General features: G+C 71.3%; 37 protein-coding genes and 2 pseudogenes. 13 read left to right on the top strand and 26 right to left on the bottom strand.

Annotation, left to right across the window (positions count from 1 at the left end):
- From AAW13_RS27535 to dxr, 5 genes and pseudogenes are all read right to left on the bottom strand, one after another.
- Positions 1–681 (bottom strand): flavodoxin-dependent (E)-4-hydroxy-3-methylbut-2-enyl-diphosphate synthase (locus tag AAW13_RS27535; RefSeq protein WP_167391738.1); only part of this gene is annotated, 681 nt, incomplete at its 3' end.
- A 170-nt stretch (positions 682–851) separates the two neighbouring features.
- Positions 852–1,262, bottom strand: coding sequence for a transposase (locus AAW13_RS47840; protein WP_079178989.1), 411 nt, complete (start codon positions 1,260–1,262; stop codon positions 852–854).
- 163 nt (positions 1,263–1,425) lie between these two features.
- Positions 1,426–2,136, bottom strand: a pseudogene (locus tag AAW13_RS47835) (recombinase family protein); the annotation flags it as partial.
- A gap of 136 nt (positions 2,137–2,272) precedes the next feature.
- Positions 2,273–3,565 carry a M50 family metallopeptidase gene (locus tag AAW13_RS27520; RefSeq protein ID WP_206306285.1) on the bottom strand — a complete coding sequence of 431 codons (1,293 nt, stop codon included), beginning with the start codon at positions 3,563–3,565 and terminating at the stop codon, positions 2,273–2,275.
- Between the two features lie 8 nt (positions 3,566–3,573).
- On the bottom strand, positions 3,574–4,854 hold the full coding sequence (gene dxr, locus AAW13_RS27515) for a 1-deoxy-D-xylulose-5-phosphate reductoisomerase (RefSeq protein ID WP_046732273.1): 1,281 nt from the start codon (positions 4,852–4,854) through the stop codon (positions 3,574–3,576).
- Positions 4,855–5,029: 175 nt separating this feature from the next.
- On the opposite strand from dxr, the gene AAW13_RS27510 reads away from it, so the two are divergent.
- Positions 5,030–5,488: a lamin tail domain-containing protein gene (locus AAW13_RS27510; RefSeq protein WP_046732274.1), complete on the top strand. Its 459-nt coding sequence runs from the start codon at positions 5,030–5,032 to the stop codon at positions 5,486–5,488.
- A 4-nt stretch (positions 5,489–5,492) separates the two neighbouring features.
- Here AAW13_RS27510 and AAW13_RS27505 read toward each other — a convergent pair whose 3' ends face one another.
- The gene (locus AAW13_RS27505; protein ID WP_046732275.1) at positions 5,493–7,427 is read right to left on the bottom strand and encodes an acyl-CoA dehydrogenase family protein; all 1,935 of its coding nucleotides are present in this window, start codon (positions 7,425–7,427) and stop codon (positions 5,493–5,495) included.
- Positions 7,428–7,753: 326 nt separating this feature from the next.
- Here AAW13_RS27505 and AAW13_RS27500 point away from each other — a divergent pair, with 326 nt between their 5' ends.
- From AAW13_RS27500 to AAW13_RS27490, 3 genes are all read left to right on the top strand, one after another.
- On the top strand, positions 7,754–8,767 hold the full coding sequence (locus AAW13_RS27500) for a LacI family DNA-binding transcriptional regulator (protein ID WP_071659708.1): 1,014 nt from the start codon (positions 7,754–7,756) through the stop codon (positions 8,765–8,767).
- A gap of 80 nt (positions 8,768–8,847) precedes the next feature.
- The gene (locus tag AAW13_RS27495; RefSeq protein ID WP_071659707.1) at positions 8,848–10,956 is read left to right on the top strand and encodes a glycoside hydrolase family 31 protein; all 2,109 of its coding nucleotides are present in this window, start codon (positions 8,848–8,850) and stop codon (positions 10,954–10,956) included.
- 199 nt (positions 10,957–11,155) lie between these two features.
- Positions 11,156–12,343: a sulfotransferase family protein gene (locus AAW13_RS27490; RefSeq protein WP_071659706.1), complete on the top strand. Its 1,188-nt coding sequence runs from the start codon at positions 11,156–11,158 to the stop codon at positions 12,341–12,343.
- Between the two features lie 132 nt (positions 12,344–12,475).
- Here AAW13_RS27490 and AAW13_RS27485 read toward each other — a convergent pair whose 3' ends face one another.
- The 7 genes from AAW13_RS27485 to AAW13_RS27455 all read right to left on the bottom strand — a co-directional run bounded on the left by AAW13_RS27485 (position 12,476) and on the right by AAW13_RS27455 (position 23,612).
- Entirely contained in the window at positions 12,476–13,189 is a 714-nt protein-coding gene (locus tag AAW13_RS27485) for a glycoside hydrolase family 12 protein (RefSeq protein WP_071659705.1), read from the bottom strand.
- A 34-nt stretch (positions 13,190–13,223) separates the two neighbouring features.
- A complete protein-coding gene (locus tag AAW13_RS27480; protein WP_071659704.1) occupies positions 13,224–15,428 on the bottom strand; it encodes a glycosyl hydrolase family 95 catalytic domain-containing protein in 2,205 nt (734 codons plus the stop codon).
- Entirely contained in the window at positions 15,425–17,392 is a 1,968-nt protein-coding gene (locus tag AAW13_RS27475; protein ID WP_071659703.1) for a beta-galactosidase, read from the bottom strand. Before AAW13_RS27475 ends, AAW13_RS27480 begins: the two co-directional genes overlap by 4 nt.
- Complete coding sequence (locus tag AAW13_RS27470; RefSeq protein ID WP_071659702.1) at positions 17,392–19,587, bottom strand: sialidase family protein; 2,196 nt, start codon at positions 19,585–19,587, stop codon at positions 17,392–17,394. The genes AAW13_RS27475 and AAW13_RS27470 overlap by 1 nt, the downstream gene beginning before the upstream one ends.
- Positions 19,588–19,917: 330 nt before the next feature.
- Positions 19,918–20,856, bottom strand: coding sequence for a carbohydrate ABC transporter permease (locus AAW13_RS27465; protein WP_046731820.1), 939 nt, complete (start codon positions 20,854–20,856; stop codon positions 19,918–19,920).
- Positions 20,853–21,893, bottom strand: a complete 1,041-nt coding sequence (locus tag AAW13_RS27460) for an ABC transporter permease (RefSeq protein ID WP_046731821.1) — start codon at positions 21,891–21,893, stop codon at positions 20,853–20,855. Before AAW13_RS27460 ends, AAW13_RS27465 begins: the two co-directional genes overlap by 4 nt.
- A gap of 27 nt (positions 21,894–21,920) precedes the next feature.
- Positions 21,921–23,612, bottom strand: a complete 1,692-nt coding sequence (locus AAW13_RS27455) for an extracellular solute-binding protein (protein ID WP_046731822.1) — start codon at positions 23,610–23,612, stop codon at positions 21,921–21,923.
- A 352-nt stretch (positions 23,613–23,964) separates the two neighbouring features.
- Between AAW13_RS27455 and AAW13_RS27450 the strand changes: the two genes are divergently transcribed.
- Positions 23,965–26,814 carry a glycoside hydrolase family 3 protein gene (locus AAW13_RS27450; RefSeq protein ID WP_046731823.1) on the top strand — a complete coding sequence of 950 codons (2,850 nt, stop codon included), beginning with the start codon at positions 23,965–23,967 and terminating at the stop codon, positions 26,812–26,814.
- 75 nt (positions 26,815–26,889) lie between these two features.
- Here the strand turns inward: AAW13_RS27450 and AAW13_RS27445 are convergent, their stop codons facing one another.
- The 3 genes from AAW13_RS27445 to AAW13_RS27435 form a co-directional block, all read right to left on the bottom strand.
- On the bottom strand, positions 26,890–28,338 hold the full coding sequence (locus AAW13_RS27445; RefSeq protein ID WP_046731824.1) for an aldehyde dehydrogenase family protein: 1,449 nt from the start codon (positions 28,336–28,338) through the stop codon (positions 26,890–26,892).
- A gap of 137 nt (positions 28,339–28,475) precedes the next feature.
- Positions 28,476–30,047: a PucR family transcriptional regulator gene (locus AAW13_RS27440; RefSeq protein ID WP_046731825.1), complete on the bottom strand. Its 1,572-nt coding sequence runs from the start codon at positions 30,045–30,047 to the stop codon at positions 28,476–28,478.
- Between the two features lie 127 nt (positions 30,048–30,174).
- A complete protein-coding gene (locus AAW13_RS27435) occupies positions 30,175–32,355 on the bottom strand; it encodes a hypothetical protein (protein WP_046731826.1) in 2,181 nt (726 codons plus the stop codon).
- A 312-nt stretch (positions 32,356–32,667) separates the two neighbouring features.
- Between AAW13_RS27435 and gabT the strand changes: the two genes are divergently transcribed.
- Together gabT and AAW13_RS27425 are read left to right on the top strand one after the other, a co-directional pair.
- Positions 32,668–34,002 (top strand): 4-aminobutyrate--2-oxoglutarate transaminase, encoded by a 1,335-nt coding sequence (gabT, locus tag AAW13_RS27430; RefSeq protein WP_046731827.1) that lies wholly within the window; start codon positions 32,668–32,670, stop codon positions 34,000–34,002.
- 192 nt (positions 34,003–34,194) lie between these two features.
- On the top strand, positions 34,195–35,073 hold the full coding sequence (locus tag AAW13_RS27425) for a phosphatase PAP2 family protein (RefSeq protein ID WP_079178987.1): 879 nt from the start codon (positions 34,195–34,197) through the stop codon (positions 35,071–35,073).
- On the opposite strand, the gene AAW13_RS27420 is transcribed toward AAW13_RS27425, so the two are convergent.
- The 8 genes from AAW13_RS27420 to AAW13_RS27385 all read right to left on the bottom strand — a co-directional run bounded on the left by AAW13_RS27420 (position 35,012) and on the right by AAW13_RS27385 (position 44,770).
- Positions 35,012–36,808, bottom strand: a complete 1,797-nt coding sequence (locus AAW13_RS27420; RefSeq protein ID WP_046731829.1) for a chitinase — start codon at positions 36,806–36,808, stop codon at positions 35,012–35,014. The two genes, AAW13_RS27425 and AAW13_RS27420, sit on opposite strands and share 62 nt — an antisense overlap.
- A 216-nt stretch (positions 36,809–37,024) precedes the next feature.
- Complete coding sequence (locus AAW13_RS27415) at positions 37,025–37,471, bottom strand: hypothetical protein (protein ID WP_046731830.1); 447 nt, start codon at positions 37,469–37,471, stop codon at positions 37,025–37,027.
- Between the two features lie 126 nt (positions 37,472–37,597).
- The gene (locus tag AAW13_RS27410) at positions 37,598–39,025 is read right to left on the bottom strand and encodes an NAD(P)/FAD-dependent oxidoreductase (RefSeq protein ID WP_046731831.1); all 1,428 of its coding nucleotides are present in this window, start codon (positions 39,023–39,025) and stop codon (positions 37,598–37,600) included.
- A 33-nt stretch (positions 39,026–39,058) separates the two neighbouring features.
- A complete protein-coding gene (locus AAW13_RS27405; protein ID WP_046731832.1) occupies positions 39,059–39,859 on the bottom strand; it encodes an ABC transporter permease in 801 nt (266 codons plus the stop codon).
- On the bottom strand, positions 39,860–40,792 hold the full coding sequence (locus AAW13_RS27400; protein WP_046731833.1) for an ABC transporter permease: 933 nt from the start codon (positions 40,790–40,792) through the stop codon (positions 39,860–39,862).
- Entirely contained in the window at positions 40,792–41,937 is a 1,146-nt protein-coding gene (locus AAW13_RS27395) for an ABC transporter ATP-binding protein (RefSeq protein WP_046731834.1), read from the bottom strand. The genes AAW13_RS27400 and AAW13_RS27395 overlap by 1 nt, the downstream gene beginning before the upstream one ends.
- A gap of 7 nt (positions 41,938–41,944) precedes the next feature.
- A complete protein-coding gene (locus AAW13_RS27390) occupies positions 41,945–43,180 on the bottom strand; it encodes an ABC transporter substrate-binding protein (protein WP_046731835.1) in 1,236 nt (411 codons plus the stop codon).
- 54 nt (positions 43,181–43,234) lie between these two features.
- Complete coding sequence (locus AAW13_RS27385) at positions 43,235–44,770, bottom strand: gamma-aminobutyraldehyde dehydrogenase (RefSeq protein WP_046731836.1); 1,536 nt, start codon at positions 44,768–44,770, stop codon at positions 43,235–43,237.
- Positions 44,771–44,979: 209 nt separating this feature from the next.
- On the opposite strand from AAW13_RS27385, the gene AAW13_RS27380 reads away from it, so the two are divergent.
- Positions 44,980–45,552 (top strand): NADAR family protein, encoded by a 573-nt coding sequence (locus AAW13_RS27380; RefSeq protein ID WP_046731837.1) that lies wholly within the window; start codon positions 44,980–44,982, stop codon positions 45,550–45,552.
- A 107-nt stretch (positions 45,553–45,659) separates the two neighbouring features.
- On the opposite strand, the gene AAW13_RS45085 is transcribed toward AAW13_RS27380, so the two are convergent.
- Positions 45,660–46,550, bottom strand: a complete 891-nt coding sequence (locus AAW13_RS45085; protein ID WP_107483418.1) for a DUF4190 domain-containing protein — start codon at positions 46,548–46,550, stop codon at positions 45,660–45,662.
- A gap of 68 nt (positions 46,551–46,618) precedes the next feature.
- On the opposite strand from AAW13_RS45085, the pseudogene AAW13_RS27370 reads away from it, so the two are divergent.
- Together AAW13_RS27370 and AAW13_RS27365 are read left to right on the top strand one after the other, a co-directional pair.
- Positions 46,619–47,833, top strand: a pseudogene (locus tag AAW13_RS27370) (adenosine deaminase).
- A 33-nt stretch (positions 47,834–47,866) separates the two neighbouring features.
- Positions 47,867–48,544 carry a glycerophosphodiester phosphodiesterase gene (locus AAW13_RS27365; protein ID WP_046731839.1) on the top strand — a complete coding sequence of 226 codons (678 nt, stop codon included), beginning with the start codon at positions 47,867–47,869 and terminating at the stop codon, positions 48,542–48,544.
- A gap of 22 nt (positions 48,545–48,566) precedes the next feature.
- On the opposite strand, the gene AAW13_RS27360 is transcribed toward AAW13_RS27365, so the two are convergent.
- A complete protein-coding gene (locus AAW13_RS27360) occupies positions 48,567–50,273 on the bottom strand; it encodes an RNA polymerase sigma factor (protein WP_046731840.1) in 1,707 nt (568 codons plus the stop codon).
- 272 nt (positions 50,274–50,545) lie between these two features.
- Between AAW13_RS27360 and AAW13_RS27355 the strand changes: the two genes are divergently transcribed.
- The 3 genes from AAW13_RS27355 to AAW13_RS27345 all read left to right on the top strand — a co-directional run bounded on the left by AAW13_RS27355 (position 50,546) and on the right by AAW13_RS27345 (position 54,456).
- The gene (locus AAW13_RS27355) at positions 50,546–51,721 is read left to right on the top strand and encodes a serine hydrolase domain-containing protein (protein ID WP_046731841.1); all 1,176 of its coding nucleotides are present in this window, start codon (positions 50,546–50,548) and stop codon (positions 51,719–51,721) included.
- 161 nt (positions 51,722–51,882) lie between these two features.
- Positions 51,883–52,602, top strand: a complete 720-nt coding sequence (locus AAW13_RS27350) for a LuxR C-terminal-related transcriptional regulator (RefSeq protein ID WP_046731842.1) — start codon at positions 51,883–51,885, stop codon at positions 52,600–52,602.
- Between the two features lie 150 nt (positions 52,603–52,752).
- Complete coding sequence (locus tag AAW13_RS27345) at positions 52,753–54,456, top strand: NAD-dependent malic enzyme (protein ID WP_046731843.1); 1,704 nt, start codon at positions 52,753–52,755, stop codon at positions 54,454–54,456.
- Positions 54,457–54,706: the final 250 nt, after the last annotated feature.

Genomic DNA, 54,706 nt, shown 5'->3' with positions numbered 1-54,706 from the left:
CGTGCCCTGGAAGGCCGGGCCCGCCTCGGTCACGCCGAGGTGCAGCGGGTAGTCGCACTGGGCGGCGAGCTGCCGGTACGCCTCGATCATCACGACCGGGTCGTTGTGCTTCACGGAGATCTTGATGTCCCGGAAGTCGTGCTCCTCGAAGAGGGACGCCTCCCACAGCGCCGACTCGACCAGCGCCTCGGGGGTCGCCCTGCCGTACTTCTGGAGCAGCCGGCGGTCCAGGGAGCCGGCGTTGACGCCGATGCGAATCGGCGTGCCGTGGTCCTTGGCCGCCTTCGCGATCTCCTTGACCTTGTCGTCGAACTGCTTGATGTTGCCCGGGTTCACGCGGACCGCGGCACAGCCGGCCTCGATCGCCGCGAACACGTACTTCGGCTGGAAGTGGATGTCCGCGATGACCGGGATCTGCGACTTCCGCGCGATGGTCGCGAGGGCGTCCGCGTCGTCCTGCGTGGGACAGGCGACCCGGACGATCTGGCAGCCGGACGCCGTCAGCTCGGCGATCTGCTGGAGGGTGGCACCGATGTCCGAGGTGCGGGTCGTGGTCATCGACTGGACCGAGACCGGGGCGTCGCCGCCGACCGCCACGGAGCCGACCTGGATCTGCCGGCTCTTCCGGCGCTCGGCGAGCTTGGTCGGAACGGACGGCATGCCGAGAGAAATCGCAGTCATCTGCTGTGCAACCCCAAGTCGTGGATCTAGGTCCAGGTCCCGTCGTGAGCGGGTTCCAGGCTTCGAGATTACGGCACCGGCACAGCCACGAGCACATCCCCCACCCGTAAACCCACTCGATGGAAGCGGCCCGGAACACAGTGTTCCGGGCCGCCTCGAACAACGCGTGGCTAGGAGATTTTGACGGGGTTAACCACGTCGCGCACGTTTTGGCCGCCGAGGGCAGCCTCGGCATCGAGGGCCGTGCGGACAGCTACCTCCGGGACGGCTTCCCAACTGACCACGGGTGTGCCTGTGCCGTTCCGGTCAAGCAACCTCACGATCTTCGACCACACACCGTCCGCCAGCCAGGTGCGCCGGCGCCAACGGACTTTCTCGGCGTCGCCGAACCGCGCCGGGAGCTCGCGCCAGAGGACTCCGGTACGCAGTCGGTGGAGCATTCCTGTGAGGGCAGTTCGCAGATCCAGCGGTGACCGGAAGTGATGCGCACCGTACTCGGCACGGAGCAACGTTTCGATGCGGGCCCACTGACTGTCCGTGGGGTCCGATTCGACCCGTGAGCGGGTACTCCCCCAAGGGATTTCTACGTGGCCGGTTCAGCTCGGCCAGCGCCCGCTGAAAGGCGTGAATCCTCTCTGCCTGCAAAATCGCCGGCAACGGGATCACCACGCTCTCACCGTGCAGGGGTCGCCCGTCGTCGCCGAGCCGGGTGCAATGGCCGCCCCACTGTTGATCAGGGCGTCGGAAGACCGCCTCTCCGACAAACGCTGCCCCCTGCAACCGTCGGTGAAGGTTCACCGCCGTCCAGAGCTTGCCGCTTCGGGTCGGAATCCCGCGTGCGTTCAGTTCCTCGGCGACGTCCGCCAGAGTGCGGCCGCCCTCGATCACAAGATCGGCCAAGAGCCGCACCACTGCTGCTTCTGCCGGATCGACTTCGAGAGCCGACCCGAAAGCGCCTTTGCCTGCGATTCTGTAGCCGTAGGGGGCCGGGCCGCCTGGCCAGCCCCCGTCAAGCGCCTTGAGCTGCCGCCCCGCCTGGGTACGGGCGACGATTCGGCGGTAGTCCGCCTCGACTGCCTGCGCCAGCCGGTCGATGGTGAGCCATCTTTCATGGCCGGCCTCGCTCAAGGACTCGTCCAAGGACTCGACACAGCACTCGACCCGAGCACCGGCGTCTTCGATCTGCCAGATGCAGCGCCAGACAGCGGACTCCGTTCGTCCCAGACGGTCAAGACGGTGAACGAGAACGACACCCACCCGGCCTTCGCGGATTTCCACGAGCAGTTCGTCGAGCCCAGGTCGCGAGTCCGTCGACCCCGATTCACCGAGGTCTTCCCAGCCACCCGCAAGCCGCCACGTCGATTGCTGCTCCACGAACATACGAATGGCTTCGGCCTGAACCGGAATCCCGTACCGCCCCTTCGAGACTGGCCGGACCCCAGGGTGTTGGCGCACCGCTGGGGTCACTCCATGAACAACAAGAACGTACGAAGTTCGCACTTACATCGTGGGTGCGATTCGGGCCCTTCACCCGTGTGGACTACACGAGCGAAGGGCCCGAATCGAACCCATACCAAGAAATGAACGCTTTTCAGCTGATCTTGACCGGGTTAACTACGTCGGCGACTAGGACCAGCAAGGTGAAGCAGATGAAGATGCTGGCCACCACGTAGGCGACCGGCATCAGCTTCGCCACGTCGAAGGGGCCCGGGTCCGGGCGGCGGAGGACCTTGGCCAGGTTCCGGCGCAGGGATTCCCACAGGGCGCCCGCGATGTGGCCGCCGTCCAGCGGCAGCAGCGGGAGCATGTTGAAGAGGAACAGGGAGAGGTTGAAGCCGGCCACCAGCATCAGGGCCATGGCCAGCTGCTCGGTGGGCGGGATGTCCAGGGTGAAGATCTCGCCGCCGACGCGCGCCGCGCCGACCACGCCCATCGGGGAGTCCGGCTGGCGGGGCGCGCCGTCGAAGGCCGCGTCCCACAGGGCCGGGATCTTGCCGGGCAGGCTCGCGATGGAGTCGACGGCCTCGCCGAGGCGGTCGCCCATCCACGTCACCGACTCGCCGAAGTCCTGGCGGACGATGCCGGTCGCGGCGCTGAAGCCGAGGAAGCCGGCGGTGACGTACTGGCCCTGGACGATCTGGCCGCTGGAGTCCTTCTTGGCGACCTGGTTGGTGGCGATCTTCGCGTGCAGGGTGAGGTCCTGGCCCTTGCGGTCGACGACGATCGCGACCTCCTTGCCGGGGGCGGACCGGATCAGGTCGGAGAGCTGGTTCCAGCTGGTGGTCTCGACACCGTCGAAGGAGAGGATCTTGTCGCCCGCCTTGAGGCCCGCGGCGGCGGCCGGGGCGGCCGCGTCGGAGTTCTTGCAGGTGTCGCGGTTCTCGCTCTGGGCGATCACGCACTGGGAGACCGAGCTGACCGTGGTGGTCTGCTGGCTGATGCCGAAGCCCATCAGGACGGTGAGGAACAGCGCCACCGCCAGGACCAGGTTCATGAACGGGCCCGCGAACATCACGATCACGCGTTTCCAGGGGGCGCGCGTGTAGAAGAGGCGGGTCTCGTCGCCTGGCTGGAGCTCCTCGAAGGCGGCCGACCGGGCGTCCTCGATCATGCTGCGCCAGGGCGAGGTGGAGCGGGCGGTGATGCGGCCGTCGGCGCCGGGCGGGAACATGCCGATCATGCGGATGTAGCCGCCGAGCGGGATGGCCTTGATCCCGTACTCGGTGTCGCCCTTGTGCCGCGACCAGATGGTCGGGCCGAAGCCGACCATGTACTGCGGGACCCGGATGCCGAAGAGCTTGGCGGTGGAGAGATGCCCCAGTTCGTGCCAGGCGATCGAGACCAGCAGGCCCACCACGAAGACGACTATGCCGAGGATCATCATCAGGGCTGTCATGCACGCGCCTCCGCGGTCGCCTTCAGTGCTGTCAGTTCCCGGGCCCGGGCCCGTGCCCAGGTCTCCGCTTCGAGGACGTCCGGCACGGTGAGCGAAGTTCCCGTACGAGGGGTGCCGTGTTCCTCGACCACCCGGGTGACGGTCTCCATGATGCCGTTGAAGGGCAGCAGACCGGTCCGGAAGGCCTCGACGCATTCCTCGTTGGCCGCATTGAACACCGCCGGGGCGGTGCCCGCGAGCTCTCCGACGTGCCGGGCGAGGTTCACGGACGGGAAGGCCTCGTTGTCCAGGGGGAAGAACTCCCAGGTGGAGGCCTTGCTCCAGTCGAAGGCGGGCGCCGCGTCGGGCACCCGTTCGGGCCAGCCGAGACCGATGGCGATCGGCCCCCGCATGTCGGGGGGCGTCGCCTGCGCGATCGTGGATCCGTCCGTGAACTCGACCATCGAGTGGACATACGACTGCGGATGCACGACCACCTCAATGCGGTCGAAGGGAATGTCGTAGAGGAGATGCGCCTCGATCACTTCCAGCCCCTTGTTCACCAGGGTCGCGGAGTTGATCGTGATGACCGGGCCCATCGCCCAGGTGGGGTGGGCCAGCGCGTCCTCGACGGTGACGTTCGCCAGTTCGGCCCTGGTACGGCCCCGGAAGGGACCGCCGGACGCCGTGACGACCAGTTTGCGGACGTCGGCCCGGGTCCCGGCCGCGAGCGACTGGAAGAGCGCCGCGTGCTCGGAGTCGACGGGGATGATCTGGCCGGGCTTGGCCAGCGCCTTGACCAGCGGGCCGCCGACGATCAGGGACTCCTTGTTGGCGAGCGCGAGGGTGTGGCCCGCCTCCAGGGCCGCGAGGGTCGGCGCGAGGCCGATGGAGCCGGTGATGCCGTTGAGGACGGTGTGGCACTCCGCGGAGTCGGCGGCGGCGACCTGGGTGGCCGCGTCGGGTCCGGCGAGGATCTCGGGCAGCGGCTCTCCGGCGCCGTACCGGTCGGTCAGCGCCTCGCGCAGGGCCGGTACGACGTCCTCGCGGGCGACCGCGACGGTCCGCACGCGCAGCCGGTGCGCCTGCTCGGCGAGGAGGGCGACCCGGCCGCCGTTCGCGGACAGCGCGGTGACCCGGAAGCGGTCGGGGTTGCGCAGTACGAGGTCGATGGCCTGGGTGCCGATGGATCCGGTGGAGCCGAGGATCACCACGTCCTTGGGGCCGTCGCCCGCGAGCGGGTCGTACACGAGATGCGGGTCGGCGAGGGGGGCCGGACTGGCGGGACTGTCGGTCATCCCCCCATTGTCACCGCAACGGGCGGCCCGGTGGACAGCGCGTCCCTCGCGCGGGTGCCTTATCAGTTCTTGGCGCCGTATGACGCGTAATTCCCTTTGTGAGATTCAGGTGAAGATCATGTGATAACACTGCTGTCTGTTCGGATGTGGATCTGGATCCAGGGGGGATCTCTTCATGCGTACTCCGCACATACGCGCTGCCCTGCCCGCGCTCGCGGGCGCCGCGTTGCTCACCGGCACCGTGCTCAGCACCCCGGCCCAGGCGGCCGGTGGCGTCACGGTCTATCACGTCTGGTTCGACAGCCCGGGCACCGACAACCGCTCCAACGCCAGCCTCAACGCCGAGTGGGTGCAGATCAAGAACACCGGGGGCTCGGCCGTCTCGCTCAAGGGCTGGATCCTCAAGGACGCCTCCAACCACCGGTACGTGTTCAAGGACGTCAGGATCGGCGCCCACAAGACGATGAAGGTGCACACCGGCCGGGGCACGGACACCGCGTCGGACAAGTTCCAGAACCGCCGCGCCTACGTGTGGAACAACACGAGCGACACGGCGACGCTGACCCGGGCGAGTGGCGCCAAGGTCGACTCCTGCTCCTGGACGACGCGGGATCCGAGCGACAAGTACTGCTGAACCGCTACTTCAGCGGGCGGCGGACGTTGTCCCGCGCGGACGGCCCGGGGGTCGCGTCGGCGATCCACGGGCCCTCGCCCGACGGGTCGACGATCCCCTGCTCCAGCCATTCGTAGGAGCCGCCGAGCACGCCCTTGACGACCTTGCGGTCCAGGTCGTCGGTGTTCGACCACAGGCGGGTGAACAGTTCCTCGACGCGGACGCGGGCCTGCCGGCAGAACGCGTCGGCGAGCTGGTAGGCCTCGCGCCCGTGGTCGCCCTCGCGGCGCAGCAGTTCGGCACGGACGCAGGCCGCGCTCATCGCGAACAGCTCGGCGCCGATGTCCACGATCCGGCCCAGGAAGCCCTGCTTGGTCTCCATCCGGCCCTGCCAGCGGGACATCGCGTAGAAGGTGGACCGGGCGAGCTTGCGGGCGTGCCGCTCCACGTACCGCAGGTGCGGCGAGAGGTCGATCCCGTGTTTGAAGTCGCCGTACGAGGTGGGCAGCTGCCCCGGCCCCGCGACCAGTTTCGGCAGCCACTTGGCGTAGAAGACGCCCGCGTTGGCTCCCGCCCTCGCCTTGTCCTGGAGGGACTTGTCGGGGTCGATGAGGTCGCCCGCGACCGACAGGTGGGCGTCCACCGCCTCCCGGGCGATCAGCAGGTGCATGATCTCGGTGGAGCCCTCGAAGATGCGGTTGATGCGCAGGTCGCGCAGCATCTGCTCGGCGGGGACCGCCCGTTCGCCGCGGGCTGCCAGCGACTCCGCGGTCTCGAAGCCGCGGCCGCCGCGGATCTGGACCAGCTCGTCCGCCATCAGACAGCCCATCTCGGAGCCGTAGAGCTTGGCGAGGGCGGCCTCGATGCGGATGTCGTTGCGGTTCTCGTCGGCCATCTGGGAGGACAGGTCGACGACCGCCTCCAGCGCGAAGGTGGTCGCCGCGATGAAGCTGATCTTGGAGCCGACCGCCTCGTGCAGCGCCACCGGCTTGCCCCACTGCTCGCGGACCCCCGCCCACTCCCGGGCGATCTTCAGGCACCACTTGCCGGCGCCCACGCACATCGCGGGGAGGGACAGCCGTCCGGTGTTGAGGGTGGTGAGCGCGATCTTGAGGCCGGCGCCCTCGGGGCCGATGCGGTTGGCCGCCGGGACCCGGACCTGGTGGAAGCGGGTGACGCCGTTCTCGAGGCCGCGCAGGCCCATGAAGGCGTTGCGGTTCTCGACGGTGACGCCCTCGGAGTCGGCCTCCACCACGAAGGCCGTGATGCCGCCCTTGCCGTCGTCGGACTTCGGTACCCGGGCCATGACCACGAGCAGGTCGGCGACCACACCGTTGGTGGTCCAGAGCTTCACCCCGTCGAGCACGTAGTCGTCGCCGTCCCGTACGGCCGTGGTGGCGAGGCGGGCCGGGTCCGAGCCGACGTCCGGCTCGGTGAGCAGGAACGCCGAGATGTCGGTGCGGGCGCAGCGCGGCAGGAACGCGTCCTTCTGCTCCTGGGTGCCGAAGATCTTCAGCGGCTGCGGCACGCCGATCGACTGGTGGGCGGAGAGCAGCGCGCCGACCGCCGGGTTCGCGGAGCCGACCAGCGCGAGGGCCCTGTTGTAGTAGACCTGGGTGAGGCCGAGGCCGCCGTACCTGGGGTCGATCTTCATGCCGAGGGCGCCGATCTCCTTGAGGCCGGCGATCACCTCGTCGGGGATGCGCGCCTCGCGCTCGATGAGCGCCGAGTCGATCTTCGTCTCGCAGAACTCGCGCAGCCGGGAGAGGAACTCCTCGCCGCGGCGCACGTCCTCGTCCGCCGGGAGCGGATGGGGGTGGATGAGGTCGAGCCGGAAGCGCCCGAGAAACAGTTCCTTGGCGAAGCTGGGCTTGCGCCAGTCCTGTTCCCGGGCGGCCTCCGCCACCTGGCGGGCCTCCCGCTCGGTGACGGTGGGTTTCTTGGTGGTGGGGGCGGACATGTGAGGCTCACCTCGCCACGAAAGGGGACGTTGAGGACCGTTCGTTACCGACCAGTGCTACTGGATCGTTGGTACCCCAAACGGGCTGCCCTCACCAGTCCTCCCGGTCCGATCGGGTCACCCGGACCGGCCGTCCGGGTCCACGGTGTTGCGTCGTGGGGCCCTCACGGGGGACGGTTCGGCGAGAGCGTGCCGTCAATTCGCTGTCGAAGCGCTTCGACAACCTATGGACACCCACCTCCACTGGGGCTACTGTCGAACCACCCTCACTCGCCCTTGTCAGCAATGCGCACTGTCGAAGCGCTTCACAACACTTGGAGAGCTGGATGGTCACCCTCGCCGAGGTCGCCCAGCACGCCGGAGTCTCGGCGAGCACGGTGAGCTATGTCCTCAGCGGCAAGCGGTCCATCTCCACCACCACCCGGCAGCGGGTCGAGCAGAGCATCCGGGAACTGGGCTACCACCCGAACGCCGGTGCCCGCGCTCTGGCCAGCAGCCGGTCGAACATCATCGCGCTGATGGTCCCGCTGCGTACGGACATGTACGTGCCGGTGATGATGGAGATCGCGATCGCGGTGGCCACCACCGCCCGCATCCACGGCTACGACGTCCTGCTGCTCACGGGCGAGGAGGGCCCGGACGCGGTCCGCAGGGTCACCGGCAGCGGGCTCGCCGACGCCATGATCCTGATGGACGTGGAGCTGGAGGACGAACGGCTGCCGCTGCTCAGGGGGACCGACCAGCCCTCCGTACTCATCGGCCTGCCCGCCTCCACCTCCGGGCTGACCTGCGTCGATCTCGACTTCGGGGCGACCGGGGCGCTCTGTGTGGAGCACCTCGCGAAGCTCGGCCACCGTGACATCGCTGTCATCGGCGAGGCCCCGGCGGTCTACGAACGGCACACGGGTTTCGCCGAGCGCACCCTGGACGGACTCCGGTCCCGGGCCCGGGAGCTGGGCCTGCGGGTCCTGCACCGGCCGTGCGACGGCGGCTACGACGCGATGGCCGCCACACTGGCCCGGATCTTCGACGAACGCCCGGACACCACGGGGTTCGTCGTGCAGAACGAGTCCGCGGTGGAACCCCTGCTGGCGCTGCTGCGCCAGCAGGGCCGGGCCGTGCCCGAGGACGTGTCGGTGGTCGCGATCTGCCCGGAGCAGGTCGCCGTCCAGGCCTCGGTGCGGCTGACCTCGGTCGCCATCCCCGCCCAGGAGATGGGCCGGCACGCGGTGGAACACCTGGTCGCCAAGCTCGACGGCCGGGGCAGTGACGAAGTCGTGCTGATCGCACCCGAGTTGACGGTACGGGCGAGCACGGGACCGGCCCCGGCCGGGTCCTGATCCCGGACGCAGCGCCTCGTTCGCAGTGCCCCGCCGTGCCGGGGCACCCCCCTGTCTGCACTCCTCCAGGAGCACCTGCCGTGAATCAGCCTGCCGAAATCCAGTCCACGGACCACCAGCCCAAGGTCAGCCTCGCGCAGTCCTCCCCCACCGTCGGCACGTTCCGGGAACGGGACGGCGGTCTGGAGTGGAGCGGGCGTCAGGAGACCCTGCGGATCGAACCGTGGGGGCCGGACGCCGTCCGGGTGCGGGCCCGGCTCGGCGGTCCGGTCCTCGACGGCCTGCCGGGCGCCCTGCTCGACGAGCGCCCGCCTGCCCAGTCGACCGTCAAGGTCACCGACGGGGAGGGGCGGTTGACGGTCGGGAACCTGACCGTGGAGGTGTCCGCCGAGGGTCTGGTCCGTTTCCTGCGCTCCGACGACCTCTCGGAGGTCCTGGCCGAGGAGCGCGCCCACTTCTGGTGGCCCGGCTCCCGCCTCTACACCGCCGTCGGCAACGGCTACCACCGGCTGGAGCAGCGGTTCGCCGCCTACGAGGGGGAGAAGCTGTTCGGCCTCGGCCAGCACCAGCACGGGCGGCTGGACCAGAAGGGCCTGGTGCTGGACCTGGTCCAACGCAACGCCGAGGTCTCCGTCCCGGTCCTGGTCTCCAGCCGCGGCTACACCCTGCTGTGGAACAACCCGGCGATCGGCCGGGTCGAGCTGGCGGGCAACGGGACCCGCTGGGTGGCGGACTCGGCGCGCCAGCTCGACTACTGGATCACGGTGGGCGATCCGGCCGACGGACAGCGCAACTACAGCGCGGTGAGCGGCCGTTCGCCGATGCTGCCGGAGTGGGCGGCGGGCTTCTGGCAGTGCAAGCTGCGTTACCGCACCCAGGACGAACTCCTCGCCGTGGCCCGGGAGTACAAGCGCCGCGGCCTGCCCCTCTCGGCGATCGTCTGCGACTTCTTCCACTGGACCCATCTCGGGGAGTGGAAGTTCGACCCCGCGGAGTGGCCCGACCCGGCCGCGATGGTCCGTGAACTGGACGAGCTGGGCGTCAAGCTGGTGGTGAGCGTCTGGCCGTCGGTGTCCCCGCTGTCCGAGAACCACGGCGTCATGGAGCAGCGCGGCTACTTCATCGGCACCCAGTACGGCCCGATGGCGCACGCCGACTGGCCGGACAAGGAGGTGGCGTCGACCGTCCAGGTGGCCTTCTACGACGCCACCAACCCGGAGGCCCGCGCCTTCGTGTGGTCGAGGATCAAGGAGAACTACCTCGACCCGTACGGCATCACGGCCTTCTGGCTGGACGCCTGCGAGCCCGAGCTGAAGCCCGGCTTCCAGGAGAACCTGCGCTACTGGACCGGTCCGGGACTGGAGGTCGGCAACAGCTACCCCGCCGAGAACGCCCGGACCTTCCACGAGGGCCTGCGGGCGTCCGGTCTGGGCGACGACGAGATCGTCACCCTCAACCGTTCGGCGTGGGCGGGCAGTCAGCGTTACGGGGCGGCCGTCTGGTCCGGTGACATCGGTACCGACTTCGCGACCCTGCGCCGCCAGATCGCGGCCGGACTCAACACCGCGCTGTCCGGCATCCCCTGGTGGAACACGGACATCGGCGGCTTCCACGGCGGCGACCCGGACGACCCGGCGTACCGCGAGGTGATGGTCCGCTGGTTCCAGTTCGGCGCGCTGTCCCCGCTGATGCGGCTGCACGGCTTCCGCGACCCGGGCATGCCCCTCGGCCCCGACATGACCGGCGGCCCGAACGAGGTGTGGTCGTACGGCGAGGAGGCCGGCGCGATCCTGGAGAAGTACCTGCGGCTGCGCGAGCGGCTCAAGCCGTACGTGCTGAAGGTCATGCGGGAGGCGCACGAGGAAGGCCTGCCGGTGCTGCGGCCGCTGTTCCTGGAGTTCCCGCAGGACCAGACCGCCTGGACGGTCGACGACGCCTACCTGTTCGGCCGTGACCTCCTCGTGGCGCCGGTGCTGACGGCCGGGGCGACGGCCCGGACGACGTACCTGCCGGCGGGCGCCCGCTGGACGGACGCGTGGACCGGCGAGTCGTACGAGGGCGGCCGGGCGGTGACGGTGGACGCACCGCTGGACCGCATTCCGCTGTTCCTGCGGGACGGGGCGGAACTGCCGGTGGCGGAGCAGCCGCCGGCCGAGCAGCCGGGGCGGGCTGCGGCCGACGGGCGGTGATCGTCTCGACTCGACGGCGTGGTGGCGCAGACCGGTGATCGTCTCGACTCGACGGCGTGGTGGCGCAAACCGGTGATCGTCTCGACTCGACGGTATGGTGCGGCAGTCCGGTGATTGTCTCAACTCGGCAGTGTGCGGGACCAGTTGAGGAGGGTAGTCAGTATCCCCTCCCCTGTCCCCCACGAAGGGATCCGCTGCCGTGTCCTCCGGTCCGCTCTCCCTCACGCTCGCCAACGCGCTGCTCAGACCGGCCGCCCGCGCGCGCCGCACGCCCGACCTCGCCTTCGACCGGCTGCTCGAGGCGGCCGGGCGGACGGAGGGCGACGAGCGGTTCACCGACGACTTCCGGTTCCTGCTGCGATGTTGGTCGGACGCCGAGCACCTCACCCCGGTCGGCTGGCTGTCCGCGCGCGGACACGTCGGCCGCCATCTCGCCAACCGGGCCCGGATCCGCCGGCTGCTCGCCGAGCACCCCGCGATCGAGCGGGAACCGGTCGATCGGCCGGTGTTCGTGGTGGGCCTGCCGCGCACCGCCACCACGCTCACGCACAGCGTGCTGTCCCTCTCCGCGGACCACCGCTGCCCGCTGCTCTGGGAGTTGCTCACCCCCGACCTGGAACGCACCCCCGCGGAACGGGAGAAGGCGATCGCGACCGCCCGCCGCCTGGTGGGCGGGATCAACCTGTTCGCGCCGCGGTTCCGGCACATCCACGCCCTGCGCCCCGAGGGCCCGGAGGAGTGCACCTTCGCGCTGCCGCACACCGTGATGCCGCTGTCCCAGGCCGTGATCCCCGAGTACCTGCCCTGGCACGAGGCCCGTGACTTCGAGGCGGACTACCGCTACCTCAAGCAGATCTACCAGGTGCTCCAGTACGGGCGCCCGCGCCGCCGCTGGGTGCTGAAGTCGCCGCTGCACCTGGAGAACCTGGACGCGCTGCGCGCGGTCTTCCCGGACGCCACGATCGTTTGGACACACCGTGATCCGGCCACCGCCGTGGCCTCCTTCTGTAGCCTGGTCGAGCACGGCATGGCGGTCAACACCCGTCCCGTCGACCCGGAGTGGATCGGCGCCACCTGGCTGGCGCTGCTGGCCCGGTCGGCGTCCCGCGGCCTGGCCGCCCGGGCGGCCGTCCCCCGCGAACTGCTCGTCGACGTGCCGTACTCGTGGCTGGGCGCCGACCCGGCCGCGGGCGCCCCGAAGCTGTACGCGGCCGTGGGCGCCCGCTGGACCGAGGCCGACGCGGCCCGGCTCCCGGCCGTCACGGCCCGCCCGAAGGGCACCCGGGTGCACGCCTACGACCTGGCCCGCTACGGACTGAGCCGCGCCGACGTCGACGCGGCCTTCGCCGACTACAACGCGCTGCGCGCCGAGGTCGACCGGTCCTGACCACGGGGTCGACAGGCTCGACCGCGGGGTGGACCGGTCCTGACCACGGGGTCGACCGGCTCGACCGCGAGGGGGCCGGGCCCGACCGCGAGGGGGGCCGGTCCCGCACCGCACGCGGGGCCGGCCCGTCGCTCAGCTGCTGCTGACGCTCTCGCTGTTCACGGCGAAGTCCAGCCCGCCGGACGAGGACGTGATCTCGAAGCCGAACTGGAAGTCACCGATGGTGACGTTCCCGAACCAGCCCTTGGTGTCCTTGATCCACTTCAGGATCGGCAGCACGTTGACGGTGCCGGAGGACGAGTTCGAGGTGCGCACGAACGAGAAGACGTCGTTCGAGCCGTTGTTGCCCTTGTACACGGTCCAGGTGTGACCGCCCAGGGTCAGCGTGCCCTGCGAGGTGCCGAGCGGGCCCACGGCACCCGTGTGGTTCATCCAGAGCATGATCTCGTACTTGTAGCCGGTGTCCCAGATGTCGTACGACGTGTTGTACGCGCCGGACGACGGGACCGTGACGTTGTAGCTGCTGGAGAGCGAGGACAGCGAGGTGATCGACTTGCTGATCACCGCCTTGGCGTTGGGGTAGGACTTGATGCCGCCGGTGTTGGGGTGGTTGGCCCAGACACCCCAGTTGGTGCCGGAGTTGGCCCAGATGCACTGGCTGCCGGCGCCGGAGCCCCAGATGTTGTTGTAGAGGGTGTAGCCGTTCAGCGTGGTGTTGCCCCACTGGTCGCAGGAGCTCCAGACGGCGGCCGAGGCGGGTGCGGAGGCCAGGCCGACGGTGGCGCCGAGGGCGAGCGCGGGGGCGATCAGGGCCTTGGCGACCCTGCGATACGTGCGTGTTGCCATGGTGTCCCTTCCATGGGTGGGGGGAATTGCGCGGTCACCACGTCCCCAGGGTGAGGACGTGTTCTTCTCCGGCGACGAGGTCGAGCGGCCGGGCGCCGGAGGAGGTCCACAGGTCGATCCGGAGCGTCCGGGACGGCTTCAGGACGGCGCGCGCTCCGCCGGGGGCCCAGTCGAGGTCGAGTTCGGCTCCGAATCGGGTGCGGACGCCGTGCAGCCGGCCCGTGCCCAGGGCGCTCGGCGGGGCCGGCAGGAGGACCAGGCGGTCCGGGGTGGACTGCACCAGGGCCTCGACGAGCACGGCGGGCAGGGTGTGCGCGGCGTCGGCGTTGTAGACGTCGCGGTCCGGGTAGTGGGCGCTCATCAGGGAGGCGTGGAAGAAGTCGCCCTCCAGGACGTGGGCGAGGGCGGCGGTGACCCGGTCGCCGTCCCGCAGCCGGGCCGCCACGAGCGCGTGGTGGAGGTGTCCGTGGGCCGAGTCGTTCTCGGCGCCGCGCAGTTCGAGCGCGCGGTGGGCGGCGGCCGCGAGCTCCGGGGTGTCGTACGGGGTGATCTCGTCGAGCGGCCAGACGCCGTAGAGGTGGCTGAGGTGGCGGTGGTCGTAGGTGTCGTCGAGGCCCGGCCACGCCCACTCGGCGAGGGCGCCGTCGGCGTTGATCCGGTGCGGGGGCAGCCGGTCCGCGAGGGCGCGCCAGCGGTCGGCGTCCGGACCGGGGTGGTAGTCGGCGGCCGTGCGCAGGGCGTGCCGGGCCGCGGACAGGTCCATCGCCGCGTTGACCGCGCCCCAGCCGCCGTTCGCCGGCCGGTTCTCGGGCGAGTAGGAGGGGACGATCACGAGCCGGCCGTCGGGGTCGGTCCGGGTGAGGAAGTCCTCGTAGAACGCGGCGACCTCGGCGAGCGCCGCCGCCGTCCGCGGATCGCGCCCGCCGCGGATCTCGTCGTGGTCGACGAGCGGTTTCAGCAGCCAGTCGGCACCGGCCGTCCACAGGTGCAGCGGGTACTCGCGGCTGAAGTGGTACGACAGCCCGGACTCGCCGTCGCTGTGGGCGGGTGCCACCACGCCCCGGGCGCCGAAGACCGCGCGGGCGTTCTCCCGCCAGTCCCCGAGCTGGCGCTGGACCAGTGCGGCGCACGCCTCGGTGACTTCCGGGAGGGCGGCGGCCGCGGCCGAGGCCGTCTGGAGGTTCACGTTGGCGTCGTTGGTGAAGGCACCGGACCAGGCGGTGTCCCAGTCGCCGGTCCACAGTCCGGTCAGCCGGGGCGGGTTGAGGCCGGAGGCGGAGAGCAGGTGGTAGCGGCCGGCCGCGAAGAGCCGTTCCAGCAGGGCGGGTTCGGCGGCCCGCTTCAGCAACTGCGAGCCGGGGAGGGCACGGGCGGCCGGGGCGGCGGCCAGGTCGAGGGTGACGCGGTTGTAGGCGGTGCGGTGCCGGTCGAGGTGGCGGGCGAGCAGGGTGTCGTACGGCTGCCCGTCGGTGAGCAGGTCGCGCAGTTCGCGCGCCTCGGCGGTCACGTCGAGTTCGCCGGTGTGGCGGCGGACCCGGGTGAGGAGGAGGACGGCCTCGGCGCCGGTGACGCGGACGCCCGGCGGGACGAGTCCGGTGGAGCCGCCGGTGACGGCGACCAGGGTGACGCCGGTGACGGCGCGGTCGCTGCCGGGGTAACGGGCGCGGAGACTGAGCAGGGCGCCTTCCGGGGTGCGCAGCGTGCCGTGGCCGATGCCCAGGTCGGAGGGGGCGCCGGGGAGCCGGTGGTCGAGGGTGATGCCCAGGTCGAGGCCGGCGGCGCCGGTGACGTGCTGCACGATCACGTCGTCCGCGCGGGAGACGAAGACCCTGCTGGTCCGGTCGGCGGTGGTGGCGGTGACCTCACCGGTGGTGAAGTCGACGGCGCGGTGGTAGCCGTCGGTCCGGCCGTGCGGTCTGCGCAGCCGGGTCTGGAACGCGGGGTGGAAGGGCTGCACCCACTGGAGCGGGCGGCCGTCGGTGAGGCGCTCGGCGGCGTCCCGCTCGCCGGCGAGCAGCCTGTCCTGGACGTCGGCGAGCTGGGCGGCCAGGCGGGGCGGGCGGGCCTGTTCGCCGCCGTTCGGGCGGACCAGGGTGTGCTGGGTGACGATGACACGGTCGTCGTTCGGATCACCGAACACGAGGGCGCCGTGCCGGCCGTTGCCGCTCAGGAAGGCGTCCTCCCAGCGGGCGGCGGGGGCGGGCTCCCAGGTGCCGTGGACGGGGCCGGTGGCGGTCACGGCTTGAGCACCGCCGCTCCGTAGCGGCCGAGGACGATCCCGTCCGTGGCGCCCGTACCGGTCAGCAGATCTCGATGTGTTCCCATGACCGGCACATTTACCTGATCAGGCCCGTGATTGAACAGGAACAGCAGATCGCCCCGGCGGACCGCCTCGACACCGGCCGGCAGTCCTTCCAGCACCGGCCTGACGCCCGCCGCGGCGGCGATCCGGCCGAGCAGCGCCCGCAGTGCCTCCGGCTCCGGCAGCGTGGAGACGTACCAGGCACGCCCGTTGCGCAGCACGGCCGGCAGCCCGTCGAGTTCGCCGCCGTCGTACGGCACCGTCTCCGTGACACCGGCCGCGGCCTCGATCTCCTCCGACCACAGGGTTCCCCGGAACCCCTGGCACGCGACGCTCTCCCCCGCCTCCAGCGGCCACCACTCGTGCAGGGTGCGGATGCCGAACAGCTCGCGCAGCCGCGCGTCCATGCCACCGGGGCGGATCCGGTCGTCCTCGTCGGCGACGCCGGTCAGGAATCCGCTGACGAGCGTGCCGCCGCCGCGGACGTAGCCGAGGAGGTTGTCGATCGCGGTGTCGGTGAGCAGGTAGAGCTGCGGGACGACGACCAGCCGGTAGGCGGACAGGTCGTGTTCGGGGTGGGCGAAGTCGGTGGTGAGGTTCGACTCCCACAGCGCCCGGTGCCAGGCGTGCAGGACGTCGGGGAGGTCGACCTCGGTGGAGAGCCGGCCCTCGTGGGCCCCGGCCCACCAGGAGTGCCAGTCGTGGAGGATCGCGATGTCCGCGCCGATGTGGGTGTCCGTCACCTCGGCGCCGATCGTGGCCAGTTCGGCGCCCAGCTGCCTGATCTCCTGGTAGGTACGGCCTTCCTCCCCCGCGTGGCTGACCATCCCGGAGTGGAACTTCTCCGCGCCCTGCCTCGACTGCCGCCACTGGAAGTAGCAGACGGCGTCCGCGCCGCGGGCCACCGCCTGGAGGGACCACTGGCGGTTGAGGCCGCGCGGTTTGGGGTGGTTCACCCCGCGCCAGTTGACCGGCCCGGCGGCCTGTTCCATGAGCATCCAGGGGCCGCGCGCCTGGGAGCGGGTGAGGTCGTGGACGAGCGCCCCGTGCTGCGGACCGAGGGGGTCCCGCGGGTCGGGGTAGAGGTCGACGGAGACGACGTCCTCCTCGGCCGCCCAGCGCCAGGCGTCCAGGCCGGTCCACAGCGGCATGAAGTTGGTGGTCACCGGGATGTGCGGGGTGTGCCGGGCGACGATGTCCCGCTCGGCGGTGTAGCACTCCAGGAGCATGTCGGAGGTGAAGCGGCGGAAGTCCAGCACCTGGGTGGGGTTCTTCAGGTAGTGGGTGTGGCGGGCGGGCAGTACGGCGTCCCAGCTGTCGTAGCCCTGGCTCCAGAACGCCGTGCCCCACGCGGTGTTGAGGGCGTCGAGGGTGCCGTAGCGCTCGCGCAGCCAGCGCCGGAAGGCGGCGGCGGCCTCGTCGCCGTGGTCGTAGGTGCAGTACTCGTTGTTGATGTGCCACATGGTGAGGGCGGGATGGCCGGCGTAGCGCGCGGCGAGGTCCTCGGTGATGGCGGCGGCATGGCGGCGGTAGGTGGCGCTGGAGTGCGAGAAGTGCTGGCGGCCGCCCCACCACTCGGTACGGCCGTCGGCGTCCCGGGGCAGGGTGTCGGGGTGCAGCCGGCCCAGCCACGGCGGCGGGGCGGAGGTCGGCGTGGCGAGGACGACGCCGATGCCGTTGTCGTGCATCAGGTCCATGAGCCGGTCCAGCCACCCGAAGTCCCGCTCCCCCGGCCGGGGTTCGAGTCTCGCCCAGGAGAAGACGCCCAGGGTCACGGAGTTGACGTGGGCGGCCTTCATCAGCCGGACGTCCTCGTGCCAGGTCTCCTCGGGCCACTGCTCGGGGTTGTAGTCGCCGCCGAAGAGGAGCCGGCCGCGGGTGGCGTCGGTGAGCCCCGGCATCAGCGGGGCTCCCCGTACTGGATGCCGCGCCCGTTGGTGGCCAGGTAGACCCTGCCGTACACGCGCGGGTCGCCGGTGACGGCCTGTCCGGTCCAGCCCCACTGGTGCCGGTCGTCGTTGATCCGGGTCCAGGATCCGGCCTCGTCGTCGGAGCGGTGGACGGCGGTGCCGGAATCGGTGGAGCCGACCAGGTAGACCGCCGGGTAGCCGGCACCGGGCGCCGCCTTGCCGAAGCCGAGGGTGTACGCGGCCCGGCAGGTGGCGATCTCGGCGAAGGTGGCCCCGCCGTCGGTGGAGCGGTACAGCCCGTTCCACTTCACGCTCAGCCACAGGTCACCGGACCTGCCGGGCGCCGCGGCCAGCTGGAACTGGCTGTCCCCGGCGGGCAGCCCGGTCGCACGCGCGGTGAACGAACGGCCACTGTCAGTGCTGGCCCGTAGTGTTCCGGTGTCGGTGTCGTACGCGTAGAAGAGCGTCGGGTCGGCCGGGTCGGCGACCGGCGTGGCGCCCTTCGGGAAGGAGGGGATCTCGGTCCAGGTGGCGCCGTTGTCGTCCGACCGGTGGGCGGGGTACTTGGTCCCGTCCCAGTGCACGAAGGACCACAGCAGCACGCTGCCGTCGGCGTTGGCGGCGATCGGCCCCGGTGCGTCGTGGGCGAGGGAGGGCTGGGCGGCGAAGGGCGCCCAGGTCCGGCCCCCGTCGTTCGAGTACGCGCCGTTGCCGTGGTCGCCCCAGCCCGTGCGGACCACGTACGCCGGCCTGCCCGCGGCCTGCGCGAGCCCCGTCGCCGACCCGAACACGGGGTTCGAGGCCATACCGCGGGACGGAGACGCGGTGAGCCGCTCGTGGTACATGACGCCGATGTCCCCCGAGCCGCTGAGCAGGTGCGCCTCCCCGACCGGGGGCGACACCAGCTGGAGCACCGACGTCTCCTCCAGGCCGCGGATCCGCGGCGCCCAGTGGACCAGGTCGCGGGTGCCGTAGAGGGTGGCGCCGGTGCCGTAGACGATGTGCTTCGAGTCGTACGGGTCGACGGCCACGGCCTGGATCCACCACCCGAACTTGGGCTCTTCGGCCCCCCACTTGAGGAAGGGAGTCTCGGACACGTCGAAGACCGCGGAGTCCTTGAGGGACGTCCAGGTACGGCCGCCGTCGGTGGTCCGGTAGAGGGTGTCGACGGCCGTCCACCGGTTGTTGGTGGAGACGACGACGGTGCCGGGCCGGCGGGCGTCGACGGCGACCCCGCCGTAGCCGAAGGTGTCGCCGCCGCCGGGCACGACCGGGGTGACGTCGGACCACCGGTCGCTGCCGACGGCCAGCTTGTGCACGCTTCCGTCGGCCTGGCCGTTCGGGCCGGGAGCGTCGGCGTACGTCACGTACAGCTCGCGGGCGTGACGGTCGTAGGCGGCGCGGACCGGGACCTTGGCGGCGGTGCCGGTGGGCTGTCGGGGTACGGGCTCCCAGGTGGCGCCGTCGATGGTGCGGTACAGGTTGACGGCGGTGGCGCCGCCGTCGCCGTCGCCCCAGCCGGCGTACACCGCACGGCCGACGGCGACGAGCAGGCTGACGCCCTGGCCGGCGGCGGTGGGGGCGGGCGGGAAGCCGGTGACCGGCGACCAGGTGGCGCCCCGGTCCGTCGACCTGAGCAGCCCGTCGTGCCGGGTGCCCAGCCACAGCGTGTCGCTGTCCCGGGGGTCGACGAGGAGGCGCTCGCCCATGCCCCGGCCGTCCTCGTTGGCGCCGAGCTTGACGGTGAGGTCGGTCCGGGTCCAGCTGGCGCCGCGGTCGTCCGAGCGCAGCACCGCGCCGTTTCCGGCCCAGGACTGGGCGTAGGTGCCGAGGGCGAGGTAGAGCCGGTCCGGGTGGGCGGGGTCGACGGCCATCGCCTCCACACCGAGGAGGTTCCAGTCGTCCCAGCCGAGGTGGTCGGTGAGCGGTGTCCAGCGGGCGGCACGGGCGTCCCAGCGGTAGGCGCCGCCGATGTCGGTCCGGGCGTAGGCGAGACCGGGTGCGGTGGGGTGGAAGAGGACGCCGGTGACGAATCCGGTGCCGCCGATCACCGCGTTGCGCCAGCGGTACGCCTGCGGCTGGGGCTCGGCCGCGTGGGCGGGGGCGGCGGCGAGGGCCGGGATTCCGGTGAGGGCGGTCACTGCTGCCGTACCGGCGAGAACGGTTCTGCGGCTCAGGCTGGACATGGGGAACCTTCGGTGGGCGTGGGTGGGTTGGTGGTCCGGGGTGGGGGCTGAGGGCGGGGGAGGGCCGCTTACCGCGCTGGCAGGTGCCGCTGGGCCCACCCGTGCCGCCCCTGGCGGCCCGCATGCCCGCAGCTGGATGGCTTTGCGGCGGGCGGCGCGGATTCCTGCCCAGGGGCGCTGGGGGTACCCCCGGCCGAAGGCTGGGGGAGGAACTGCGCGACCAGCCACGAACCACCCGCAGCCGCCGACGCTCCCCCACCGCCCCCTTCGGAACGCGCGGTCGGCCCCCTTCGGAACGCGAAGTCGGCCCCCTTCGAATCGCGAGGCCGGCTACCCCTTGACCGCCCCGGTCAGCATTCCCTTCTTGAAGTGCTTCTGGACGAACGGCGAGAGGACCGCGACCGGCAGCAGCGCCATCACCATCACCGCCATCTGCACCGCCAGCCCCGACAGTTCACCCGTCTTGATCGCCTGGCCCAGCCCCACCGGGGCCTCCTGCTTCTGGACGAGCTGGATCATGACGTTTTGCAGCGGCATCATGTCCTGGTCGTTGAGGTAGAGGGACGCGTTGAACCAGGCGCTCCAGTACCCCACCGCGTAGAACAGGGTGATCACGGCCAGCACCGCCCGGGACAGCGGCATGACGATCTGCCACAGGATCCGAAGGTCCCCCGCGCCGTCGATGCGTGCGCTGTCGACGAGTTCCTGCGAGATGCCCATGAAGAACCCGCGCAGGACGAGGATGTTGAAGACGCTCACCGCGCTCGGGAGGATCAGCGCCAGGTAGCTGTCGGTCAGTCCCAGGGACTGGACCAGCAGGTACGTCGGGATCAGGCCCGCGCTGAAGAACATCGTCGCGAGCAGCAGCATCAGGAACCAGCGGTGGCCCAGCGAGCCGGTGCGCGAGAGGCCGTAGGCGCACAGCACCGACACGGCCATCGAGAACAGCGTGCCGACCAGGGCGATCGCGATGCTGATGATCGTGGCCCGGGTGACCTGGCCGCCGCTCAGCAGTTCCTTGTAGGCGACGAAGGTGATGCCCTTGGGCACCATCACCAGACCACCGGCCTGGTCGATCGTCTTCCGCGAGGACAGGCTGGTGACGACGATGATCCACAGCGGGAAGAGGATGCCGAGGCAGGCCAGGGCGAGGACGAGTCCCTTGCCGGCCACGCCGGCCTTGCTCGGCTCCTCCTCCCAGACCGGGCGGGGCGGCGCGGCCCACCGGGACGGTTCCCGTACGGGCGGCTCGTCGATGATCGCGGTCATTTCTTGTACACCCCCTGCTCGCCCATGAGATGGGCCACCTTGTTCGCGGCGAGGACCAGTCCGATGCTGACCACGCCCTTGACGAGGCCCGCGGCGGCCGCGTAGCCGAAGTCCTGGTTGCGGACGCCGTTCCACCAGACGAAGGTGTCGAGGACGTCCGAGGCCCCGGGGCCGACGGCATCACGCTGCAACAGGATCTGCTCGAAACCGACCGTCAGCGCGTCACCCACCCGCAGCACCAGCAGCAGGGCGATCACCGGCCGGAGGGCGGGGAGGGTGACGTGCCACATGCGGCGCCAGCGGCCCGCTCCGTCCATCGCCGCCGCCTCGTAGAGGTCGGGGCTCACGGATGCCAGCGCCGCCAGGAAGACGATGATCCCCCAGCCGGCGTCCTTCCAGACGCCCTCCGCCGTGACCAGGAACTTGAAGGTCGACGGGTCGGACATGATGTTGATGCCGGCGTAGCCGTGCTGCCGCAGCAGTTGCGACAGCAGGCCCGCGCCGCCGAAGATCTGCTGGAAGACGGAGATGACCAGTACCCACGAGAAGAAGTGCGGGAGGTACAGGACGGCCTGTGCGATCGCCCGCACCCGGGGCCGGACCACGCTGTTGATCAGCAGGGCGAGCGCGATGGGGATCGGGAAGAACAGCACGAGCTGGAGGAAGAACAGCACCAGCGTGTTCTGCACCGCGTTCCAGAACGCCGAGTCGGCGAAGATCTGCTGGAAGTTCTCCACGCCCACCCAGGCGCTGTGCAGCATGGAGACGATGCCGTTGTCGCTGACGTAGGGGTCGTAGTCCTGGAAGGCGACGATGTTGCCGAGGATCGGCAGGTAGTTGAAGACCAGGAGGAGCAGGACCGCCGGCAGCGTCATCAGGATCAGCGTGCGGTCGCGTCTGAATCTGAGGCGCAGGCTCAGCTTCCCGGTCTTCTCCCTCTTCCCGCCTCCGGTGGTGCCGTCGGACGCCACCGGAGTCCTCCCCGCCCTGTCGTCGTCTGCCTCGGCTCTGCTGCGAGGCACCGTGCTGTGGGACACGGCCGTTCTCCTTGCCTCGGTGCCTGGTCAGCTCGCGGACGAACCGTTGTCGTCGAGCAGCTTCTGGTACCAGTCGCGCAGCTTGTCGCCGCCCTTGCTCTTCCAGTCGGAGACGGCCTGCTGCATGTCGCTGATCTTCTTGCGGCCGCGCGTGATGTCGTCTTCGAGCTGCTCGAAGTCGTTCATGAGGTTGGTGTAGCGGGACGGCTCGGTGATCATCTGGCCGAAGAAGCTGGACTTCCTGGTGAAGGAGCCCATCCGCTGTTGCCACTCCACCTGGGCCTTGGCGACCTCGGGGAAGTCGGGGTGGGCGATGGTGGAGGCGGGGCTGGCGACCATGACGTAGGCGTTGATGACCTCGTTGTTGCCCTGGGTGGTCTTGGTGGGCACACCGTTCTTGACGGTGTAGTGGGTGCCCTCGACGCCGTAGTTGGTGGCCATGTACTCCTTGGTGCCGTACGGCGCGGCGGTGGTGTTGGCGACGGCCAGCACGTCGTGGATGACCGACTCGGAGGCCTTCTTGTTGACGAAGGCGAAGATGCCGGCGGGCTGTTCGGCCCAGACCTGCGGGTTGCCGCCGTCGTGGGCGTAGACGTCCATGCCCCAGATCTTGTAGTCCGGGTTCTGGGTGGCCTGTTCGGCGGTGCGGCTCCACCACTGGCTGATGTCGTTGGGGTAGATCAGGAACTCGCCGGCCGCGAACTTCGGTCCCGCGTCGGGGGCGTTCTTGCCCAGCATGGAGTCGGGGTGGACGACCCCGGCGGCGAAGAGCTTGCGGGTCCACTCCAGCGCTTCGAGGTACTCCTGGGTCTCGATGCGGTTGATCAGCTTGCCGTCGACGAGGTTCCAGCCGAGCGGCTTCTCGCTGCCGGAGAGCACGCTGAACATCTGCCAGGCGGTCCACTTCATGTCCATGCAGGCCCAGCGCTTGGCCTTGGCGTTGGTGATCTCCTTGGCGAGGGCCAGGAACTCGTCCGCCGAGCGCGGGACCTCGTACCCCTTCTTGTCGAAGATGTCCTTGCGGTAGAAGGGCACGATGTTGGTCACGTACGAGGAGGGCATGGGCAGGCCGCGCAGCTTGCCGCCGAAGATGCAGCGGCGCCAGGCGTCGGTGGGGATGGCGGCGAGGTTCGGGTAGTCCTTGACCTTGTCGCCGGACAGGTACGGGCCGAGGTCGGCGAACTTGCTGATGATGGCGGTGGGTATCTTGCCGCCCATGTTCCAGTTCGGGACGACCACGACGTCCGGTACGTCGCTGGAGGCGAGGACCGCGCCCAGTTTCTGGTCGTAGGTGTTGCCGTCCTGGTTCTGCCACTCGACGTCGACGCCGATCATGCTGTTCATCGCCGTGTAGTAGGCGTTGTCCTGCTTCGGCGGGGAGCCCCAGAACGGAGCCATGATGGTGACCTTGCCGCCCTTGCCGAGCTTCTTCGGGACGGAGGTCTTCAGGGTCGCCAGGTCGAGCTTGCCGGTGAAGCCGATCGAGGAGCCGTACTTCGACGGGATGTCCGGCGTCACCACGTTGTTGGCGACGTAGGACGGCAGCAGCTTCTTCGCGTCCTTGCCCGAGGAGGAGCCCCCTCCCGACCCGTTGTCCGACCCTCCGCACGCGGCGAGCAGCGGCATCCCGCCCGCCACCGCTGCGGTGGCGACTGCCGTGGAGGCGAGGAAACTTCTCCGGCTCGGCCCGGAGGGGGCGGAAGCGGCGTTCGGCGTCATTGCGTCAACCCTTCATGGCGCACCAGGACACCCGGCGGTGGCCGTCGGCTGCGGTGTCTCGAGTGGAACTGGCTGAGCCGAAGCGGTCCTTCGGCCGTTGACGTGCGTCCCGGTCGTGGGGCCCTGGGGGCGGATCGGCCAGTCGAAGCGCTTCGATGTTGCTGCGAGGTTAAGTGAACACCCGGGGGTGCACAAGGGCCGCTCCCAAGATTCCTCGCAGCCATCTGAAGTGACCTCTTCGCCTGCGCTGCTTGAAATTACGGTGAGCATCCCTTGACACTCACCCCTGCGTCGAATGAGCATCGAAGCGCTTCGAAAGCGCCTCGCCGCTCCATCGCAAGGGGAACGCCACGTGACCGCACAAACGCCGCCTACGCCGCCTTTCCGCGATTCGCGCCTGCCGTTCGCGAAGCGCATCGACGATCTGCTGGCGCGGCTCACGCCGGACGAGAAGGTCTCCTTCCTGCACCAGTTCGCGCCCGCCGTGGAGCGCCTGGGCATCGCCGCCTTCCGCACCGGCCAGGAGGCCCTGCACGGGGTCGCCTGGATGGGCCCGGCGACGGTGTTCCCGCAGGCGGTGGGGCTCGGCGCGACCTGGAACACCGATCTCGTACGACGGGTCGGGGAGGCCGTGTCCAAGGAGGTCCGGGCGATGCGCGCCCGTGACGACCGTGTCGGCCTCAACGTGTGGGCCCCGACGGTGAACCTGCTGCGCCACCCGCTGTGGGGCCGAAACGAGGAGGGCTACTCCGAGGACCCGAAGCTGACCTCGGCCATCGCCACCGCCTACACCCGCGGGCTGCGCGGCGACCACCCGGTGTACTGGCGCACCGCTCCCGTCCTGAAGCACTGGCTGGCCCACAACAACGAGACGGACCGGGCCACTTCCTCCTCCTCGGTCCGTCCCCGCGTGCTGCGCGAGTACGACCTGCGCGCCTTCGAGGAGACCGTCGGGGCCGGCGCGGTGGCCGGGGTGATGCCGGCGTACAACCTGGTCAACGGCCGTCCCAACCACGTCTCCCCGTACCTGCGCGATCCGTTGCGCACCTGGACCGACGAGGAACTGCTGGTCTGCTCGGACGCCGGCGCGCCCTCCAACCTGGTCGACCACGAGCACTACTTCGACACCCATGAGGAGGCCACCGCGGCCGCCCTGCTGGCCGGTGTCGACAGCTTCACCGACCACGGCACGGACCCCTCGGGGATCATCGCGCGCGTCCAGGGGGCGCTGGCCCGGGGCCTGTTGACGGAGGCCGACGTCGACACGGCGGTCCGCCGCCAGCTCTCGGTGCGGTTCCGGCTCGGCGAGTTCGACCCGGACCACGACCCGCACCGGACCACCGCGGAGTCCGCCGAGTTCGACACCCCGGCGCACCGGGCCCTCGCCCAGGAGGCGGCGGAGCAGGCGGTCGTCCTCCTCAAGAACGACGGCGACCTGCTGCCGCTCGCCCCCGACACCCGGCTCGCGGTGGTCGGGCTGCTCGCCGACGAGTGCAAGCTCGACTGGTACAGCGGCACGCTGATCCACCGGACCACCCCGCTGGAGGGCCTGTACGAGCGGTTCGGCGCGCAGCGCGTGGAGTTCGCGGAGGGCGTGGACCGGGTCCGGCTGGGGCTCGCGGACGGCACGTTCCTGCACGTCCCCGCCGCCCCCGAGGCCGGGGACGAGGTGCGCGGCGCGGCGGGCGCCCTGGACCCGGCGCTGCTCGCGGGCCGCACCGACCTCCCGCCGCTCACGGCCGACGCCACCGGCACCGAGTTCGCGCTCGTCGACTGGGGCGAGGGGGTGCTGACGCTGCGCGCCCCGGACGGCCGCTACCTCTCGGTCGCCGACGACGGATTCGTCCGCGCCGCCGCGGACCAGCCCGGCGGCTGGGTCGTCCAGGAGACGTTCCGCCTGGAACCCCACGAGAACGGTCACCTCCTCCGGCATCTCGGCACGGGTCGCCACGTCTGGGTCGCCGCCGACGGCGTGCGGGTTGCCGCCGAGAACGCGTCGGTCTTCGAGTTGATCATCGTCGAGCGCGGCGAGGAAGCCGTCACCAGGGTGGCCGCCGCGGCCGACGCGGTCCTGGTGGTCGCGGGCAACGACCCGCACATCAACGGCCGGGAGACCGAGGACCGTACGACGCTGGCGCTGCCCCCGCAGCAGGAGCGCCTGCTGCGCGCCGCCCGCGCCGCGAACCCGAGGACCGTGCTGGCGCTGACCTCCGCCTACCCCTACACGGTGGACCCGGCCCGGCTGCCGGCCGTGCTCTGGACGGCCCACGGCGGCCAGGCGGCCGGCACCGCGCTCGCCCGGGTCCTGGCCGGTGACGTCTCCCCCGCCGGACGCCTCCCGCAGACCTGGTACGCCGCCGACGCCGACCTGCCGGGTCTCCTCGACTACGACGTCCTCGGCTCCCGCCAGACCTACCTCTACTTCGAGGGCACCCCGCTCTTCCCGTTCGGACACGGCCTGTCCTACGGGTCCTTCTCCTATTCCGACCTGACGGCCGAGGTCCGCGACGGGACGCTGCGCGTCTCCTGCACGATCACCAACACGGGCGACGTGACGGCCGACGAGGTGCCCCAGCTCTACGGCCGCGCCGTCGAACCCTCCGTGGTCCGCCCGCGCCGCGAGCTCCTCGACCACCGCCGGCTCACCCTGTCCCCCGGCGAACGCACCGGCGTGAGTTTCGAGGTCCCGCTCTCCGCGCTGGGGTTCTGGGACGTGACGCGCGGCGCCCGCCGCCTGGAGCCGGGTCCGTACGACGTGCTGGTGGGCGCGTCCAGCGAGGACATCAGGCTGCGTACGACGCTGGTCCTGGACGGCGAGCGGGCGACACCGCGGCCGGTGGCCGAACGCGGCCTCGGCGCGGCCGACTTCGACGAACAGTCGGGCATCGCGATCGTGGACCGTACGCGGACGGAGGGTGACGCGGTCACAGCCGAGGACGCCGGCACCGGTGAACTCGTCTACCGGGGCTGCGACTTCGGCGCCGGGGTGACGGGGATCCGGGCGCTGGTCGCGGGCTCGGGCACCCTGGAACTGGCCCTGGACGGCGGCCGGCCGCGGGCCGTACTGCGCCTCGGTGAGCCGACCGCGGACGCGTACACGTACGTCACGCTCACCGCGGACCTCGTCGCCGAGGGCGTCCACGACCTCCGTCTCGGACTGCGCGGCCCCCTGCGGCTCGCGCGCGTCGACTTCTCCGGTTGAGGGTCCGGAGGGGCCGACACCACGGCCGGAGCCCCCGCACAGCGGGCTCCGGCCGTGGTGGTCGTCGGGAGTGGATCAGAGGGCGAGACCGGTGAGGACCAGAACCCGCTCGTAGGTGTAGTCGTCCATCGCGAACTTCACGCCCTCGCGGCCGACGCCGGACTGCTTGACGCCGCCGTACGGCATCTGGTCGGCGCGGTAGGAGGGGACGTCACCGATGATCACACCGCCGACCTCGAGGGCGCGGTGGGCGCGGAAGGCCGTCTGCACGTCGTGGGTGAAGACGCCCGCCTGGAGGCCGTACTTGGAGTCGTTGACGGCGGCGAAGGCCTCGGCCTCGCCGTGCACCTTCTGCACGGTGAGGACCGGTCCGAAGATCTCCTCGCAGGAGACGGTGGTGTCGGCCGGTACGTCCGTGAGGACGGTCGGCGCGTAGGTGGCACCGTCCCGGTCGCCGCCGGTGAGCAGGGTGGCGCCGTCCTCGACGGCCTGCTTCACCCACGCCTCGACGCGCTCCGCGGCGGCCTCGCTGACCAGCGGGCCGACGTCGGTCTTCGCGTCGGCGGGGTCACCGGTGACCTGGGCCTCGACGGCGGCGACGATGCGCGGCAGGAGACGGTCGTACACGGCCGCGTCGGCGATCACGCGCTGCACCGATATGCAGGACTGGCCGCCCTGGTAGTTGGAGAAGGTCGCGATGCGGGTGGCGGCCCAGTCGAGGTCGGCGTCGCTCGCGTAGTCGCCGAGGACGACGGCCGCGCCGTTGCCGCCGAGCTCCAGGGTGCAGTGCTTGCGCGGCACCGAGTCCATGATCGAGTAGCCGACCTTCTCGGAACCGGTGAACGAGATGACCGGGAGGCGCTCGTCCTGGACGAGGGCGGCCATCTTGTCGTTGGCGACCGGGAGGATCGACCAGGAGCCGGCCGGCAGCCCCGTGGTCTCGGCGAGCAGGTCGCCGATGATCAGGCCGGACAGGGGGGTGGCCGGAGCCGGCTTGAGGATGATCGGCGCGCCGGCCGCGATCGCCGGGGCGATCTTGTGGGCGCACAGGTTGAGCGGGAAGTTGAAGGGCGCGATGCCGAGGACGACGCCCTTGGGGAAGCGGCGGGTGAGCGCGAGCCGGCCCTGGCCGCCGAGGTCGGTGTCGAGGCGCTGGGCCTCGCCGCTGTTGAACCGGCGGGCCTCTTCGGCGGCGAACCGGAACACGGAGACGGCCCGGCCGACCTCGCCGCGGGCCCACTTGATCGGCTTGCCGTTCTCGGCGGAGATCAGCTGGGCGATCTCCTCGGTGCGCTCGGCGAGCCGGCGGCTGACGTGGTCGAGGGCGGCGGCGCGTACGTGGGCCGGGGTGGCGGCGAACTCGTCGCGCGCGGCGTACGCGGCGGCGACGGCCTCTTCGACCTGGGCGTCGGTGGGCACGCCGACCCGGCCGACGAGACGGCCGTCCCAGGGGCTGGTGACGTCGAAGGTGTCCTCGCCGGTGACCTGGCGGCCGGCGAGCCAGAAGGCGGTGGTGGAAGTCATGTGCGGGCCCCGGCCCTTCCGCGTTGGAGGTATGTGCGTTCGCGTCCACGGTAGGTCGGCGCGGGCCCGGGCGCGTTTGTCCGGAGCGTAGTGGTGGAGGGCGGGGTTGCGCCGCTTTGGCAGGGGCGCCTCGGGAGTCAGTCCGCCGAGGTCGCCTTCAGGGCCAGCCAGAGCTCCATCCGTACGTCCGGGTCGTCCAGGGAGCGGCCCAGGATCTCCTCCACCCTGCGCATCCGGTAGCGCAGCGTGTGGCGGTGCACGCCCAGGTCGGCGGCGGCCGCGTCCCACTGGCCGTGCCGGGAGAGCCAGGCACGCAGGGAGGCGACCAGGTCGCCCCGGCCCGTCGCGTCGTGCTCGTGCAGCGCCCGCAGCAGACCGTCGGCGAACGCCTTCACCGCGTCGTCGGCGAGCAGCGGCAGCACCGACCCCGACGCCAGCTGCTCGTGCTCGACCAGCACGCGGCCCCGGCGCCGGGCCACGGACAGCGCCTGCTCGGCCTGCTTGTAGGCGGCCGCCGCGCCGGTCGGGCCGGCGGGCGCGGAGAGGCCCACCACCATCTCGTCGTCGTCCCCGCCCGCCTGTTCCGTCGTCGCCGTCCGCGCCGCCTCGCGGGCCGCCGCGTACTCCCCGCACGCCGTGACCGCCGCGCCCCCGTGCGCGGCCAGCACCACCAGCCGCCCCTCGCCCTCGGGCACCACCAGCACCGCCTCCCCGGAGCGGGCCGCGGCCGACTCGACCGCCTCGGTGAGGCCGGCCAGCAGTTCACCGCCGGCGTCCGCGACGATCATCCGGAAGGGTGCGTCGAGCAGTCCTCCGTAGAGGTCCCCGGCGACGGCCCGGGCGTGGTCCGGCTGCCCGGCGAGCAGCATCCGCAGCACCGCCGCCCCGACCCGCTGCTCGGCCGCGTGCAGCGAACGGGAGCGTTCCGTCGTGAGGGTGAGCAGGGCGATCGCGGAGTGGACGGCATAGCGCTCGGCCGTACCCGGCGCCGCGGCCGTACCGACCGCCAGGGCCGCCCGTGGGCGGCGGCCGGTGCCGAGGGAGTGCAGTTCGACCCGGTCCTCGTTGTCGGGGCCGCCCACCACGGAGGACGCCGGGGCCGGGCGTTCCCTGAGCCGTTCCACCTCCGGGGTCAGGCGGGCCGCCCTGCGCCCCGCCCACTCCGGTGCCGTCGCCACCACGGCGCCCGACGCGTCGTAGAGCGCCGCCCAGCCGTCCACCTGCGCCGCGAGCGCGGCCAGCAGACCCTCGGGGCCGGCGTTCAGGGCCTGCCTGGTCAGCTCGCGCTGGGCGGCGAAGCCCGCGGTCACCGCCCGGTACTGGTCGGCCGCGATCGCCGCCGAGACCGCCTTGCTGATGGCGAGGAAGGGGGTGCGGCGCGGTACCTCCAGGAGGGGCAGCCCCTCCTGCCGTGCCGCGTCGACCAGGGCCTCGGGGATCTCGTCGTAATTGACCCCGACCGCGAAGCCGAGACCCACCACGCCCGCTCCCACCAGGCGTTTCACATACCGCCGCATCGCCTGCGGATCCTCCGCGTCCAGCTTGAGCGCGGTGATCAGGAGCAGTTCCCCGCCCTCCATGTACGGCACCGGGTCGGCGAGTTCGCTGACATGCGCCCAGCGCACGGGCGCGTCGAGGCGGTCCTCGCCCGCGCGCACGGTCAGTTTGAGCGCGGAGTGATGGACGAGCGAGGCGAGCGTCGGTGGCATGAGGCCGTCAGATCTTCTCTTCGTCGTGGACGGAGGCGGCCTGCACAGCGGCAGGGAGCTTTGGCCGTCTCGTATGAACGGCCACTGTCGATTCTGCCTCACTGTACGGTCACCCGTACGTCCGTGTTCACCCCCGGCCGCCGCTCCTCAGGTCCACCAGCAGGGGCGGCGCGTGTTCGCCCTTGACGGTCGTCAGGGAGAGGACCGCGTGGCCGGCGGGCACCCCGTGCGCCAGTTCGGAGGCGGACCAGCGCTCCCGCTCCACCTGCCGGACGGTGACCGCCCGTGCCGTGGGCGCCTTTCCGGTGATCACCCGGCGCACCACGTGCAGCGCCTTGCCCGCGGGGGTCTCCGCGATGATCTGGCGGTCGGTGACGTCCCGGGTCTCGGTCCACTCCTTGCCCCAGACCTCGGCGAAGTCCTGCCCGTCCCAGGGGGTGAGGCCGGCGAAGGCCATCCGGCAGCCGGTGGCGCCGAGCAGCGGACCGCGCAGCGGCCGGGGCACGTCGTCGAGGGTGCGGAGGGTCAGCGCGACGCCGGCGTTCGTCGAACGCAGCCGCTGGACGGCGCGCACCGCCTCGGGGGTGACCACGCCCGTCGCGTCGTCCAGGAGCAGGCAGGCGAAGAGCGAGCGGTCGTCCCGTACCGTCACGCTCGCCGTGAACTGGGCGAGCACCAGGCGGGCCAGGATCCGGGAGGCGTCGGCGTGGCCGCGTTCGGGCAGGTCGATGCGGACCCGGACCGGGTGGTCGAGGGCCTTGAGGGAGAACGGGCGGGTCTGGCCGGAGGTGTCGAAGAAGCCGGCGAAGGCGGGGCGGTCGAGCAGCGCGATGCGGTCGGCGAGGACCGCGCCGACGTCGCCCGGGTGGCCCATCTGCCGTTCCCGCGCGTCGAGTTCGCGCAGCAGCGACTCGTGTCCTGTGACGCTGAGGCCCTTGCGGAGCGCGGCCAGCGGGCCGGCGGCGCCGTCGAGGAGCTGGCGGAGCTCGGGTACGGAGGGAAAGCGGCCGTGCACCGCCCTGAAGGGGCCGAGCAGCTGGGCGAGGACGGTGGTGGAGCGGCGGCTGTCGCTGCCGGGATGCGGGTCGGCGAGGTCGCCGACGAGGGCCTCGGCGAGTATGGCGGCGGCCTCGTCGGGGTCGGTGGTGCCGCCGTACAGGTCGAGGTCGTAGACGGAGTCGGGATGGGCGATGCGGACGACGACGTCGTAGGAGTCGGCCGGTCCGAGTCCGGCGCCGGCCGCGCCGACGACGACCACAGAGGCACGCCCGGCGAGCGCGTGCAGGCACAGCGACTCGGCGAGCGGGCGGACCAGGGAGCCGGTCTTGCCGGAGCCGGCCGGGCCGACGGCGAGCAGCGAGGTGCCGAGCAGTTCGGGGCCGAGGGCGAGGCCGGTGCCCCGGTAGTGGTACGGGTTGCGGGGGTCGTCGGCCGTGGTGCCGAGCCGGACCTGGCCGGTGACCAGGTCGTGCCGGGCGTGCCGGGCGGGCAGGTCGCGTTCGCCGGAGGGGTGTGCGCAGGCGGCGGCGCCGTCCTTGACGACGGCGGCGGAGAAGGCGGCCATGCCGTGCCGGCCGCTCTGCACGCCCTGCCAGGCGCGGGCGATCCGGGCATGGTCCACGTCCCGCATCAGCCCGCCCCGAGCCTCCCCGGCCAGCCGCTCAGCAGCCTCGTGGGCACCTGCCTGACGGAGGTACACGAACTCGGCGGGGTCCTGCTCGGGGGCGGGCGGCCGCTCGGCGGCCGGAGTGGCCGGGTTCCAGGCGGGCGGGCCGTAGCGGCGCCAGACCTCGCCCCAGCGGCCCAGCCGGCCGACGACGAACATGATCGCGAGCGCGATCAGCGTGTAGTAGCCGTACCAGAGGAACGCGTTGCCGACGCGGTCGTCGCTGTGCCGCCAGGAGTCCGGGGTGAACAGTTCGAGCGGCACCACCCACCAGCCGCCCAGGTAGCCGTTCCACAGCAGCGACCAGACCAGCCAGCCGACCAGGAAGGCGATCAGCGCGCCGCTCAGCAGCTGCCGTGCCGGGATCGCCTCGGGCTCCTCCGTGGGGCGCGCCCGGTACCCGAACCGCCACACCCCCGGTGCCGCCTCCGGGCGGGGGGTGCGGAGCCAGCCGAGGAAGGCCGAGCCGTCCGGCGGCGGGGGCACCGTCGGCGGCGCCGTCGGCCGCGGCGGCACCGCGGCGGCACCGGCCGGCGCCACGGACGCCTCGGCCGGCACCGCGCCCGCGTCCTGCGGCCCCGCCGGACGCGGCACAGGATTGGCATGCGTGCCCCGGGCGTCCCGCGTCCCGTCGCTGTCCATCGCTCTCGCTCCCTGACCAGCCGTTCCGTCCACCGTCAGCGGCCAATCTAACGCTCCCACCAAGGGCGTTCACCGCTTACGCGGCCGAGGAGCCCCCCGGCCGGGCTCCGCCCCCACCCCTTCACTATGTCCATCGCGGACAACGTCACCCGCCGACAACGCCCACATGGAGCATGCCCACCCTCCACACCCGGCCCTAGCCTGCGAAGAAAGAAGGAAAGCGTCCGAAAACGCACCACCGGAGTCACCGGGGGGAACACTCGGTTCGCAGCCCGGAACGCACCGGTTCGCACGATTCATCAGGGAGCCCTCATGACCGCACTTCCGCAGGAGCGCCGCGTCGTCACCGCCATCCCCGGCCCCAAGTCGCAGGAGTTGCAGACCCGCCGCCTCGCCGCGGTCGCGCAGGGCGTCGGTTCCGTGCTGCCGGTGTTCACCGCGCGCGCGGGCGGCGGCATCATCGAGGACGTCGACGGCAACCGCCTGATCGACTTCGGTTCCGGTATCGCGGTGACCAGCGTGGGCGCCTCCGCCGAGGCCGTCGTACGCCGGGCGAGCGCCCAGCTGGCCGACTTCACCCACACCTGTTTCATGGTCACGCCGTACGAGGGGTACGTCGAGGTGGCCGAGGCGCTCGCCGAGCTGACCCCCGGCGACCACGCGAAGAAGAGCGCCCTGTTCAACTCCGGCGCCGAGGCCGTCGAGAACGCCGTCAAGATCGCGCGTGTGTACACCAAGCGGCAGGCCGTGGTCGTCTTCGACCACGGTTACCACGGCCGCACCAACCTCACCATGGCGCTGACGTCGAAGAACATGCCGTACAAGAACGGCTTCGGCCCGTTCGCGCCCGAGGTGTACCGGGTTCCGGTGGCGTACGGCTACCGCTGGCCGACCGGCCCGGAGAACGCCGGTCCGGAGGCCGCCAAGCAGGCCGTCGACCAGATCAGCAAGCAGATCGGCGCGGACAACGTGGCCGCGATCATCATCGAGCCGGTGCTCGGCGAGGGCGGCTTCATCGAGCCCGCGAAGGGCTTCCTGCCGGCGATCAGCCAGTTCGCGAAGGACAACGGGATCGTCTTCGTCGCGGACGAGATCCAGTCCGGGTTCTGCCGTACGGGTCAGTGGTTCGCGTGCGAGGACGAGGGCATCGTCCCCGACCTGATCACCACCGCCAAGGGCATCGCGGGCGGTCTGCCGCTGGCCGCCGTCACCGGCCGCGCCGAGATCATGGACGCCGCCCACGCGGGCGGCCTCGGCGGCACCTACGGCGGCAACCCGGTCGCCTGCGCCGGTGCGCTCGGCGCCATCGAGACGATGAAGGAGCTCGACCTCAACGGCAGGGCGAAGGCCATCGAGGCGATCATGAAGCCGCGCCTGACCGCCATGGCCGAGAAGTTCGACGTCATCGGTGACGTGCGCGGCCGGGGCGCGATGATCGCCATCGAGCTGGTCAAGGACCGTGCCACCAAGGAGCCGAACCCGGAGGCGACCGCCGCCCTCGCCAAGGCCTGCCACCAGGAGGGCCTGCTGGTCCTGACCTGTGGCACCTACGGCAACGTGCTGCGTTTCCTGCCCCCGCTGGTGATCGGCGAGGACCTGCTCAACGAGGGCCTCGACATCATCGAGCAGGCCTTCGCGCGGATCTGAGCCACAGGGTGCACCCAGTCGGCGCCAAGGGTCTCGAACCCTTGTGCCGCACCGGCCCCAGCCCTCCCACCTGGTGTGATGCGGGAGGCTGGGGCGGCGGCCGTCAGGCCGTGTGAAGAACGTGTGCGAGGTGGATGACGGGACCCGATTCTGCCTGTCGCCGCACCGCCCCCTGCCGTAGGTTCTACCCAGATGAGAGATACACCCCGCCCACAGGGGACTGTGGGCGATCTCAGGCCGGGGCCTCCCCAGCTTCGACCTGGTCGTGCCCTCGCGCACACAACCGGCGCCTCCGGCTCCGGATCTCCTCACCGATCGGACGGTCGCCCGCCCCAAACCCCCCGGGGCGTGCGGCGTTCCGATCCGGACGGCCGCCTCGGAACCACCCCCCCTGTTCCGGGGCGGCCGACCTCCTTCCTCCTCCTTCTCCTCGCGGGACTCGTGGCCCTGCCGGCCGTCCTGTTCGCGCTGATCACCTGGCAGGTCGTGGCCCACGGCCCCCTGCTGCGCCTGGACAGCCGCCTGAGCGGCGCCCTCGTCCACCCGGACCGGTTCTCCGAACTTCTCTCCGACCTCGGGAACGTCCAGGTCGCGGTCCCGGTCCTGGTGGTCGTCCTCGCCCACGTCGCCCGGCGCGGCCGTGCCACCGGTACAGACCGCTGGTGGCTGCCGCCGACCGCGGCCGCCGTCCTGATGGCCCTGGTCCCCGCGGTCGTCGTCCCCCTCAAGGAGTGGACCGCCCGGCCGGGGACACCGGTGGTGCCCCCGGCGGTCGGCTACTTCCCCTCGGGTCACACGACGACTGCGGCGATCGCGTACGGCTCCGCGACCCTGGTCCTCCTCCCCTGGCTGGCCTCCGCGAGGGCCCGCCGGCTGGCCGTCGCAAGCTGCGCGGCCCTGGTCCTCGGCGTCTCCTACGGCCTGGTCCGCCGCGGCTGGCACTGGCCGCTGGACGTGGTGGCGGCCTGGTGCCTGGGCACGGTCATGCTGACCGCCCTGGCGCTGCTGCTCAGCCGAAGTAGGCGTCGAAGTTCTTCTGGAACTCCCAGTTCGAGTAGCGGTCCCAGTTGACCGACCAGGTCATCAGGCCGCGCAGCGCGGGCCAGGTGCCGTGGGTGGCGTACGAGCCGCAGTTCGCCTTCTTCGTCAGGCAGTCCAGGGCCTTGGTGACCTCGGCCGGGGCCACGTAGCCGTTGCCCGCGTTGACCGAGGCCGGCATGCCGATCGCGATCTGGTCCGGGCGCAGCGGCGGGAAGACGTTGTTCGCGTCGCCCGCCACCGGGAAGCCGGTCAGCAGCATGTCGGTCATGGCGATGTGGAAGTCGGCGCCGCCCATGGAGTGGTACTGGTTGTCGAGCCCCATGATCGGGCCCGAGTTGTAGTCCTGGACGTGCAGGAGCGTCAGGTCGTCACGCAGGGCGTGGATGACCGGCAGGTACGCCCCGCAGCGCGGGTCCTGGCCGCCCCACTTGCCGGTGCCGTAGTACTGGTAGCCCATCTGCACGAAGAAGGTCTCCGGTGCCATGGACAGCACGAACTTCGAGCCGTACTTCGCCTTCAGGGTCTTCAGGGCCGAGATCAGGTTCACGATCACCGGGGTGGTCGGGTTCCTGAAGTCGGTGTCGCTCGCGTCCAGGGAGAGCGAGTGGCCCTCGAAGTCGATGTCCAGGCCGTCCAGTCCGTAGGTGTCGATGATGTTCGAGACCGAGGAGACGAAGGTGTCGCGGGCGGCGGTGGTGGTCAGCTGCACCTGGCCGTTGGCGCCGCCGATGGAGATCAGCACCTTCTTGCCGGCCGCCTGCTTGGCCTTGACGGCCGCCTTGAAGTCGGCGTCGGACTCGACGTTCGGGCACTCCGTCACCGGGCAGCGGTTGAAGCGGATGTCCCCGGAGGTGGTGGAGGTCGGCTCACCGAAGGACAGGTCGATGACGTCCCAGCTGTCCGGGACGTCGGCGAGCCGGGTGTAACCGGAGCCGTTGGCGAAGGAGGCGTGCAGGTAGCCGACCAGGGCGTGGGTGGGCAGGCCGGTGGAACCGCCGGAGGAGCCGGTGGTGGTCGTGGCGGTCACCGCGGCCGACTTCGCGGACTCCCCCGCGGCATTCACGGCGGTGACCTGGAAGCTGTACGCCGTCGCGGCGGAGAGCCCGGTCACGGTGGCCGAAGTCCCGGTCACCGTCTGGACCTTGGTCCCGTCCCGGTAGAGCGCGTAACCGGTGGCACCGGTGACCGCGGTCCAGGACAGGGCCACGCTGGAGGAGGTGATCGTGCCGGCCTTCAGGCCGGTGGGCGCGGCGGGCGGCTGGCCCGTGGCGCCTCCCGGGCCCACCAGTGAGACGTCGTCGGCGTAGTAGGCGCCGGTGCCGTACCAGCCATGGGTGTAGACCGTCACCCTGGTCGTCGAGGCGCCGGTGGTGAAGGTGGTGGTGAGCTTCTGCCAGTCGGGGGCGGACTGGGTCCAGGTGGAGACGTCGGTGGTGCCGGTGCCGCTCGCGCCGAGGTAGACGTAGGAGCCGCGGGCGTATCCGGTCAGCGTGTACTGCGCGCCGGGCTGCACGGTCACCGTCTGCGCGCACTGGGCGTAGTCGCTGCCGGCCGGGGTGGCCTGGAGCGCCGAGCCGCCGCTGTGCACGGGCGAGTTGACCGTCGTGGCCGCCGTACAGCTCCAGCCGCTCAGGCCGGACTCGAAGCCGCCGTTGACGACGAGGTCGGCGTCGGCCGCACGGGCGGCCGACGAGAGCGCGGTGATGCCGGGCAGGGCCAGCAGCAGTGCCGTGAGAAAGGTGAGAACGGGTCTCAGGCGAACCACAAGTGCCTCCGGGGGTGGGGGATTTGGAGGTGGGATCCGCACTCAACTTGGTCCAGACCAATTCCCCTGTCAAGAGCTGCGGCCCTTCAGGCCCCCCGCAGCACAGCACCCCTTCAGGGGGGCTGGGGGTACCCCCGGCCGGAGACTGGGGGAGGAACCGCGCGATCAACCCCCCGCGGACCCGCGGCCGACCAGCGACCCCTGCCCGAACGGCGCCTAGTCACCGTCGGCCAAGCCGGCGGCAGCCTCGTGCATGGCCAGCTCCAGCAACGCCGGATCCGTCAGCGTCCCCGACCCGTCCGGCGCCACCAGCCACCGCACACCGCGGGTCGCCCGCCCGGGGTACGGCACCACGATCCAGGTACCGGCACCCGCCGTCCTGATCCCCGTGCCGAGCCACCGCGCGGCCGTTCCCGGCGGCACGAAGAAACCCACCCGGTTGTCACCGAAGTCGACCAGGACGGGCCCCGGCTGGTCGAGGACGCGGGTGAGCACGTCGAGGGTGGGACAGCCGAGCGCGCCCGGCAGGATCAGCACGTCCCAGGCCCGGCCGGCGGGCAGCAGCGCGACCCCCAGGGGGTTGCGCTCCCACTCCCACCGGCAGGACTCGGGGTCCGGTGCGACGGATGCCAGCCACTCGACCGCCGTCTTCGCCCCAGTCATCAAGAAGACCTCCCGATCCGCTCGTGGACGCGGGTGTCGCGTCCACGAGGAGAGAGGGAGGTCCTCCAGGGGCATTACGCGGGTTTCGCCACCTTTTTCAAGTGACCTGGATCACACGCCGAGCGGTCAGCTGTCGAAGCCCAGCCCCATCCGGTCCATCGCCCTGAGCCACAGGTTCCGGCGCCCGCCGTGCGCGTCCGCGCGGGCCAGCGACCACTTGGTGAGGGCGATGCCCGTCCAGGCGAACGGCTCGGGCGGGAACGGCAGCGGCTTCTTGCGGACCATCTCCAGGCGGGTGCGCTCGGTCTCCTCCCCCGCCAGCAGGTCCAGCATGACGTCGGCGCCGAACCGGGTCGCGCCGACACCGAGACCGGTGTACCCGGCGGCGTACGCCACCTTCCCCTGGTGCGCGGTGCCGAAGAACGCCGAGAAACGGGAGCAGGTGTCGATCGCGCCGCCCCAGGCGTGGCTGAAGCGGACGCCCTCCAGCTGCGGGAAGCAGGTGAAGAAGTGCCCGGCGAGCTTGGCGTAGGTCTCCGGACGGTCGTCGTACTCGCGGCGGACCCGGCCGCCGTAGTGGTGGATCGCGTCGTAACCGCCCCACAGGATGCGGTTGTCGGCGGAGAGCCGGAAGTAGTGGAACTGGTTGGCGGAGTCGCCGAGGCCCTGCCGGTTCTTCCAGCCGATCGCGCCGAGCTGCTCGGCGGTGAGCGGCTCGGTCATCAGGGCGTAGTCGTAGACCGGGACGGTGTAGGCGCGGACCCGCTTGAGCAGGCTCGGGAAGATGTTGGTGCCGAGCGCGACCTGCCGGGCACGGACCGCCCCGTAGGGCGTGCGTACGGCCATGCCGGCGCCGTACGCCTTCAGGTCGAGGGCGGGCGTGTGCTCGTACACCCGGACGCCGAGCGCGAGGCAGGCCTGCTTGAGGCCCCAGGCGAGCTTGGCCGGGTTGAGCATGGCCACGCCCCGCCGGTCCCACAGTCCGGCCTCGAAGGTGGGCGAGGCCACCTGGGCGCGCACCGCGTCGGCGTCGAGGAACTCGATGTCGTCCGCGAGGCCCCGCTGTTCCAGCTCCTTGTGCCAGTCGCGCAGTTCCCAGGCCTGGTAGGTCTCGGTGGCGACGTCGATCTCGCCGGTGCGCTCGAACTCGCAGTCGATGCCGTGCCGGGCGACGGCGGCCTCGATCTCGTCGAGGTTGCGCCGGCCCAGCTCCTCCAGCCGGTGGATCTCCTCGGGCCAGCGGGCCAGCCCGTTGGGCAGCCCGTGGGTGAGGGAGGCGGCGCAGAAGCCGCCGTTGCGGCCCGAGGCGGCCCAGCCCACCTCGTGGCCTTCCAGCAGGACCACCTCGCGCCCGGGGTCGCGCTCCTTGGCGTTGAGCGCGGTCCACAGTCCGCTGTAGCCACCGCCGACGACCAGCAGGTCGCAGGTGTCGGCGCCGGTGAGCGCGGGCTCGGGGTGGGGCTTGCCGGGGTCTTCTAGCCAGTACGGGACCGGCTGTGCTTCGGAAAGTGACCTGGTCCAATCTGCCTGACGGCTCATGGCGCTTGGGGCCATGATTTTCAACTCCCTACAGAGTCAATGAAGAGGTTATGCCTTTTGCCTGTTGCGGCGGTTGTTGATGAGCATCGATGCCAGCACGAACAGTACGGCGACCAGGAACATGGCCGTACCGATGACGTTGATCTGGACGGGCGTGCCGCGCTGCGCCGAACCCCAGACGAACATGGGGAAGGTGACGGTGGAGCCCGCGTTGAAATTGGTGATGATGAAATCGTCGAAGGAGAGCGCGAAGGAGAGCAGCGCGCCCGCCGCGATTCCGGGGGCCGCGATGGGGAGGGTGACCCGGACGAACGTCTGCACCGGTCCGGCGTAGAGATCCCGGGCCGCCTCCTCCAGGCGCGGGTCCATCGACATCACGCGCGCCTTGACCGCGGTGACGACGAAGCTGAGGCAGAACATGATGTGGGCGATCAGGATGGTGTAGAAGCCCAACTGGGCGCCCATGTTGAGGAACAGGGTGAGCAGCGAGGCCGCCATCACGACCTCGGGCATCGCCATCGGCAGGAAGATCAGCGAGTTCACCGCGCCGCGCGCCCGGAAGCGGTAGCGGACCAGCGCGAAGGCGATCATCGTGCCGAGCAGGGTGGCGCCGATGGTCGCCAGCGCGGCGATCCGGAGGCTGATGGAGAGCGAGCCGCACATGTCGGCGACCCCGCACGGCTGCTTCCAGGCGTCGAGCGAGAACTGCTGCCATTCGTAGTTGAAGCGCCCCTTCGGTTTGTTGAAGGAGAACACCGTGACGATGACGTTCGGAAGGAGGAGATATCCGAGGGTCAGCAGTCCCGCGATGACGACGAGGTTTTTCTTGAGCCACTTGACGAAGGGCATTTAGACCAGATCCTCCGTCCCGGACCGGCGAATGTAGATCGTGACCATGGCGAGGATCGCGGCCATGAGGATGAAGGACAGCGCGGCCGCCGTCGGGTAGTCCAGGATCCGCAGGAACTGCGTCTGGATCACGTTTCCGATCATGCGGGTGTCGGTCGAGCCGAGGAGTTCGGCGTTGACGTAGTCACCGGCCGCCGGGATGAAGGTCAGCAGCGTGCCGGAGACCACGCCCGGCATCGACAGCGGGAAGGTGACCTTCCGGAAGGTCGTCCACGGCTTGGCGTACAGGTCGCCGGCCGCCTCGTGCAGCCTGCCGTCGATCCGCTCCAGCGAGGTGTAGAGCGGCAGGATCATGAACGGCAGGAAGTTGTACGTCAGACCGCAGACGACGGCCAGTGGCGTGGCCAGTACGCGGTCGCCGGCCGTCCAGCCGAGGAAGTCGGTGACGCTCAGGACGTGCAGCGAGTTCAGTACGTGCACGACCGGGCCGTTGTCGGCGAGGATCGTCTTCCAGGCCAGGGTGCGGATCAGGAAGCTGGTGAAGAACGGCGCGATCACCAGGATCATGATCAGGTTCCGCCAGCGCCCGGCGCGGAAGGCGATGAGGTACGCCAGCGGGTAGCCGAGCAGCAGACACAGGACCGTGGCCGCGGCCGCGCAGAAGACGGAGCGCAGGAACTGCGGCCAGTACTCGCTCAGCGCGTCCCAGTAGGTCGCGAAGTGCCAGGTGACCTTGTAGCCCTCTTCCAGGGAGCCCGTCTGGATCGACGTGGACCCCTGGTAGATCATCGGCAGCGCGAAGAAGACGACCAGCCACAGGATGCCGGGCAGCAGCAGCCAGTACGGGGTCCACCTGCCGCGCCTGCGCGGGGCCTTCTTCGTCTCGGGTTCGGCGGGCGCCAGGGGCGGCGGCGCCTCGGAGAGCGTGGCCATCAGGCGGCCTCCTCCTCGGTGCCGGCGTCGATGTCCTGGGCGGCGTCGAGGCCGAAGGTGTGCGCCGGGCTCCAGTGCAGGACGACGTCGGCGCCCGGGACCAGCCGGCCGTCGCGCTCGACGTTCTGCACGTACACCGCGAACTCGGGGCAGACCGCGCTGTCGATGACGTACTGCGTGGAGACGCCGATGAAACTCGCGTCGGCGACCTTGCCGGTGATCCGGTTGCGGCCTTCGGGGATGGAGCCCGCGTCGTCCGCGTGGGTGAGGGAGATCTTCTCGGGCCGGACCCCGACCAGCACCTTGCCGCCGGTCGTGGTCGGCGCCGAACATCGCGCCTCGGGCAGCACCAGCTTGCCGCCGCCGGCCTTGAGGACGATGTCGTCGCCGCTCTTCGAGTCGACCTCGGCCTCGATCAGGTTCGAGGTGCCGAGGAAGTTCGCCACGAACGTGGTGTTCGGGTTCTCGTAGAGGTCGGCCGGCGAGCCGAGCTGCTCGACGCGGCCCGCGTTCATCACGGCGACCGTGTCGGCCATGGTCATGGCCTCCTCCTGGTCGTGCGTGACATGGACGAAGGTGATGCCGACCTCGGTCTGGATGCGCTTGAGCTCCAGTTGCATCTGGCGGCGCAGCTTGAGGTCGAGGGCGCCGAGCGGCTCGTCGAGAAGGAGCACCTTGGGGTGGTTGATGAGCGCGCGGGCCACCGCGACGCGCTGCTGCTGACCGCCGGAGAGCTGGTGCGGCTTCTTGCGCGCCTGCTCGCCGAGCTGGACCAGCTCCAGCATGTCCTCGACCTGCTTCTTGACGCTCTTGATGCCGCGCCGGCGCAGGCCGAAGGCGACGTTCTCGAAGATGTCGAGGTGCGGGAAGAGGGCGTAGGACTGGAAGACCGTGTTCACCGGCCGCTTGTAGGGCGGCAGATGGGTGACGTCCTGGTCGCCGAGGTGCACGGTGCCGCTGGTCGGCTCCTCCAGGCCCGCGATCATGCGCAGGGTGGTGGTCTTGCCGCAGCCCGAGGCACCGAGGAGGGCGAAGAAGGAGCCCTGCGGCACGGTCAGGTCCATCGGCTGTACGGCCGTGAAGCCGTTGTCGTAGGTCTTGCCGATGCCGGTGAGGCGGACGTCGCCGCTGCTGTCTTTCGTCATGGTGTCGTCACGCCCCTGTGAGCTTCGCGAACTTCTGCTGGTAGGCCGTCTCTTCCTTCGAGCTGAGCGCCCGGAAGGCATGGGACCTGGCCTGCATGGCCTTGTCGGGGACGATCAGCGGGTTGCTCGCCGCCCCCTTGTCGATCTTGGCGAGGTACGGCTGCACGTCCGCGACCGGGCTGACGTAGTTGACGTAGGCGGAGAGTTCCGCGGCCGGCTGGGGCTCGTAGTAGAAGTCGATGAGCCGCTCGGCGTTCGTCTTGTGACGTGCCTTGTTGGGGATCATCAGGTTGTCGGTCGACGTCATGTAGCCGCTGTCCGGTATGACGTAGCCGACGTCCGGGTTGTCGGCCTGGAGCTGCACGATGTCGCCGCCCCAGGCGACGCAGGCGGCGAGGTCGCCCTTGCTGAGGTCAGAGGTGTAGTCGTTGCCGGTGAAGCGGCGGATCTGCCCCTTGTCGACGGCCTTCTGGAGGCGGGCGATCACCGCGTCGTAGTCGTCGTCGGTGAACTTCCCCGGGTCGATACCCATGTCGAGCATGGTCATGCCGACGGTGTCCCGCATCTCCGTGAGCAGCCCGACCCGGCCCTTGAGCGCGGGGTTGTCGAGCAGGTCGGAGACCGACTTCACCTCGACGCCGTTCAGGGCCTTCTTGTTGAAGGCGACGACGGTGGAGATGCCCTGCCAGGGGTACGAGTAGGCGCGGCCCGGGTCCCAGTCGGGGCTGCGGAACTGGTCCGACAGGTTGGCGAAGGCATGCGGCAGGTGGGACGCGTCCAACTGCTGGACGTAGCCGAGCCGGATCATCCGGGCGGCCAGCCAGTCGGTGAGGACGATCAGGTCCCGGCCGGTGTCCTGGCCGGCGGCGAGCTGCGGCTGGATCTTGCCGAAGAACTCGTCGTTGTCGTTGATGTCCTCGGTGTACTTGACGGTGATGCCGGTCCGCTTGCGGAACTCGTCCAGCGTGGGGTGGGTCTTGCCGCTGTCGTCGACGTCGATGTACTCGGGCCAGTTGGAGAAGTTGACCACCTTCTCCTGTGCCGAGTGGTCGTCGGCGGAGACACCGCCCTGGGTCTTGCCGGCCGCGGGGATTCCGCAGGCGCTCAGCGCCCCGACGCCGCCCACCGCGAGCGCGCCGCCCAGGAACGAACGGCGTGCCAGGGCGGCCCGGCCGGTGCGGAGGCTGCGCCGGATGGCGGCCATTTCGACCGGGGTAGGGCGGTCGGGCTCGTACTGCCTCATGCGCTTGATGCCCTTTCGGGAAGACGGCCGTTCACCGAGCGGCCGGAGGTATGACTATCGGTCCCCGAAGATCGTGCGGTGCCAGTCCTTCCGAGCCACCGCCGTATTGTCGAACATTACGTGCTTGACCTGGGTGTACTCCTCGAACGAGTACACCGACATGTCCTTGCCGAAGCCGGACGCCTTGTAGCCGCCGTGCGGCATCTCGCTGATGATCGGAATGTGGTCGTTGACCCATACGCACCCCGCCTTGATCTCGCGGGTCGCACGGTTGGCCCGGTAGACACTGCCGCTCCACGCGGAGGCGGCCAGTCCGTACGGCGTGTCGTTGGCCAGCCGGATGCCCTCATCATCACTGTCGAACGGCAGGACGACCAGCACGGGGCCGAAGATCTCGGCCTGGACGATCTCGCTGTCCTGCGGTGCGTCGGCGATCAGGGTGGGCCGGTAGTAGGCGCCGCTCTTGAGCTCGTCCTGCGGCGGCTCGCCACCGGTCACCACGCGCGCGTAACCGCGCGCCCGCTCCACGAACCCGGCGACGCGGTCCCGCTGCGCGTGCGAGATCAGCGGCCCGAGGTCGGTACCGGGGGCGAACGGGTCACCGAGCCGGACGGTCTCCATCAGCGCGGCCGTCCGCTCCACGAAGGCCTCGTAGAGCGGCCGCTGCACGTACGCGCGCGTGGCGGCGGTGCAGTCCTGCCCGGTGTTGATGAGCGAACCCGCGACGGCCCCGTGGACGGCCGCCTCCAGATCCGCGTCGTCGAAGACCACGAAGGGCGCCTTGCCACCGAGCTCCAGGTGGAGCCGCTTGACGGTCGCGGTGGCGACCTCCGCGACCCGCTTGCCGACGCCGGTGGACCCGGTGAAGGAGGTCATGGCGACGTCGGGATGGCCGACGAGGTGTTCACCGGCCTCCCTGCCGGTCCCGGTGACGATGTTGATCACACCGTCGGGGACACCGGCGAGGGTGGCGGCCTCCGCGAAGAGCAGGGAGGTGAGCGGGGTCAGCTCGGCCGGCTTGAGCACGACGGTGTTGCCGGCGGCGATCGCCGGGAGGATCTTCCAGGCGGCCATCTGGAGGGGATAGTTCCAGGGCGCGATCGACCCCACGACACCGATGGGCTCACGGCGGACGTACGAGGTGTGGTCGCCGGAGTACTCGCCGGCCGCCTGCCCCTGGAGGTGCCGGGCGGCGCCCGCGAAGAACGCGGTGTTGTCGATGGTCCCGGGCACGTCGAACTCGCGGGTCAGCTTCAGCGGCTTGCCGCACTGCAAGGACTCGGCGCGGGCGAACTCCTCGGCGCGGTCGGCGAGCACGGCGGCGAACCGGTGCAGCGCGTCCGACCGCTCGCCGGGGGTGGCTCCGGCCCAGCCGGGGAAGGCGTCCCGGGCGGCGGCCACGGCGGCGTCGACGTCCGCCGTCCCGGCCAGCTCGTACGTGTACACGTCCGTGCCGGTGGCCGGGTCGACGACCGCGTGCGTACGGCCTGACGTGCCCTTGGTGAACCGTCCCGCGATGTACTGCGCGCCGCCGGCGAGCCGCTCCTGCGCGGGGAAGGTCTCCGGGGTGGCGGTGCCCGGGTTGTCCATGTCGCTTCTCCTCCGCCGTTTGCCCGTCCCGAGGGGTGGGTGGCGTAGCTCCAGCTGGATTTGACTGCCGATCCTGACAGAGCAAGGGGAGTCCAACAAGTGATTCCGTTGTTGCCTTTTGGTTACGCGACGGAATCTGTCGACCAGGTGTCGAGTGGGAACCGAAAAGGCAGGACGGAGTGTCAGTGGTGCCTGCCAGACTGGCGTGCATGGCGAAGATCGATTCTGTGGAAGCCCTGATCAGGGCGGTCCGGGCGGGGGCCAGGATCAGGTACCTGCACTTCTGGGGGCACAGCCCGAGGCCGGACGGGCAGGTCTCGGCGAGCTGTCTGAGTCAGTGGTGGCCGTCACCCTTCGTGGTCGACGGTGTCGAGTACGCGACCGCCGAGCACTGGATGATGGCAGGCAAGGCGAGGCTTTTCGCGGACCCGGAGGCGGAGCGCCGGATCCTGGCGGCCGGGCATCCCGCCGAGGCCAAGAAGGCGGGCCGGCTGGTCCGGGGCTTCGACGAGGCGGTGTGGCAGCGGGAACGCCTCGGGATCGTGACCGAGGGCAGCGTGCACAAGTTCACGGCCGACCCCGCGCTCCGCGACTTCCTGCTGGCGACCGGCGACCGTGTGCTGGTGGAGGCGAGCCCGATGGACCGGGTGTGGGGAATAGGCCTCACGGCGGACGACGAACGGGCCGCCGACCCGGCCCGGTGGCGAGGGTCGAACCTGCTGGGATTCGCACTGATGGCAGCGAGAGAACGCCTGACGACCGACGACACCGGCCCGGCGTAGACCGGCCGGCCCCGTCAGTCGGCCAGCCCCGCGAGCCGGCCAGCCCCGTCAGGCGGTCAGCCCCGTCGGTCGGTCCGCCCCGCGAGTCGGCCGGCCCCGTCAGGCGGCTAGTCCTGTGAGCCGGCGAAAACGATCAGTGCGATGAACGCGGCGGCCAGGACCAGCCCCGCCGCCCCGCAGATGATCCCGGCCAGCGCCTGTCCGGCGTTCGTGGCCTCCCCGCGCCTGACCCGCGCCCGCCCGAGCACACCGAGGATGATCGCCAGCACCCCTGTCACCACGGCGACCGGCACCATGCAGAACCCGATGGCACTGATGATCCCGGTGATCATGCTGGCCGTGCCCATCCCGTTGTTGGGCGCGAGCTGCGCACCGGGCCAGCCTCCGTACCCGCCGGGGCCGCCCGGGTACGACGGCAGCGGCGGACCGGGGTAGCCGTAGCCCGGGGCCGCCGGCATCGGGCCGGCAGCCGGCGCGCCGGGGTAGCCGTACGGCACCTGCCCGGGGCCGTCCGGGGCTATCGGCGGAGGCGGTACGGCCACGCCCTGCGGCGGGGCGGGCGGGGCGTAAGGGCTCGGCGTGACCTGGGGACCGGGCGCCGCGAAGGGGTTGGCGGGCGGCACAGCGGACTGGCACGGCGCCGCGAAGGGGTTGGCGGCGGGTGGCGGAGGGGTGTCGGAGGGCGCCGCGAACGGGTTGGCCCAGGCCTGGGGCGCCGCTTCGGCGGGCAGCTCGGCGCCCGGCACCGCGGCGACCGTCCGCTGGTCGTGGACCGACGGCCCGGCCGGCACGTCGTGGACGGTCGGCTCCGCCGGTCCCGGGGTCACCGGCCCGACCGACAGCACCGTCTCGCCGGGGCCGCCCGGCGACACGGGGGCCGGCCACGCTCGCGAGGCGTCGCCGGCCGCCGCGGGGTCCGCCGCCGGTCCGGCTCCCTCCCCCGCGTCCGCTCCCTTGTCCAGCCGTACCCTCGGAGCCTCAGGCGCCTCGTCAGCCATCTCGCGATGTCCCCTCTCCCCCACGTCTCCCCCACGTCTCCCGACGTCTCCCGACGTCTCCCGCACGCGTGCCGCCGTCATGCTACGGCCCGAGCACGTCGAACGCCGGTCCGGCCTACGATGACCCCGGACCACTGATCAGCCGATCACCGCGCGAGGGGCGAGCTCGCGGCCGTACCGCGGCCGCCGGCGGCCCCCCGCGCCGTTCCGGGGAGGAACCCTTGACCGACCGCCACGCCGAACCCGCCGCCCTGCGCGATGTGCACGCCTTCGTCGCCGGACTGCCCAAGGCCGAACTGCACGTCCACCACGTCGGCTCCGCCTCCCCCCGCATCGTGTCGGAACTGGCCGCCCGGCACCCCGACTCCAAGGTCCCCACCGACCCCGAGGCACTGGTCGACTACTTCACGTTCACCGACTTCGCGCACTTCATCGACGTCTACCTGTCGGTCGTCGACCTGATCCGCACGCCTGAGGACGTCCGGCTGCTGACCTACGAGGTGGGCCGCGAGCTGGCCCGCCAGCAGGTGCGCTACGCCGAGCTGACGATCACCCCCTTCTCGTCCACCCGGCGCGGGATCGACGCACGGGCCTTCATGGACGCGATCGAGGACGCGCGGAAGGCGGCGGAGGCCGAGTTCGGCACGGTCCTGCGCTGGTGCTTCGACATTCCCGGCGAGGCGGGTCTGGAGGCCGCCGAGGAGACGGTGCGGCTCGCCACCGACGACCGGCTCCGCCCGGAGGGCCTGGTGTCGTTCGGGCTCGGCGGCCCCGAGATCGGGGTGCCGCGGCCGCAGTTCAAGCCGTACTTCGACCAGGCGGTCGCGGCCGGCCTGCACTCCGTCCCGCACGCCGGTGAGACCACCGGCCCCGAGACGGTCTGGGACGCCCTGCGCGAACTGCACGCCGAACGCATCGGCCACGGCACCAGCTCCGCTCAGGACCCGAAGCTGCTCGCCCACCTCGCCGAGCACCGGATCGCGCTGGAGGTGTGCCCGACGTCCAACATCGCCACGCGCGCGGTCCGGACCCTCGAGGAGCACCCGATCAAGGCATTCGTGGACGCCGGTGTCCTGGTCACGGTCAACTCGGACGACCCGCCGATGTTCGGCACGGACCTGAACAGCGAGTACGTCGTCGCCGCCCGCCTCCTCGGCCTGGACGAGCGGGGCATCGCGGACCTCGCCAAAAACGCGGTCGAGGCGTCCTTCCTGGACGAGCCGGGCAGGGCGAGGATCTCGGCCGAGATCGACACGTACACGAAGGCGTGGCTCGCCCCCTGATGAACCGCCGCCGGGCCCTGACAACATGGGCTCATGCAGACCGTGACCGCCGTGGCCCATCGCGGCGACCCCTACCGTCTCCGTGAGAACACGCTCGACTCGCTGCGTTCCGCGCTCCGCCGGGGCGCGGACGCGGTGGAGATCGACGTACGTCTCACCCGTGACGGCGTCCCCGTCCTCCTGCACGACGGCACGCTCAAGCGGCTGTGGGGACACGACCGCCCGCTGACCGCCCTGTCGGCGGACGAGGTCCGCGGTCTCACGGAGGGCGGTGTCCCGACGCTCGCCGAGGCGCTGGCGGCGACTGAGGACAGCCGGGTGATGATCGACCTGCCCGGGGCCCCGAGCGAGCGGGCGGTGGCCAGGATCGTGGCGGTGGCCCGCGAGTGCGGCGCGGCGGACCGCGTCTACTACACCGGGGACGCCCCGTCGATGCTGGCGGTGCGCGCGGCGGACACGGCGGCCGAGATCGCCCTGACCCGCACGACGCTGGCCCCGGTCCGCCCCGTGCTCCTGGACGCGATCCGCCCCCGCTACCTCAACTACCGCTTCACCCTGCTCGACCACGCCCTGACCGAACACGTCCACCGCACCGGCCACCTGGTCTCCTGCTGGACCCCGGACACCCGCCGCTCGCTGCGCCGCCTCCTGGACCTGGGCGTCGACTCGATCACGACCAACAGGGTGGACCTGCTCGACGCCCTGCGCTGAGCGTCCCGCTCCGGACCCGCGACTAGACCCGCGACCGCTGCGGCACGGTCGCGGCATCCACCGGCGTCGTCCGCGTCAGGTACTGCGGGACCGGCGTCGCGTCGGTCCCGGCGTCCCGCACCAGCCCGTACCGGATCGCCCCGTCCGGCGGCCCGGACAGCACGTCCTTCTCCACCGCGGCCCACGAGGACGGGAACACGCTCAGCCCGTAGTCCGCCCCCCGCTCGTTCACGGTGAGGGACACGCTGCCGTCGACATAGAAGTACTCGTTCTGCCACATCTGCTGCGTCCCGGACGGCAACACGGCGTACCCCACCGTCGAGTTGCCCATGCCCGTCGCGGAGGCGTCCGTGGTGCTCACCCGGTCGTCCATCCGCCGCCCGCCCCCGGACGCCACATGGAAGATCTTCCCCGTCAGCCCGGTCCAGGACGGCATGACCAGGCTCCCGGCCCGGTACTGCGGTGAGATCTGCCAGCGGACCAGCACATAGCCCTGCCCGCTGAGGGTCACGCCGTCGCCGCGGTGGTTCAGCACGGCGTGCGCCCCGCCCGTACTGGTGATCCCCGACTCGGGCCGGTGGGGCAGCGCCCCCGGCCGGGTGTCCGGGTCCGGCGCCCGGTCGACGGCGTCGACGACCGAGCCGTAGACACCCGAACCCGGCGAGGCCGAAGCCGACGGAGACGTGGACGGTGTCGGGGACGGCGAGTTTGACGGGGACGGTGCGGCGGTGGTCGGCCCGGTCGTCGCGGGCCCCGTGCCGGTGACCGCCGCCGTCGGCGACACAGCCGTACGCGGCGCCGTCTCGCCCGGCGCCTGTACGACGACGTACGCGCCGCCCGCCACGATGGTCGCGCCCGCCGTGACCGCCACCGCCGGTTTGGTCAGCGCGCCGAGCACCTTCGCCGACCACCCGGCGGACGTCACCGAGGCTGCCGCCACCGCCGTCTTCCCGCCGAGCGTCAGTGACAGCGTGAAGCCCACCGGCACCGGCACCAGCGCGATTCCGACGAGCAGCCGTTCCGCCGGTACGACGGAGTCGCGGCCGTCCGAGCAGTAGCCGCAGCCCCGGATGTGCCGGGCCAGCCGCTTGCGCCAGACCGAGTCGGGCCGCCCGTTCCAGCGGGCGGTCAGCTCGCGCAGCCCGGGGCAGGCCCCGTCCAGCGCGCGCACGATGCCGCGTGAGGTCTCCAGCCGTTCCTTCAGCCGCTGGACGCGGACGGCGGCGTGCTGCCGGCTGATGCCGACGGCCGCCGCCAGTTCGCGGCGGGTCAGTTCGCCCGAGACCTCCAGCCACCACAGCGACGCCAACTGCCGGTCCTCCGGGTCCAGCCAGCGCACCGCCTCCGCGGCCTCCCGCCGCTGGCCCTCCAACTGGAGCCGCAGCACGGTCAGTTCGGCGAAGTCGGCGGTGCCGTCCGGGACCTGCTCGTCCAGTTTCCGCTCGTGTCTGCGGCGGGCCCGGTCCCGTACCTGCCGCATGGCGATGGCCACCAGCCAGGACCGGAAGCTGTCCGGGTCACGGAGGGTGCCGAGGTTGCCGACGGCGCGCAGCATGGTCTCCTGGACGACGTCGTCGACGTCGGCATGGCCGTTGAGGGCGCGGCCGACGACGTTGTAGACCAACGGCAGCCAGCCCTCGACCAGTTCGTCCAGCGCCCGCCGGTCACCCGCCTGCGCGGCCGCGACCGTGGCCCGCCACTGCCGCGGCACCTGCACGTCCGTCCTCATGACCGCACCCTCTCAGCCCGGGCGGTGGGCTTGGCAATGTCGGGGATCACAGGGTGGAGACGGAGCGAGAGGTTCCGGGATAACACTTTTTCCGCGCCGGGCGCCCGCCGCCAACTCCCCCTACGGGCGAACCCCGGCAACTTCCCTACGAGAAGCAAGAGTTGTCAGTTCGGAGGTCAGGGTTCCGCGTCCTCCTCGCCGACGATCCGGCCGGCCGCCGGGCGCCCGGAGGATGAACGCGCCCCGTATCCGACACCCCCTGGAGCCCACGTATGCGCGTCCATCCCCGGACCACCGCCCTCACCGCCTCCCTCGCCCTGGTCCTCGCGGCCGGCCCCCTGGCCGCCCCCGCCCTGGCCGCCCCGGCCCTGCCCGCTTCGGCCTCCACCGCATCGGCCGCTTCCCCCGCCGCAGCCGCGCTGCGTGCCGCGATCGCCGGGCTGCCCAGCCCGGACGCCACCGCCGCACTCGTCCGGGTCGGCGGCACCGACGGGGTCTGGCACGGCAGCGCGGGCGTGCACGATCTGGCGACCGGCCGGGCGGCGGACCCGGACGCCCGCTTCCGGGCCGGTTCCACGACGAAGGTGGTGACCGCGGCCGCCGTGCTGGAACTGGCCGCACAGGGCCGGGTCGACCTGGGCACCCCCGTCCAGCACTACCTCCCGGGCCTGTTCACCGGGGCCTTCGCGCCCATCACCGTACGGCAGTTGCTGAACCACACCAGCGGCATCCGGGCCGGCGACGGCTGGGGCGACTCCTTCGAGGCGCAGTACGCGCACCGGTTCGACACGCTCACCCCGCGGCAGGTCGTACGGTCGGCGGTGGCGAAGGGACCGGAGTTCGCCCCGGGCACCCGGCAGGACTACCTGAACATCAACTACACGGTCCTCGGGCTGCTGATCGAGAAGGTGACCGGGCGGTCGTACGCCACCGAGGTCACCCGGCTCGTGCTGCGCCCCGCCGGCATGCGGGACACCTACTTTCCCGGCACCGACCCGCGCGTCCGGGGCCCGCACAACCACGGCTACCAGAAGGTGACGAGGGCCGACGGGACCACGTCCTTCGTGGACGTGACCGACTGGAACCAGGCGGACCGGTTCGCCGCCGGGGACATGATCTCCACGACGGCGGATCTGGAACGGCTGCTGACCTCCCTGTTCCGCGGACGGATCGTGCCGCCGGGACCGCAGCTGGCGGAGATGTTCACGGTCCCGGCGCACATCGCGGGGGCCACCTACAGCGCCGGGTTGCAGCGGTTCGAGTACCAGGGGCAGGTGTACTGGCTCAAGTCGGGCGCCCGGTACGGGTACGACACCCTGGTCCTCGGCACCCGCGACCTGAGCCGGACGCTCGTCTACTCGGTGAACGCGACCGACGCGAAGGGCGAGGACATGAACCCGGTGGCCCAGCGGATCGCCCTGGCCGCGCTCGGCCGGCAGGTCGGGTGAGCGGGCCCTTCAGGGCAGAGACGCGGGTCGTCCGGGCCGAGTGAGCGGAGCCACTCTCCCGGGACGGCGGATCCGGGCGTAGCATGTGAACGAAACAGTTTCGTTCACGGAACGGACCTCGCATGGAACCTCGCGTGGGCCCCCGCAGGGAGAAGGCAGGCATGGTCTCCGTACTCGTCGTCAACGACCAGTCCCTCCAACGCCTCGCCCTGCGGATGCTGCTGACCGCCGAGCCCGGCCTGACGGTGGTCGGGGAGGCGGCGGACGGTGACGCGGCGGTCCGTGCGAGCGCCGCGCTCCGCCCCGACGTCGTGGTGATGGACAGCAGGCTGTCCCGGGCGGACACCATCGACACCATCCGTCGTATCAGCCGTCCGGCCGGCCTCACCCGTATCGCGGGCCTCCCCGGCGAGGAGCCGGCCGCCCCCCGGGTGCTGGTGCTGACCGCCGCCGACCGGGAGGCCGACGCCTGGGCGGCACTGCGCGCGGGAGCCGGCGGCTTCCTGCTCGACGACGCCGACCCGGCCGAGCTGACCGCGGCCATCCAGGTGGTGGCCACCGGGGACGCCGTCATCACGCCCGGTCTGACACAGGCGCTCATCGACGCCGTCCGCCGGCAGCACACCGTTCGCCCGCTCCCCCGCACCGCGGGGCTCGGCGCCCTCACCCGGCGCGAACGCGACGTCCTGATCGCCGTCGCCTCCGGCTGGACCAACGCCGAGATCGCGCAGTGGCTGTCCATCGCCCCGACCACCGTGAAGACACACGTCAGCAACGTCCTCGCGAAGATCGGCGCCCGCGCCCGGGTGCAGGCGGTGACCTTCGCCTACGAGTCGGGGCTGATCCGCCCGACCACCCGGGGGGCGACGGCGGCGGCCTAGCACTCCTCGACGCCGTACAACACCCGGATGGGGTCGCATACATGTCCTCGACGCATGGATCACTGCCTTTTCAGGCATTGGACGTATGTGTCTGCCACGGCCGAGGCTGGTGGGGAGCACCGATCCACCGGAAGTGACGAGGAGCCGATCATGACGACCCAGTGGAACGCCGACGAGGGGCGTGTCGAGACCACCGACCGCGGCCGGGCCGTACTCTCGCAGCCCCGTCTGAACCGGGGCACCGCCTTCACCCCCGAGGAGCGGCGCGAGCTGGGTCTGACGGGACTGGTGCCACCGGCGGTGCTGACACTGGAGCAGCAGGCCGAGCGGGCCTACCAGCAGTACGCGGCGCAGCCGACCGACCTGGCCAAGAACGTCAACCTCACCGCCCTGCACGACCGCAACCAGGTGCTCTTCTACCGGCTGCTCTGCGACCACCTGGAGGAGATGCTGCCCATCGTCTACACCCCGACCGTGGGCCGGGCGATCCAGCGCTACAGCTTCGAGTACCGGCGCCCGGCCGGGGTGTACCTGTCGGTGGACGCGCCGGAGGACATCGAGGGCGCGCTCACCGCCGCCGGCCTCGGCCCCGACGACGTGGACCTGATCGTCGCCACGGACGGCGAGGCGATCCTCGGCATCGGCGACTGGGGCGTGGGCGGCATCGACATCTCGGTGGGCAAACTCGCCGTGTACACGGCCGCCGCCGGCATCGACCCGAACCGCACCCTGGCGGTCATGCTGGACGTCGGCACCAACCGGCAGGAACTCCTGGAGAGCCCCCTCTACCTCGGCAACCGGCACCCGCGCGTCGACCGGGAGACGTACGACGCCTTCATCGACGCCTACGTCACCACCGCCCGCCGCCTCTTCCCGAGCGCCCTCCTGCACTGGGAGGACTTCGGTCCCGCCAACGCCCGCCGCATCCTGGACCGCTACCGCCCGCAGGAGTTCACCTTCAACGACGACGTCCAGGGCACCGGAGCCGTCAACCTGGCCGCCGTGCTCTCCGGGGTGAAGGCCAGCGGCACCCCGCTGCGCGACCACCGGGTGGTGATCTTCGGCGCGGGCACCGCCGGGATCGGCATCGCCGACCAGCTGCGGGACGCCATGGTCGCCGACGGTCTGGGCGCCGAGGAGGCCGGGGCCCGCATCTTCGCCGTCGACCGGTACGGCCTGCTCACCGAGGACCAGGACGAACTGCGCGACTTCCAGGTCGGCTACGCCCGCCCTGCCGCCGAGGTCGCCGACTGGCAGCGGGACGAGAAGGTGGGCGGCATCGCGCTGGCCGAGGTCGTCGACCGGGTCCGGCCGACGGTGCTGATCGGCACCTCCGGGCAGGGCGGCGCCTTCACCGAGGAGATCGTCCGCACGATGGCCGCGCACACCGAGCGCCCGATCGTGCTGCCGATGTCCAACCCGACGGACCTGGCCGAGGCGGTCCCCGCCGACCTGCTGGCCTGGACGGACGGGCGGGCGCTGATCGCCACGGGCAGCCCGTTCCGGCCCGTCGAACAGGACGGGGTCGTGTACCGGATCGGGCAGGCCAACAACGCGCTGATCTTTCCCGGGCTCGGGCTCGGCGCGATCGTCGCGCGGGCCACCCGGGTCACCGACGGCATGCTGGTGGCCGCCGCGCACGCCGTCGCCGGCCAGACGGACACCGACGGTCCGGGCGCGCCGATCCTGCCCCTCACCGACCAGTTGCGCGAGACGTCGGTGGCCGTCGCGGTGGCGGTGGCCCGCGCGGCGGACGCCGAAGGGGTGGCCCGCGCGACCGTGGACGCCACGATCGAGGACCGTGTCAGGACAGCCATGTGGCAGCCGACGTACCCACCCGTCAAGGCGGTCTGAGAACCCCGTCCGCACCCCGCGGGAACCGCCGGCCGCGGAACCCCGACCGCTCCCCAGCGGCGATGGTCCTGAGAAGCCCGGCGGCTCCTCGCCGGTCGTGCGGCGGAAAAGCCCGGCGGCTTCCAGGAGGTCATGCGGCTGAGAAGCCCGGCGGTCATGCGGCCGAGGCGCCCGGCGGCTCCCCGGCGGTCATGCGGCCGAGACGCCCGGCGGCTCCCCGGCGGTCATGCGGCCGAGACGCCCGGCGGCT

The organism is Streptomyces humi (genome assembly GCF_001005085.2).
GTDB lineage: Bacteria > Actinomycetota > Actinomycetes > Streptomycetales > Streptomycetaceae > Streptomyces > Streptomyces humi.
This window is presented reverse-complemented; position numbering and strand designations above follow the sequence as displayed.

Excerpts from the sequence above, each read along its gene's own strand:
- AAW13_RS27520 (WP_206306285.1), bottom strand. The coding sequence starts at position 3,565 with ATGATGATCCTCGGCATAGTCGTCTTCGTGGTGGGCCTGCTGGTCTCG.
- dxr (WP_046732273.1), bottom strand. The coding sequence starts at position 4,854 with ATGACCGACAGTCCCGCCAGTCCGGCCCCCCTCGCCGACCCGCATCTC.
- AAW13_RS27510 (WP_046732274.1), top strand. The coding sequence starts at position 5,030 with ATGCGTACTCCGCACATACGCGCTGCCCTGCCCGCGCTCGCGGGCGCC.
- AAW13_RS27505 (WP_046732275.1), bottom strand. The coding sequence starts at position 7,427 with ATGTCCGCCCCCACCACCAAGAAACCCACCGTCACCGAGCGGGAGGCC.
- AAW13_RS27500 (WP_071659708.1), top strand. The coding sequence starts at position 7,754 with ATGGTCACCCTCGCCGAGGTCGCCCAGCACGCCGGAGTCTCGGCGAGC.
- AAW13_RS27485 (WP_071659705.1), bottom strand. The coding sequence starts at position 13,189 with ATGGCAACACGCACGTATCGCAGGGTCGCCAAGGCCCTGATCGCCCCC.
- AAW13_RS27475 (WP_071659703.1), bottom strand. The coding sequence starts at position 17,392 with ATGCCGGGGCTCACCGACGCCACCCGCGGCCGGCTCCTCTTCGGCGGC.
- AAW13_RS27470 (WP_071659702.1), bottom strand. The coding sequence starts at position 19,587 with ATGTCCAGCCTGAGCCGCAGAACCGTTCTCGCCGGTACGGCAGCAGTG.
- AAW13_RS27465 (WP_046731820.1), bottom strand. The coding sequence starts at position 20,856 with ATGACCGCGATCATCGACGAGCCGCCCGTACGGGAACCGTCCCGGTGG.
- AAW13_RS27455 (WP_046731822.1), bottom strand. The coding sequence starts at position 23,612 with ATGACGCCGAACGCCGCTTCCGCCCCCTCCGGGCCGAGCCGGAGAAGT.
- AAW13_RS27445 (WP_046731824.1), bottom strand. The coding sequence starts at position 28,338 with ATGACTTCCACCACCGCCTTCTGGCTCGCCGGCCGCCAGGTCACCGGC.
- AAW13_RS27440 (WP_046731825.1), bottom strand. The coding sequence starts at position 30,047 with ATGCCACCGACGCTCGCCTCGCTCGTCCATCACTCCGCGCTCAAACTG.
- AAW13_RS27435 (WP_046731826.1), bottom strand. The coding sequence starts at position 32,355 with ATGGACAGCGACGGGACGCGGGACGCCCGGGGCACGCATGCCAATCCT.
- gabT (WP_046731827.1), top strand. The coding sequence starts at position 32,668 with ATGACCGCACTTCCGCAGGAGCGCCGCGTCGTCACCGCCATCCCCGGC.
- AAW13_RS27425 (WP_079178987.1), top strand. The coding sequence starts at position 34,195 with ATGAGAGATACACCCCGCCCACAGGGGACTGTGGGCGATCTCAGGCCG.
- AAW13_RS27415 (WP_046731830.1), bottom strand. The coding sequence starts at position 37,471 with ATGACTGGGGCGAAGACGGCGGTCGAGTGGCTGGCATCCGTCGCACCG.
- AAW13_RS27410 (WP_046731831.1), bottom strand. The coding sequence starts at position 39,025 with ATGGCCCCAAGCGCCATGAGCCGTCAGGCAGATTGGACCAGGTCACTT.
- AAW13_RS27405 (WP_046731832.1), bottom strand. The coding sequence starts at position 39,859 with ATGCCCTTCGTCAAGTGGCTCAAGAAAAACCTCGTCGTCATCGCGGGA.
- AAW13_RS27400 (WP_046731833.1), bottom strand. The coding sequence starts at position 40,792 with ATGGCCACGCTCTCCGAGGCGCCGCCGCCCCTGGCGCCCGCCGAACCC.
- AAW13_RS27395 (WP_046731834.1), bottom strand. The coding sequence starts at position 41,937 with ATGACGAAAGACAGCAGCGGCGACGTCCGCCTCACCGGCATCGGCAAG.
- AAW13_RS27390 (WP_046731835.1), bottom strand. The coding sequence starts at position 43,180 with ATGAGGCAGTACGAGCCCGACCGCCCTACCCCGGTCGAAATGGCCGCC.
- AAW13_RS27385 (WP_046731836.1), bottom strand. The coding sequence starts at position 44,770 with ATGGACAACCCGGGCACCGCCACCCCGGAGACCTTCCCCGCGCAGGAG.
- AAW13_RS27380 (WP_046731837.1), top strand. The coding sequence starts at position 44,980 with ATGGCGAAGATCGATTCTGTGGAAGCCCTGATCAGGGCGGTCCGGGCG.
- AAW13_RS45085 (WP_107483418.1), bottom strand. The coding sequence starts at position 46,550 with ATGGCTGACGAGGCGCCTGAGGCTCCGAGGGTACGGCTGGACAAGGGA.
- AAW13_RS27365 (WP_046731839.1), top strand. The coding sequence starts at position 47,867 with ATGCAGACCGTGACCGCCGTGGCCCATCGCGGCGACCCCTACCGTCTC.
- AAW13_RS27360 (WP_046731840.1), bottom strand. The coding sequence starts at position 50,273 with ATGAGGACGGACGTGCAGGTGCCGCGGCAGTGGCGGGCCACGGTCGCG.
- AAW13_RS27355 (WP_046731841.1), top strand. The coding sequence starts at position 50,546 with ATGCGCGTCCATCCCCGGACCACCGCCCTCACCGCCTCCCTCGCCCTG.
- AAW13_RS27350 (WP_046731842.1), top strand. The coding sequence starts at position 51,883 with ATGGTCTCCGTACTCGTCGTCAACGACCAGTCCCTCCAACGCCTCGCC.
- AAW13_RS27345 (WP_046731843.1), top strand. The coding sequence starts at position 52,753 with ATGACGACCCAGTGGAACGCCGACGAGGGGCGTGTCGAGACCACCGAC.